41 protein-coding genes and 2 pseudogenes (1 of these 43 running past the window's edge) are annotated in these 57671 nt (G+C 70.8%); 23 read left to right on the top strand and 20 right to left on the bottom strand.

The genetic code is table 11. The features are described 5' to 3' along the window. A protein-coding gene (locus A6A29_RS22095; RefSeq protein WP_073722222.1) for an ATP-binding protein crosses the window boundary here: on the bottom strand, positions 1-2305 show its 5' portion. 350 nt of this gene lie to the left of the window's left edge; only the first 2305 of its 2655 coding nucleotides appear in the window; its start codon is at positions 2303-2305; the stop codon falls past the left edge of the window. A gap of 108 nt (positions 2306-2413) precedes the next feature. Here A6A29_RS22095 and A6A29_RS22090 point away from each other — a divergent pair, with 108 nt between their 5' ends. The 3 genes from A6A29_RS22090 to A6A29_RS22080 all read left to right on the top strand — a co-directional run bounded on the left by A6A29_RS22090 (position 2414) and on the right by A6A29_RS22080 (position 3901). Next, a complete protein-coding gene (locus A6A29_RS22090; RefSeq protein WP_073722221.1) occupies positions 2414-2914 on the top strand; it encodes a DUF309 domain-containing protein in 501 nt (166 codons plus the stop codon). 161 nt (positions 2915-3075) lie between these two features. Continuing rightward, a complete protein-coding gene (locus tag A6A29_RS22085) occupies positions 3076-3498 on the top strand; it encodes a DUF350 domain-containing protein (RefSeq protein ID WP_073722220.1) in 423 nt (140 codons plus the stop codon). Between the two features lie 73 nt (positions 3499-3571). Next, positions 3572-3901 carry a hypothetical protein gene (locus A6A29_RS22080; protein WP_073722219.1) on the top strand — a complete coding sequence of 110 codons (330 nt, stop codon included), beginning with the start codon at positions 3572-3574 and terminating at the stop codon, positions 3899-3901. A gap of 62 nt (positions 3902-3963) precedes the next feature. On the opposite strand, the gene A6A29_RS22075 is transcribed toward A6A29_RS22080, so the two are convergent. Genes A6A29_RS22075 through A6A29_RS22065 form a run of 3 tightly spaced genes read right to left on the bottom strand, consistent with a single transcriptional unit; the run spans position 3964 to position 8050 of the window. Then, positions 3964-5214: an NAD(P)/FAD-dependent oxidoreductase gene (locus A6A29_RS22075; RefSeq protein ID WP_073722218.1), complete on the bottom strand. Its 1251-nt coding sequence runs from the start codon at positions 5212-5214 to the stop codon at positions 3964-3966. Next, positions 5211-6620: an FAD-dependent oxidoreductase gene (locus A6A29_RS22070; RefSeq protein WP_073722217.1), complete on the bottom strand. Its 1410-nt coding sequence runs from the start codon at positions 6618-6620 to the stop codon at positions 5211-5213. Before A6A29_RS22070 ends, A6A29_RS22075 begins: the two co-directional genes overlap by 4 nt. After that, positions 6617-8050 (bottom strand): FGGY family carbohydrate kinase, encoded by a 1434-nt coding sequence (locus A6A29_RS22065; RefSeq protein WP_073722216.1) that lies wholly within the window; start codon positions 8048-8050, stop codon positions 6617-6619. The genes A6A29_RS22070 and A6A29_RS22065 overlap by 4 nt, the downstream gene beginning before the upstream one ends. A gap of 368 nt (positions 8051-8418) precedes the next feature. Here A6A29_RS22065 and A6A29_RS22060 point away from each other — a divergent pair, with 368 nt between their 5' ends. Beyond that, on the top strand, positions 8419-9426 hold the full coding sequence (locus tag A6A29_RS22060; RefSeq protein WP_073722215.1) for a hypothetical protein: 1008 nt from the start codon (positions 8419-8421) through the stop codon (positions 9424-9426). Positions 9427-9578: 152 nt separating this feature from the next. Next, entirely contained in the window at positions 9579-11108 is a 1530-nt protein-coding gene (locus A6A29_RS22055) for an amino acid permease (protein ID WP_073722214.1), read from the top strand. Positions 11109-11138: 30 nt separating this feature from the next. Here A6A29_RS22055 and A6A29_RS22050 read toward each other — a convergent pair whose 3' ends face one another. Next, on the bottom strand, positions 11139-11954 hold the full coding sequence (locus A6A29_RS22050) for a sulfite exporter TauE/SafE family protein (protein WP_073722213.1): 816 nt from the start codon (positions 11952-11954) through the stop codon (positions 11139-11141). A 156-nt stretch (positions 11955-12110) separates the two neighbouring features. On the opposite strand from A6A29_RS22050, the gene A6A29_RS22045 reads away from it, so the two are divergent. The 6 genes from A6A29_RS22045 (at position 12111) to A6A29_RS22020 (ending at position 19891) form a co-directional block, all read left to right on the top strand. Beyond that, entirely contained in the window at positions 12111-13304 is a 1194-nt protein-coding gene (locus A6A29_RS22045) for a substrate-binding domain-containing protein (RefSeq protein WP_073722212.1), read from the top strand. 101 nt (positions 13305-13405) lie between these two features. Beyond that, entirely contained in the window at positions 13406-14791 is a 1386-nt protein-coding gene (locus A6A29_RS22040) for an ABC transporter substrate-binding protein (protein WP_073722211.1), read from the top strand. A gap of 153 nt (positions 14792-14944) precedes the next feature. Next, positions 14945-15943 (top strand): carbohydrate ABC transporter permease, encoded by a 999-nt coding sequence (locus A6A29_RS22035; protein ID WP_073722210.1) that lies wholly within the window; start codon positions 14945-14947, stop codon positions 15941-15943. Beyond that, complete coding sequence (locus A6A29_RS22030; protein ID WP_241838602.1) at positions 15940-16845, top strand: carbohydrate ABC transporter permease; 906 nt, start codon at positions 15940-15942, stop codon at positions 16843-16845. Before A6A29_RS22035 ends, A6A29_RS22030 begins: the two co-directional genes overlap by 4 nt. A 65-nt stretch (positions 16846-16910) precedes the next feature. Continuing rightward, the gene (locus A6A29_RS22025; protein ID WP_073722209.1) at positions 16911-17963 is read left to right on the top strand and encodes a hydroxyacid dehydrogenase; all 1053 of its coding nucleotides are present in this window, start codon (positions 16911-16913) and stop codon (positions 17961-17963) included. Beyond that, positions 17960-19891 carry a DUF2264 domain-containing protein gene (locus A6A29_RS22020; protein WP_073722208.1) on the top strand — a complete coding sequence of 644 codons (1932 nt, stop codon included), beginning with the start codon at positions 17960-17962 and terminating at the stop codon, positions 19889-19891. The genes A6A29_RS22025 and A6A29_RS22020 overlap by 4 nt, the downstream gene beginning before the upstream one ends. Before the next feature lie 7 nt (positions 19892-19898). Here the strand turns inward: A6A29_RS22020 and A6A29_RS22015 are convergent, their stop codons facing one another. The 4 genes from A6A29_RS22015 to A6A29_RS22000 all read right to left on the bottom strand — a co-directional run bounded on the left by A6A29_RS22015 (position 19899) and on the right by A6A29_RS22000 (position 23705). After that, on the bottom strand, positions 19899-20531 hold the full coding sequence (locus A6A29_RS22015) for a LutC/YkgG family protein (RefSeq protein WP_073722207.1): 633 nt from the start codon (positions 20529-20531) through the stop codon (positions 19899-19901). Then, positions 20528-22066 (bottom strand): LutB/LldF family L-lactate oxidation iron-sulfur protein, encoded by a 1539-nt coding sequence (locus A6A29_RS22010; protein WP_073722206.1) that lies wholly within the window; start codon positions 22064-22066, stop codon positions 20528-20530. The genes A6A29_RS22015 and A6A29_RS22010 overlap by 4 nt, the downstream gene beginning before the upstream one ends. After that, entirely contained in the window at positions 22063-22830 is a 768-nt protein-coding gene (locus A6A29_RS22005) for a (Fe-S)-binding protein (protein WP_073722205.1), read from the bottom strand. The genes A6A29_RS22010 and A6A29_RS22005 overlap by 4 nt, the downstream gene beginning before the upstream one ends. Before the next feature lie 143 nt (positions 22831-22973). Next, entirely contained in the window at positions 22974-23705 is a 732-nt protein-coding gene (locus A6A29_RS22000; RefSeq protein ID WP_073722204.1) for a FadR/GntR family transcriptional regulator, read from the bottom strand. Positions 23706-24031: 326 nt separating this feature from the next. On the opposite strand from A6A29_RS22000, the gene A6A29_RS21995 reads away from it, so the two are divergent. Continuing rightward, on the top strand, positions 24032-25312 hold the full coding sequence (locus tag A6A29_RS21995; RefSeq protein ID WP_073722202.1) for a YeeE/YedE family protein: 1281 nt from the start codon (positions 24032-24034) through the stop codon (positions 25310-25312). Positions 25313-25330: 18 nt separating this feature from the next. Here the strand turns inward: A6A29_RS21995 and A6A29_RS21990 are convergent, their stop codons facing one another. Continuing rightward, entirely contained in the window at positions 25331-26683 is a 1353-nt protein-coding gene (locus tag A6A29_RS21990; protein WP_241838601.1) for an MFS transporter, read from the bottom strand. Between the two features lie 72 nt (positions 26684-26755). On the opposite strand from A6A29_RS21990, the gene A6A29_RS21985 reads away from it, so the two are divergent. Further along, positions 26756-27547 carry an AraC family transcriptional regulator gene (locus tag A6A29_RS21985; RefSeq protein ID WP_073722200.1) on the top strand — a complete coding sequence of 264 codons (792 nt, stop codon included), beginning with the start codon at positions 26756-26758 and terminating at the stop codon, positions 27545-27547. A 158-nt stretch (positions 27548-27705) separates the two neighbouring features. Here A6A29_RS21985 and A6A29_RS21980 read toward each other — a convergent pair whose 3' ends face one another. Next, the gene (locus A6A29_RS21980; protein ID WP_073722198.1) at positions 27706-27993 is read right to left on the bottom strand and encodes a DUF3040 domain-containing protein; all 288 of its coding nucleotides are present in this window, start codon (positions 27991-27993) and stop codon (positions 27706-27708) included. A gap of 260 nt (positions 27994-28253) precedes the next feature. Here A6A29_RS21980 and A6A29_RS21975 point away from each other — a divergent pair, with 260 nt between their 5' ends. The 4 genes from A6A29_RS21975 (at position 28254) to A6A29_RS21960 (ending at position 32145) form a co-directional block, all read left to right on the top strand. Next, a complete protein-coding gene (locus tag A6A29_RS21975) occupies positions 28254-29207 on the top strand; it encodes a HAMP domain-containing sensor histidine kinase (RefSeq protein WP_073722196.1) in 954 nt (317 codons plus the stop codon). 2 nt (positions 29208-29209) lie between these two features. Then, positions 29210-29884, top strand: coding sequence for a response regulator (locus A6A29_RS21970; protein ID WP_073722194.1), 675 nt, complete (start codon positions 29210-29212; stop codon positions 29882-29884). Positions 29885-29985: 101 nt separating this feature from the next. Beyond that, on the top strand, positions 29986-31137 hold the full coding sequence (locus tag A6A29_RS21965; protein ID WP_073722192.1) for an SUKH-4 family immunity protein: 1152 nt from the start codon (positions 29986-29988) through the stop codon (positions 31135-31137). 87 nt (positions 31138-31224) lie between these two features. After that, positions 31225-32145, top strand: coding sequence for a DUF2510 domain-containing protein (locus A6A29_RS21960; RefSeq protein ID WP_241838600.1), 921 nt, complete (start codon positions 31225-31227; stop codon positions 32143-32145). 118 nt (positions 32146-32263) lie between these two features. Here A6A29_RS21960 and A6A29_RS21955 read toward each other — a convergent pair whose 3' ends face one another. From A6A29_RS21955 to A6A29_RS21925, 7 genes and pseudogenes are all read right to left on the bottom strand, one after another. Next, positions 32264-34324, bottom strand: a complete 2061-nt coding sequence (locus tag A6A29_RS21955) for a phosphocholine-specific phospholipase C (protein ID WP_073722188.1) — start codon at positions 34322-34324, stop codon at positions 32264-32266. A gap of 229 nt (positions 34325-34553) precedes the next feature. Further along, the gene (locus A6A29_RS21950) at positions 34554-39119 is read right to left on the bottom strand and encodes a sacsin N-terminal ATP-binding-like domain-containing protein (protein WP_241838599.1); all 4566 of its coding nucleotides are present in this window, start codon (positions 39117-39119) and stop codon (positions 34554-34556) included. Between the two features lie 349 nt (positions 39120-39468). Next, positions 39469-40314, bottom strand: a complete 846-nt coding sequence (locus tag A6A29_RS21945) for an ABC transporter permease (protein ID WP_073722184.1) — start codon at positions 40312-40314, stop codon at positions 39469-39471. Next, positions 40274-41098, bottom strand: a complete 825-nt coding sequence (locus tag A6A29_RS21940; protein ID WP_198953133.1) for an ABC transporter ATP-binding protein — start codon at positions 41096-41098, stop codon at positions 40274-40276. The genes A6A29_RS21945 and A6A29_RS21940 overlap by 41 nt, the downstream gene beginning before the upstream one ends. Positions 41099-41105: 7 nt before the next feature. Beyond that, complete coding sequence (locus A6A29_RS21935) at positions 41106-41570, bottom strand: MarR family winged helix-turn-helix transcriptional regulator (RefSeq protein ID WP_073722180.1); 465 nt, start codon at positions 41568-41570, stop codon at positions 41106-41108. 89 nt (positions 41571-41659) lie between these two features. Further along, complete coding sequence (locus A6A29_RS21930) at positions 41660-43507, bottom strand: APC family permease (protein ID WP_241838608.1); 1848 nt, start codon at positions 43505-43507, stop codon at positions 41660-41662. 675 nt (positions 43508-44182) lie between these two features. Next, positions 44183-44806, bottom strand: a pseudogene (locus tag A6A29_RS21925) (IS110 family transposase); the annotation flags it as partial. Positions 44807-45463: 657 nt separating this feature from the next. Here A6A29_RS21925 and A6A29_RS21920 point away from each other — a divergent pair. From A6A29_RS21920 to A6A29_RS43240, 3 genes and pseudogenes are all read left to right on the top strand, one after another. Next, the gene (locus A6A29_RS21920) at positions 45464-45751 is read left to right on the top strand and encodes an ArsR/SmtB family transcription factor (protein WP_198953132.1); all 288 of its coding nucleotides are present in this window, start codon (positions 45464-45466) and stop codon (positions 45749-45751) included. Continuing rightward, positions 45748-46932 (top strand): MFS transporter, encoded by a 1185-nt coding sequence (locus tag A6A29_RS21915; RefSeq protein WP_073722176.1) that lies wholly within the window; start codon positions 45748-45750, stop codon positions 46930-46932. The genes A6A29_RS21920 and A6A29_RS21915 overlap by 4 nt, the downstream gene beginning before the upstream one ends. 125 nt (positions 46933-47057) lie before the next feature. Next, positions 47058-47866: pseudogene (locus A6A29_RS43240) on the top strand (site-specific integrase); the annotation flags it as partial. A gap of 516 nt (positions 47867-48382) precedes the next feature. Here the strand turns inward: A6A29_RS43240 and A6A29_RS21905 are convergent. Next, positions 48383-48706: a hypothetical protein gene (locus A6A29_RS21905; RefSeq protein WP_143197030.1), complete on the bottom strand. Its 324-nt coding sequence runs from the start codon at positions 48704-48706 to the stop codon at positions 48383-48385. 110 nt (positions 48707-48816) lie between these two features. Here A6A29_RS21905 and A6A29_RS48120 point away from each other — a divergent pair. From A6A29_RS48120 to A6A29_RS21885, 3 genes are all read left to right on the top strand, one after another. Then, a protein-coding gene (locus A6A29_RS48120) for an IS630 family transposase (protein WP_443333358.1) occupies positions 48817-49916 on the top strand; the annotation gives its coding sequence in 2 pieces (ribosomal slippage) (positions 48817-49278 and positions 49281-49916; 1098 coding nt in all). 1038 nt (positions 49917-50954) lie between these two features. After that, entirely contained in the window at positions 50955-53744 is a 2790-nt protein-coding gene (locus A6A29_RS21890) for an ATP-binding protein (RefSeq protein WP_158074436.1), read from the top strand. Continuing rightward, positions 53741-54943 (top strand): response regulator, encoded by a 1203-nt coding sequence (locus tag A6A29_RS21885; RefSeq protein WP_073722166.1) that lies wholly within the window; start codon positions 53741-53743, stop codon positions 54941-54943. Before A6A29_RS21890 ends, A6A29_RS21885 begins: the two co-directional genes overlap by 4 nt. A gap of 268 nt (positions 54944-55211) precedes the next feature. Here A6A29_RS21885 and A6A29_RS21880 read toward each other — a convergent pair whose 3' ends face one another. After that, the gene (locus tag A6A29_RS21880) at positions 55212-57554 is read right to left on the bottom strand and encodes a protein kinase domain-containing protein (protein ID WP_143197029.1); all 2343 of its coding nucleotides are present in this window, start codon (positions 57552-57554) and stop codon (positions 55212-55214) included. Positions 57555-57671: the final 117 nt, after the last annotated feature.

Below are 57671 nucleotides of genomic sequence, written 5' to 3'. Positions count from 1 at the left end.
GGTCGCCCGCCCAGGGCGCCCAGACTCCGTTGAAGCGTTCGCGCGGCTCCAGGGCCGCGCCCGCCGCCTCCAGTTCGGCGACGGCTTCCTTCGTACGGCCTTCGGCCAGGAGCAGGCGGCCCCGGACGCAGGGTGCGTCGGGCAGCACCATGGCGCTGGGGTAGGGCGCGCCGAAGCTGTAGCGGTCGGCGATCTCGCGGGCCTCGACCGTACGGCCGCGGGCGATCAGCGTGTCGATGAGCAGACAGGTGGCGTCCCAGTGGACGGGGAGCCCGCTGCCGACCCGATCGGCCAGGCGCAGCCCTTCGCGCAGGAAGCCTTCCGCCTCGGCGAGGCGGCCGCGCCGCCGGTGCACCAGGCCGAGCAGGGTGTGGGCGAAGGCGAGGTGCGCCCCGCTCCAGCCGGAGATCTCGAAGGCGCGCACCGCCTCGCCGAACAGGCTCTCGGCGCGGTCCAGCTGATCGGTGAAGGCGTAGGCGATGCCGACCATCGTGGGGAGTTCGAAGCCCCATTCGGAGTCGGTCCAGCCGAGCCCGCGCGCCGGACTGCCGTCGATCAGCGCGCGTTCGCAGAGGTCGACGACAAGTTGCGCGTTCTCGCCCCGCAGCATGGCGTCAAAGGCCCGCAGGGTGAGCAGTGCCCGCTCCGCGTTGTCGCGGCCCTTCAGGTGGTCGGCGTTGCGGGCGAGCCTTCGCGAGCGGGTCGGGCCGTCGGTCTCGGTGGCCTGCATGCCCTCCCAGAGGAAATGCGCCGCCTGCAGTCGCATCAGCCCGGGTCCCGGAGCCGTACGTGCCGCCTCGGCGGCCAGCGCGAGCGCCGCGTCCCGCAGTTGGTTGTTGTGGGCGAGGGCCGCGGCGAGCCGGAAGGTGGCGTCGACCCGCAGACCGTCGTCGAGTCCCGGCATGTCGAGGGCGGCGCCCAGGTGCCGCACCGTGGTGGGCGGTGAACTGAGCAGCGTCGCGCAGCCCAGTTCGTACAGCAGCGCGGCCCGTGCCTGCGGACGGGGCGGCTCCTCCAGGGCGCGTTCCAGACAGCGCCTGGCGGCCTCCGGCGCACCGACCGCGAGGTGCTGGCTCGCGGCTTCGCGGAGCTGGGCGACCAGTTCCTGGTCGTCGTCCGGGTGGACCTCCAGCAGATGGCGGGAGGCCGCGGCGGCGCCGAGCCCGGCGCGGGTGATGGCCCAGGCGGCCCGTCCGTGCATCGCCGTGCGGGTGGCCGGCGGGATCGAGCGGTAGACGGCGGTGGCGATCAGCGGGTGGACGAACTCCAGCGGGTCGAAACCGCTGACGATACGGGCGTCGCGGAGCCGTGCCGTGCAGTCGGCGGCCTCCGCCGGGCTCATTCCGGCGAGGGTGGCCGCGAGCTCCTGGGAGATGTCGGTGCCCAGGACGGCGGCGGCCCAGGCGAAGCGGTTGGCGTTGGTGCCCAGTCGTTCGAGGCGGGCGACGAGTCCGCTGCCGCGGGCGGACGCGCCCAGCTCACGCAGTGTGCCGGCCGATTCCTCGACCGGCGGGAGCTCGCGGTCCTGGACCTTGGCGACCAGTTCGACGGCCTCGTACGGGTTGCCGCCGGTGACGGCCCACACCTCGCGGCAGAACGGGTCGTCGGCGTGTTCGCCGAGGGCCGCGCGGGCCAGTTCTGCGGTGGCGTCCGGGGTGAGGGCGCGCAGCGCGACCCGGACCAGCGCGGTGTGGCCGTCCGGATGGCGCTCCGCGTCGCGGTCGGCGGCGTAGTTCGCGTTGCGCTCGGCCAGTTCCTGCGGGCGGTGCGCCTGGACGACCAGGACCGGGAGTTCGCCGAGGCGGGCGGTGAACGAGGCCAGCCAGGCGAGGGATTCGCCGTCGGCCCAGTGGGCGTCGTCGACGACGAGCAGCAGGGGCCGGTGGCTCAGGCGCGAGGCGAGCCTGGCGACGACGAAGTCGAGGCCGTCGCGGACACCCTGCGGGTCGGGCTGCGAGCCGCCCGGTTCGGCGAGACCGAGTGCGGGCGCCGTGATCTCGTACCAGTCGCCGAACAGCGCCCGCGTCTCGTCGGCCGGGAACTGGTCGAACGCGGGCTGCAGCAGTTGTCGCACGACGTGGAACGGCACCGAGGTCACGGTCTCACCCCCGCGTGCCGACCAGACGGTGCAACGGTCGGCGGCAAGCGCCTGGATCTCGGCGAGCAGCGCCGTCTTGCCGATGCCCGCCTCACCGCTGAAGACCAGCAGCCCGCCGACAGCCTGGGCGCCGCACAGGGCGTCCACGGCTTCTGCGGCAGCGGCGAGTTCCGGTTCACGCTCGTACAACGGCCGGGACGGCTTCATGCCCACCCTTCCCCAAAGTGGCACTGACGACTGTCGAGCCTAGTCGTGCGCGGGTGCCCACGGACAGGGTTCACGCCATTCCCCGCAGGTGCGGGGCACAATCGGAGAGTGGACGAGACTCGCAGGGACCGCGACACTGAGGGACGGGCGCACAACGCGCGCCCTCGTGACGGACTGGGCCGCCCCCTGCCCTACGGGACTCCGGGGGTGGAGCGGCAGCCGGAAGGCGTGGTGCGCGCCCCGGCCCAGACCGTGCGGGAGGCGCAGCGCCTGCTGGACGCGGGGATGCCCTTCCACGCGCACGAGGTGTTCGAGGACGCCTGGAAGTCGGGTCCCGAGGCGGAGCGGGAACTGTGGCGCGGGCTGGCACAGTTGGCGGTCGGGCTGACGCACGCGGCCCGTGGGAACACCACCGGCGGGGCGCGGCTGCTGCGCCGGGGCGCGGCGGCGATCGGCGACTTCCGGGGCATCGATCCGCACGGCATCGGGGTCGGCGCACTCATCGGCTGGGCCGAGGAGCTGGCCGGCCGGGTGGAGACGGGCGCGGGAGCGACGGCAAAGGCCGGAAATATCGATGCGGCGGTTGAGGCGCCTCGACTTCGGGCATAGGGCGGCCGGTCGGACGAGCCGACGAGCAGGCGGCAGGCAGGCGAACGGTCGGGCGTTCATGCGTGCGATAGGTTTTGCCTCTTCTTGACCGCGTGCCGATCACGTGCGTCGTGATCCCCCTTCCCGACTGCCTGCCTGCTTGCCCTGGAGACGGATTCTCGATGACCGACATCATCAACGGCCTCGGCCGCGCCACCGCCTACGGGGCCCTGGGCGTCGTACTGCTCGTGCTCGGCATATTCCTGATCGACGCCCTGACCCCGGGCAAGCTGGGCCGGCAGATCTGGGAGGAGCGCAACCGCAACGCGACCGTGCTGCTCAGTTCGGCGCTGCTGGGCATCGGCGGCATCGTGTTCACCTCCATCTGGACGACGTACGAGGACTTCGGCAAGGGCCTGGTCTCGACCGCCGCGTTCGGGGTGCTCGGCCTGGTGATGATGGCCGTGGCCTTCCTGGTGGTCGACCTGGTCACCCCGGGGAAGCTGGGGGCCACGCTCGTCGAGCGCGAGCCGCACCCGGCGGTCTGGGTGACGGCGTCCTGCAACCTCGCGGTGTCGGCCGTCGTATCGGCGTCCATCGCCTGATCGTTTCGCCGGGAACGGGTGATCCTCCGGGTCCGGGGACCCTCGTGCCGCGCAGCCATTACCATCCGGCTCCATGAGCAATTCTGACCATGACCAGGAACAGGACCAAGGCGTGGACGCCCCGATAGCCGCAGCAGCCGACGAGAAGAGACTGACGCCGCGTCAGGCACGACGGTTGCGGATCGTCCTCTCCTCGGTGGGGATGGCGGCGATGGCCGTCGTTCTGGCCCTGCGCATCGCCAGCCGGTCGTCCGTGCTGGTCGTCGGCGTGTACGGGCTCGCGCTCATCCTGTGCGGCCTCGTGATCGAGCTGAGCAGGAACGGGCGGACCCGGCTGGGCAGTTGGCTGCTGGGCCTGGGCCTGGTGGCAGCCGTCGGTGCCGACTGGCTGCTGATCCCTTGACGAACGGCTGAGGTCCGGCCGGCCTGCGGGGCGGGAGCCCGCGCGAAGGAGCCCGGTGGCTCTCAGACGGCGGTGATCCGCACGGTGGAACCCTGCGGATCGACCCGCCCCAGCCACCCGGCGCCCAGATGGAACGCCCGGCCCGGCACCTCGGGCAACAGCAGCCGCTGCCGGTCGAGTTCACGCCCGTCCTGGCTGACGACGAGGACGGGGCGCTCCAGCCGCCGCGCGGTGCGCAGCACGAAGCGGCCGCGCAGCGGGCGGGCCCCGGCCGGACCGGTCCGGTTCGGCGCGATCCACAGCAGCGGGGCGTCGACCGCAAGCGCTACCGGTCGCGGTCCGGGCGGCGGGCCGCCGGCGAGATGGCGCAGTACGGGGGCGGCCGCGGCTCGGCCCTCGGCCGACGCGACCCGGGCCTTTTCGACGGCGTGCAGCAGGTTCCCCACGGCGAAGACTCCCGGCAGCGAGGTGCGGTACTCGGCGTCGTACGCCGGGCCGCGGGTGCCGCGGTCGAGGGTGAGACCGGCGCGCCGGGCCAGTTCGTGGTCGGGGACGAAGTCGCCGGTGAAGACCACGGTGTCGCAGCGGAGGGTGGTGGTGCGGCCGTCCTCGTGGCGCAGGGTGACTCCGGTCAGCGCGGTGCGGCCCGTGAGCCCGGTGACGGTGGCGCGGGTGAGGAGCGGGAAGCGGCCTCGGGGCCGCAGGAGCCCGGCGGCCGGGGACGGTGGCTGGTCGGTGACCATGGCGACGACCTCGGCCCCGGCCGTGCGCAGGGTGTCGGCGGCGGCGTGGCCGACGGGTTCGCTGCCGATGACGACCGCACGGGTGCCGACCGGCTGGCGGTACAGATGGACGGCCTGCTGGAGTTCGCCGGTGGTGTAGACACCCGACGGCCTGCCGCCGGGGACGAGGCGGGCGCTGCGCGGACGTTCGCGGGCGCCGGTGGCGAGGACGACGGCGCGGGCGGTGATCCGTTCCAGTCCGGCGGGTCCGGTGATCTCCAGGGTGTGCGCCCCGTCGGCGGGAGCGTTCTCCGCCCAGTCGGTGACGGTGACTCCGGTACGGAGGGTGGCCCCCGCGCGCACGGCTGCCGCCACGCACCGCCGGGCGTACTCGTCCCCCGTCTCGCCACCTCGTGGCCGGCGCCCGAATCCTCCGTGGCGGCAGTGGCGCGGGACGCCGCCCGCGTCGAGTTCACGTTCCAGGATCTCCACCCGGCCGGCGCCCGATGCCGCGAGTTCGGCCCCGGCGCCGAGACCTGCCGGGCCCGCGCCGACGATCAGGACGTCCACGGTGCGTTCGTCGCGGGTCATGGCCGGGCCTCCTCGAACAGGGCGCGGACCGCGGGCCCGCAGGAGAAGCCCTGGCAGCGGCCGCCCCGGGCGCGGGTGCGGCGGCGCAGCCCGTCCAGGGAACGGGGCGGGACGGTGGCGTTCAGCGCGTCGCGGATCTCGCCCAGGGTGACGCGTTCGCAGTGGCAGACGATGGTTCCGTACGCCGGGTCCCGGTCGATCAGGTCGGCTCGCAGGTAGGGCCGGGGAGACGCTTCGCCGAGGTTGGGCATGGTGATCCCGGGGAGTTCGCGCGCCGTGCCGAGCTTCAGGCCGGTCCTGGTGAGGAGCCCGGTGACATGGGCGCCGATGGCCAGGGAGGCGGTGAGCCCGGTGGACCGGATGCCGCCGACGGTGACGTACCGCTGGGCCGGGTGGTCCTGGATCCGGTAGTCCTCCTGCCCGGTGGCGGCCCGCAGTCCGGCGTAGACGGCCGTGACCTCCTCGTCGAGCAGCTCGGGCAGGATGCGCCGGCCCTTCTCCCGGAGGAAGTGGAGGCCGTCCGCGGTGGAGGCGGTGTCGGACTTGTCGCCGAGGTCCTCGGAGGTGGGGCCGAGCAGCACATTGCCGAACACCGTGGGTGCCACCAGAACTCCCTTGCCCGCGGCGGTGGGCACGGGCAGCAGGATGTGGCGCACGAGGTCGCGGGCGAGCTTGTCGAAGACCATGAGCTGGCCCCGGCGGGGCGTCACGGTGAAGGTGTCGTGGCCCAGGTGCCGGTCGATCTCGTCGGCGTACAGCCCTGCGGCGTTGACGAGGTAGCGGGTGCGCAGCGGGCCGCGCGAGGTGGTGAGGGTGTGCGTGTCGGGGCCGGTGTCGATGTGCAGCACCCGGCAGTCGAGGTGCAGATGGACTCCGGCCAGGACGGCTTGGGTGGCGTACGCGAGAGGGGTCGTCCAGGGGCAGATGACGCTCTCGTCGGGGACTTCGAGGGCACCGAGCGCGCCCGGCCCCAGATGCGGTTCCCGGTCGTACAGTTCGTCGGCGTCCAGGAGGCGTGCCGCGTGATAGCCGTTGCGTTCGGCCTTGGCCAACAGGGCGGGCAGAACGGCGCGTTGTTCGTCGTCCCAGGCGACGAGCAGGGCGCCCACGCGTTCGACGGGGATTCCGGTGCCGGCGGCGTACTCGGCCAGGAGCCGCTGTCCCTCGCGTACGAGCCCGGCTTCGAGCGATCCGGGGACGGCGTCGAAACCGGTGTGCAGGATCGCCGTGTTGGCCTTGGAGGTGCCGTTGCCGATGTCGTCGGACGCCTCGACGAGCGCGGTGCGCAGCGGGTACTTGGCGAGTTCGCGGGCGATCGCCGTGCCGACGACTCCCCCGCCGATGACGGTGACGTCGTACGGGTCGCGGTCGGGCAGCTCCCCGGCGCCGGTGACGGTGGGTGTCATGCGCGCTCCAGGAGGGTGTCCACCGCCGCGCGGAATCCGGCCAGCCGCTCGGCTGCCTCGTCCGCGCCGATCCGGGGTTCGTACACGGCGGTGGGTTCCCACGCGGGCAGCGCCTGCCGGACCGGCAGGCCCGGGTCGAGGCCGAGGCGGGCGACGGCGCCGACCCCGAGGGCGGTCACATCGGGCAGCGCGGAGACTTCGACGGGGCGTTGCAGCAGGTCCGCCTGGGTCTGCATGAGGAGCGCGGAGCGGGTCAGTCCGCCGTCGACGCGCAGCGCCGTCAGGGGTGTGCCGAGGTCGGACGCGGCGGCGTCGGCGAGCGCGACGACCTGTGCGGCGATGCCTTCGCACAGGGCGCGTACCAGATGGCCCGCCGTGGTGCCCAGACCGAGGCCGGTCACCGAGCCGCGCACGTCGCCGCGCCACCAGGGGGCGGCGAGCCCGGCGAGGGCGGGGACGAAGGTGACGCCCCCGGCGTCGGGGACGGCGGAGCCGACCGGGTCGAGGTCGGCCGCGCCGGAGATCACGCCGAGATCGGTGAGCCAGCGGACGGCGGAGGCCGCGGTGAAGACCTGGCCGTCGAGGCAGTAGCTCGTACGGCCGCCGAGCCGCCAGGCGACGCAGCTGACCAGGCCGCTGGAGCCGCGTCGCGGGCGGTCGCCGGTCTGGGCTAGGAGGAACGCCCCGGTGCCGTAGGTGCATTTGGCCATGCCGGGGTCCAACGCGTTCTGGGCGAGCAGGGCGGCCTGCTGGTCGACGAGCAGGCCGGTGAGCGGCAGGTCGCCGCCGAACGCGGCGGTGGTGCCCACGGCGGTGTCGGCGTCGACGACGGCGGGGAGCCGCTCGCCTCCGAGCCCGTAGATCTCCAGGGCCCTGGGCGACCAGTCGACCCGGTCGAGGTCGAGCAGTTGGGTGCGCCCGGCGGTGGCCGCGTCGGTGACGAAAGCGCCGGTCAGTTGGTGGACGAGCCAGGCGTCGCTGGTGGTGACGACGCCTTCGCGGGTCAGTTCGCGCCGTATCCAGGCCATCTTGGGGGCGGCGAAGTAGGGGTCGAGCGGCAGCCCGGTGAGCTGCTTCAACTCCTCTTCGGCCGAGGAGAGTCGGGCGCAGACGGTTGCGGACCGCCGGTCCTGCCAGACGATCGCCTCGGTGAGCGGGCGGCCGGTTCGGGGGTCCCAGGCGAGAACCGTCTCGCCCTGGTTGGCCAGGCCGACGGCGGCGACCGGTTCGGCCGCTTCGCGCAGTGCCTGGCGCCCGGCGTCGAGGACCGAACCGAGCAGCTGGGCGGGGTCCGCCTCGACGACGCCCCCGGCTGCGTACCGGGGCCGGACGGGAGCCGAACCGGAACCGATCACCCCGCGCTCGGGGCAGATCACCAGCGCTTTCGTCCCGGACGTCCCCTGGTCGACGGCGAGCACCGGGCCTGACATCGACACTCCAGCTGTACGGCGGTCCCGAGGTGGAACGGAATGGTGATCATTGGTCTTTCACGCACAGAATCGTGCAGACCACGGCATTCGTCAACCCCGGTACGGACACCTTGCCGGAACCGGAATGTCCCGGCCAACGTCGGTGGAACTACTGCGACTTCAGTATGATCCGCAAAGTCGTCGGGAGATCGGCGCCCGGCGCTCTACACTCACCGCCGAGCAACAACCGGACTCACCGGAGCAGTTCGCCCTGCGCTGCTCCCTGCCCCCACGCTCTTGAGGATTCATGACGACCAGACGCACAGCCGCGCCTCGGTGCCCGGCATCCCGCCTCGCCGCCTTGGACTCTCCGGGGGCGGGGCGATCCGATGGCCCCCAGTGACTTCCGGCCGGTCTATCACCCCGCGGGCCACGACAACGAGTTGCGCGGCGCCCTGCAGGATCTGCGGACCGGCCGCTGGGTCTCCATGCGGAATCTGCTGGAGAGCACGCCCGACTGGACCCTGTGGACCCAGCGCACCCAGGTCCTCGGCGCGGTGGCCGCGGGTTCCGACGCCGTGCAGGCATGGCTCGGAGAGGAACCGCAGAGCGTCGCCGCGACGGTGATGCACGCCCGGGTCGTCGTGGAGCGCGCGGTGCGGGCGCACCGGGAACGGCACGCGCGCGCCCAGCAGTTATGGCAGGAGGCGTGGGAGGGCTGCCGGTCCGCCGCGCACGCCTCTCCCGCCGACCCGGTGCCCTGGATCTGCCTGCTCGCCCTGTCCCAGCTGGATGACCAGCAGCGGCTGGAGGAGCACCGGATGCCGCCTCCTGGGCCGATGCTGTTCCCGGGGCCCTGGGGTCTGCTGGCGGAGGCGGACAGGCGTGATCCGTGCAACCGCGAAGCGTATCACCGGATGCTCCAGTTCGTGTACGCCAGACAGGGCGGCGGATCACTGTCCGAGGCGGTCAACTTCGTTCAGTGGGCGGCCTCCGGGGCACCGGACGGTTCGCCTCTTCATGTGCTTCCGCTGTACGTCCGGGTGGAGCGCTACCGCCGTGACCACGGCGGCGAGAAGGCGCTGGACCTGCACTGGGTCACCGAGGACGGCGAGCGGGACGCCCAACGGGCGCTGCACCTGTGGTTCTTCCGCACCGATCCGGCCCGCCAGTCCCTGCTCGACCTGAACCATCTGGCCCACTCCCTGTGGGGTGCTCTGCAATTCGCCGACGCGGCACCGGTGTTCAGGGCGCTGGGACCGTACTACACCTCGGTCCCGTGGGCGTACCGTACCCGCACACCCGGTGATCCGGCGGCGGCGGAGGATGTGTTCCTGCGGGCCCGCAGCCGGAGTCTGACCGCCGCGCCGGATCCCGGAACCGGCCGACGCGGCTGAGCGGGCGGTGCCCGTTCCGCTCAGGTCCGCCCTCCCGCTCTCCCGGATTTCCCCTCCCGAGTCCCCTTCCACCTCTCTTCGTCCCTTACTCCCCCGGATCCCCTTCCCTTCCTTCCGTGATCCGTCCCCACCCCCGCCCGGAGGTTCTCCCCATGTCCATATCCACTCCCCACCAGTCGAACGCGGAGGCCGCTCCGCAGAGGGATGAAGAGCAACGCCTGCGCGAGCTCGGCTATCAGCCGGTGCTCGCCCGCCGCATGGGCGGTTTCGGCAACTTCGCCATCAGCTTCTCCGTCATCTCGATCCTGTCCGGCTGCATGACGCTGTACGGCTTCGGCATGTCGACCGGCGGCCCGTCGGTGATGCTCTGGGGCTGGGTCGGTGTCGGCCTGTTCGTGCTGTGTGTCGGTATGGCGCTGGCCGAGGTCACCAGCGCGTACCCCACGTCGGGTGCGCTGTACTACATGGCCGACCGGCTCGGCGGCCGCAAGTGGGGCTGGTACACCGGCTGGCTGAACCTGCTCGGCCTGCTGGGCGCGATCGCCGGTATCGACTACGGGGCCGCGCTGTTCACCGGCGCACTGCTGAATCTGCAGTGGGGCTTCGACCCGACGCCCGGATCCACGATGGTGATCTTCCTCTGCATCCTGCTGCTGCACGCCGTGCTGAACCTGTTCGGTGTCCGTCTGGTCAGTGTGCTGAACTCGATCAGCGTGTGGTGGCACCTCGGCGGTGTCGCCGTGATCGTCTCCGTACTGGCGATCGTGCCCTCGAACCACCAGTCGCCGTCCTTCGTCTTCACCGAGTTCGTCAATGACACCGGCTGGGAGAACCCGCTGTACGTGGCAGCGATCGGGCTCCTGCTGGCCCAGTACACCTTCTGCGGCTATGACGCCTCGGCCCACCTGTCCGAGGAGACCTCCAACGCCTCGGTGACCGCGGCCAAGGGCATCGTGCGCGCGATCTGGGTGTCGTGGGTGGCCGGATTCTTCCTGCTGGCCGGTCTCACCTTCGCGATCCAGGACTACGCGGGCACCCAGAACAGTGCCACCGGGGTGCCGCCCGCCCAGATCCTGATCGATGCGCTGGGCACCTCGGGTGCCACGGCCATGCTGCTGATCGTGATCGCGGCGCAGCTGTTCTGCGGCAACGCCGAGGTCGCCGCCGCCAGCCGGATGGTGTTCGCCTTCAGCCGGGACAACGCGCTGCCGGGCTCCGCGCTGTGGCGCAAGGTGAGCGCCCGCACCCAGACGCCGGTGCCCGCCGTCTGGCTGTCGGTCTGTGTCGCCGCGCTGCTGGCGGTGCCGTCGCTGTACTCCGCGACCGCGTACGGTGCGGTGACCGCGATCAACGTCATCGGCATCACGCCCGCCTACGCGATCCCGATCTATCTGAAGCTGCGCGCCGGGGACCGGTTCGAGCGCGGCCCGTGGCACCTGGGGCGCTGGTCCAAGCCGATCGGCTGGATCGCCGTGGTCTGGGTCGCCATCGTGACGGTGCTGTTCCTGCTGCCGCAGTCCTCTCCGGTGACGATCGACTCCATGAACTACGCGTCGATCGCCCTGGTCGCGGTGCTGGTACTCGCCACGATCTGGTGGTTCGTCGCCCGCCGTTCGTACAGCACCCCGTCCAGTTACGGGAACGCCCGTGAGCAGGCGGAGATCGCCGAGGGCATCATCTGATCCGGTGCTGGGCGTGCTCCGGCCGCATCCTCAGGCGAGGAGCAACTGGAGTCCGCCCAGCACGGTCGCCCCGATGACGATCCGTTCGAAGACCTTCTGGTTGATCCGGTCCACGCACCTGCGCCCGATGTACGCGCCGGGGACGACGAACAGCACCAGGCACGCGTCCAGCAGCAGCGACCGGGCGTCGATGAGGCCCAGGCCCACGCTGAAGGGCACCTTGGACGTGTTGACGATCAGGAAGAACCACGCCGATGTGCCAAGGAAGCCCAGCTTCCGGAACCCGGCGGAAAGCAGATAGAGCGACATGACGGGGCCGCCCGCGTTGGCGACCATGGTGGTGAATCCGCCGAGCACACCGTAGATACGCGCGGTGATCCGGCCGCCGCGCGAGGTGCCCCGCCCGGCCCCCGCCTCGGTCTCGGGCTCCGCCTTCTCATCGGACTCTGCCTTCGCCTCCGTCCCGGTCTCCGCCGCAACGGCTGCGCGTCGCCGCCAGACGGTGACGCCCGACATGAACAGCAGAATCGCGCCGATCGAGGTCCGTACGGCGGCGTCGTCGGCCCACATCATGTAGAACGTGCCCGCCACCACGCCCACGGCGACGGCGGGGAACAGCCGCAGCAGTGTCGGCCAGTGCGCGTGACGGCGGTAGACCAGCACGGCGAGGATGTCGCCGGCGATCAGGATCGGGAGCAGCACCCCGGTGGATTCGCGGGCCGGGAGTACGGCCGCGAAGACCGCGAGGCTGATCGTATTGGCACCGCTGACGGCCGTCTTGGAGAAGCCGACGAGTGTGGATGCCGCCGCGAGCGCGGCCAGTTGCCAGAGTGTGATGGTGTCCATACCGGATCAGATGGTAGACACACACGGTTCTCGGCGGGCGGTCGTGTCATTTCCTGGCGGGCGGCGGGGTGTTTCTGCCTATGCTGCGCCCCCAAGCGCTCATACGAAGCGTTCAAACGAACAGCAAGCGGCAGGAACGGCGAGGGGGCCAGCAGCATGCGGGAGCCGGTGGAACTGAGGCGGCAGCGAATACTGGCGGTGGTGCGGTCGCGGGGCGCCGTCAAGGTGAGCGTGCTCGCCGCCGAACTGGAGGTCTCGGTGGTCACGGTGCGCCGGGACGTCGAGGAGCTGGCCAGGGCCGGGCGGCTGCGGCGCGGCCACGGGGTGGCCCGCGCCGCCGGATCCGTCGACGGGGCGGACGCCGTACCGGCCGCCCGGCGGGAGGACCCGGCCGGGGACGGGGACGCGGTCGCCCTGGTCGTACCCGAGCGGCATTCGTATCTGTACGAGACGCTGCACGGCGCGCGCTCGGTGCTGGAGGAGTCCGGGATGCGGATCGCCCTGCACATCGCCCCGCAGGCCGTGGGCGCCGAACGGCCGCTGGTGGAACGGGCACTGGCGGGCGGGGCGCGCGGGCTGCTGATCGCTCCGCGGTGGCGCAGCGCGCTCTCGGAGGAGGCGGACTACGGCTGGCTCGCGGAGGTGGGGGTGCCGACCGTGCTGATGGAGCGGCGGCCCCGGCCGGGCAGCGCGCTGCACGCGCTGGACTCGGTCTGTTCCGACCACTGGTACGGAACGTATCTCGCCGTGGACCATCTGGTGTCGCTGGGCCATCGCCGTATCGTCCTGGCCGCCCGGAACGACAGCCCGACGGCGCGCACGATCAGGGCGGCGTTCGCCGAGATCGCGGCCGCCCGGCCGGAGGTGGAGGACTGGTCGGTGGTGCTCAGCACCCCGGACGCGGTGCCGGGTCCGGGGCCGGAGGGGGAGGCCGCGGCCGGCGGGAGCGGGGCCCTCGGCGGTGGGGCGGCAGCGCCCGCCGGTCCGGGTGCAGGGGACGGCGCGGTCCCGGACCTGCTGTCGGTGCTGCGGGAGCGGCGGGCGACGGGCGCGGTGCTGCACGGCGACGTGGACGCGCTGATGCTGGTCCAGCGGCTGTCCGAGAACGGGTTGCAGGTGCCGCGCGACTGTTCCGTCGTGGCGTACGACGATGTGGTCGCGGCGTTGGGCAGCACCCCGCTGACCGCGGTGGCGCCGCCCAAGGCGGAGATCGGGCGGGCCGCCGCGGAGCTGCTCCTGTACCGGTTGAGCGGCGCGGACGGGGCGAGCGGTCCGGTGCGCAGGACACAGCTGCTGCCCGCGCTGAAGGTGCGCGGTTCGGCGTTGAGGATCAGCCCTCCCCAGGAGTGATCGTTTGACCGCTTTCATTTTCTTCTGAGCGATCTATTGACCCGTACCGATCAGCCGATCAGGATTCCCGTTGTCTCGGACAGGAGCCTCGGGAGGCACCCATGCCTGGTCGACAGAGCCGTCGATCCGTACTGGCCACGATCGCCGCGCTGCCACTGACAGGTGCGCTCAGCGCCTGTGGCAGCGGCGGATCACCACGATCGGCCGGTACGAGCAGTACCAGCACCACGAGCGCAGCCGGCAGCGCGAGCACCGTCAGGACCGGGGGCGGGCGGACCCGCGTCACCTTCTGGTCCTCCCTGCGCGGCAGCCAGGAGGTGGTGGACGCGTTCAACCGCGGCCACCGCACCATTCAGGTCGATTTCCAGCAGATTCCCTCGGGGCCCCAGGGCGGGTACGCGAAGCTCAGCAACGCGGCACGGGCGGGCAACGCCCCCGACATCGCCACCCTCGAATACCCCCAGGTCCCCGGCTTCGCCATCGACGGCGTCGCCCGTGACCTCACCGGGCTGATGAGTGAGAAGCTGCGCGCCGCGCTGCTGCCCCAGGCGCTGGGGCTCACCACCTTCGACAAACGGGTCTTCAGCATCCCCCTCGACATAGAGCCGATGGTGCTGCACTACCGCACCGATCTCTTCGCGGAGTACGGCATCGAGGTGCCGCGCACCTGGCCGGAGTTCGAGGAGGCGGCACGGACCGTGCGCCGCAAGGGCGGTGACCGGCGGATCGCGCTGTTCCCGACGGACGGCGCCAACCACATGGCCGCGTACGCCTGGCAGGCGGGCGCCCAGTGGTTCGACACCGCGGGCGGCGCCTGGAACGTCTCGCTCGCCGACGCGCCGACCCGTCGTGTCGCCGCGTACTGGCAGCGCCTCATCGACCGGGACCTGGTCTTCATGAACCCGGTGGAGAGCCGGCAGAGCGATGCCCAGATCGGCAACGGGCTCGTTCTCGCCCGGTTCAGCGGTGCCTGGGACGCGGGTGCGCAGATGAAGGCCCGACCGGGCCAGAAGGGCCGGTGGGCCATCGCACCGCTGCCCCAGTGGGATCCGGCGAAACCCGCCCTCGGCACCCACGGAGGTTCGACCTTCGCCGTCACCGGGGACAGTGCGCACCCGGAGGCGGCGATGGAGTTCATCGAGTGGCAGGTGTCGCATCCGGACTCCTTGCGGGCCCGGCTCTCCAGCGGCGCCAGCAGCCAGTACCCGGCCGTTCCCGGCCTGGTGGCCGTGGGCAACAAGGCCTTCGACCGCGGGTACTACGGCGGCCAGGACATCTACACCCTCTTCGACGAGGAGGCCCGCAAGATCCGGGACGGCTGGATCTGGGGGCCTCGGATGACCGCCACCGGCAAGGTCATGCAGGACGGATTCGCGCGGGCGAGCGGTGGCCAGGGCTCACTGATCGAGTCGTTGAAGGCGGCCCAGCAGGGCACCATGCCCGATCTCCGGGCGCTCGGCCTCGCCACCACCGACCACTCCACCTGAGCGTTCCCGAGTGCCCCGCCCGCCGTACTTCGCTCAGCGCTCCCACGACGGCGCGCCCGTCCCGCGCCGTGTCCGCGGCGTACCGCCCGGCCCGAGCGCGCCGACAGCCGCGCCCATGACCTCGTCCCCGCAGCAGAGAGGCAGGTGACACCCATGACCAGCACCACCCCTGTTTCCGCCCCGGCGAGCACCGCTCCACGAACGCCCCGCCCGCCGTCCGCCGCCGCACCCGCGCCCACCGCCCGCAGATCGGCGCGGCGCCGTGAACTCGGTGCGGCAGGTGCCCTGATGACGCCGTTCTTCATCCTCCTGATCACGGTCTTCCTCATCCCCGTCGGCACGGCGGTGTGGCTGAGCTTCTTCAGCGACGACCAGCCGGGACTGGGCTTCGGCCCCGAGCGCACCGTCTTCGTCGGGCTGCGCGGCTACACCGCCGTCCTGACCGATCCGACGTTCCTCGGCGGTCTCGGCATCGTCGCGCTGTACTGCCTGATCTACATTCCGCTGATGGTGATCGGGGCGCTCGCCCTGGCCCTGCTGCTGGATTCCGGAGTGGTGCGGCTGCGGGCCACGGCCCAGCTCGCGCTGTTCCTGCCGCACGCGGTGCCCGGCATCATCGCCGCCATCATCTGGCTGTATCTGTACACCCCCGGACTGAGTCCGGTGATCGAACTGCTCGGCAAGGCGGACATCACCGTCGACTTCCTGGGTGTGCACACCGTGCTCCCGTCGATCGTGAACATCGCCCTGTGGAGCAATCTCGGCTACAACATGGTCGTCTTCTACGCCGCGTTGCAGGCCGTCCCGCGCGAGGTGATCGAAGCCGCGGTCGTCGACGGGGCCGGCCCCGTCCGTACCGCGCTCCAGGTCAAGGCACCTCTCGTACGGTCCTCGACCGTGATGGTGGCGATGTTCACCCTGATCTTCGCGCTGCAGCTGTTCACCGAGCCGATGCTGCTCGGCCAGTCCACCCCAATGATCAACTCCCGCTTCTCGCCCAGCATGTACATCTACGACGCCGCGTTCACCCGTAACAACTACGGCCTCGCGGCAGCCGCCTCGGTGGTCCTGCTGGTCTTCACGATCGCCCTCTCCTACGGCATCACCCGCTGGACCAACCGTGCCGACGCCGCCGAGGAGGACGCCCGATGAGCGCGTCGACCGCCACCCGTCCCACCGCGCCCCGTCCCACGGCGCCCCGAAGGACCGGCGCGCCGCGACCCAGGCTGCTGGGCCGGTCCGTCGTCAATCTCGTCATCGGCATCTCGGTGCTGTACACCCTGCTGCCCGTGCTGTGGCTGGTGCTCGCCTCCACCAAGGACCGGGACGCGCTGTTCAAGAGCTCGGTGCTGTCGTCGGGCGACTTCTCCTTCGTACGGAACCTGACGGACCTGTTCGCCATGGACGGCGGGCTGTACGGGCGCTGGTACGGAAACAGCCTGCTGTACGCGGTCCTCGGCGCGGCGCTCGGCGCCCTGGTCAGCATCGGCTGCGGCTACGCCTTCGACAAGTACCGCTTCCGGCACAAGGAGAAGCTCTTCGGTCTGGTGCTGGCGGCCGTGATGGTGCCGCAGACCGTACTGGCGCTGCCGCTCTATCTGATGGCTTCGGCCACCGGCCTGGTGAACACCTTCTGGTCGGTGTTCATCCCGGTCCTCTTCAACCCCTTCGGCGTCTATCTGGGCCGGATCTTCAGCCAGGGCTACGTACCGGACGAGGTGCTCGAAGCAGCACGGGTGGACGGCGCGGGCGAACTGACCACCTACGTCCGGGTGGCGCTGCGGATGCTGGGTCCGGGCCTGGTCACCGTCTTCCTCTTCCAGCTGACCGCGATCTGGAACAACTTCTTCCTGCCCATGGTCATGCTCTCCGACCAGGATCTGTATCCGGTCAGTCTCGGGCTCTACACCTGGAACAGTGCCGCCAGCGTCTCCCCCGAGTACTACCCCGCGGTGATCATGGGTTCGCTGCTCGCGGTGCTTCCGCTGATCCTCGCGTTCGCCCTGCTCCAGCGCTTCTGGCGGTCGGGGCTCACGGCGGGCGCGGTCAAGTAGCCGGACCGCCACGGCCGCGCCGCCGGGTGACAGCACCGCAACGGACCCCACGTACCAGGAGAGAGATGCCCCGCACCACCGACACCACATCCCCTCCGGCCCGCCGGCCGGTGCGCCGGCCGCGCGCCGCCCTCGCCATGCGGCCGGACGCCGCGGCCGCCCTGCTCACACCCGAGGCCCTGGCCGCGCTGGGCGAGGTGTGCGCGCTCACCCCGCCGCCCGTCCTCGACGACTTCACCACCGACCGGGCCCGCTCCGCCCTCGCGGACGTCGAACTGCTGGTCACCGGCTGGGGCTGCCCGCCGCTGGACGCGGACGTCCTGGCCGCCGCCCCCGCGCTGCGGGCCGTCGTCCACACGGCGGGCTCCGTCCGCGGCCATGTCACCGCGGCCTGCTGGGAGCGCGGCATCGAGGTCTCGTCGGCCGCCGCCGCCAACGCGCTCCCGGTCGCGGAGTACACCGTCGCGATGATCCTGCTGTCCGGCAAACGGGCCCTGGAAAGGGCCCGCGAATACCGCGCCGTACGCCGCCGGGGCAACTGGCTCGGCACGCCGCCGGACGTCGGCAACTACGGCCGGACGGTGGGCATCCTGTCCGCGTCGATGATCGGCCGAAGGGTGATCGAGCTGCTGCGCCCGTACGATCTGCGGGTCCTGCTGCACGATCCGTACGTCTCCGCGACGGAGGCGGCGGCGCTCGGCGTCCAGCAGGTGGGGATCGGTGAACTCTTCGCGCTGAGCGATGTGGTGAGCGTCCACACCCCGCTGCTGACGGCCACCCGTGGGCTCGTCGGACGTGAACTCCTCGCCTCCATGCGGCCGGACGCGGTGCTGATCAACACCTCGCGCGGCGCGGTCGTGGACCAGGACGCCCTGACCGACGTACTCCGGCAGGACCGGATCCGGGCGATCCTCGATGTCACCGAGCCCGACGAGCTGCCGGACACGCATCCCCTGTGGGAGTGCGAGAACGCGCTGATCACCCCTCATCTCGCCGGATCCCAGGGCAACGAATGGCGCCGGCTGACCGATCTGGCGGTCGGCGAGGCCGCCCGTTGGGCCGCGGGCGACGGTTTCGCCCATCCCGTATCACAGGAAAGGCTGGCGTTTCTCGCATGACCACCTCCCCCTCCTTCGAACTCCCCCCGGAAGACCGCGGGTCGAGCCCGTACACCGGATACACCCGGGCGCACTGGGAGGCCGCGGCGGACGGGCTGCTGCACGCCGCCTGGCGGTGGGCCACCCCCGGCCGGGCCCTGCTCGACCTGCCCGGACGGCCGTCCGCCTCCGGGGTCCGGTCCGACGGTCTGGAGGGGTACGCCCGTACGTTCCTGGCCGCCGCGTTCCGGGTCGCGGGCGCCGACGGCAAGGACCCGCACGGCTGGCTGGAGCGGTACGCGGACGGGCTGGGTGCCGGTACGCGGACGCCCGGACGGGACGACACAGAGTCCTGGCCGCTGATCCTGGACCACCAGGTGCAGGGGCAGCCCATGGTGGAGTCCGCGTCCGTCGCCATCGGGCTGCGGCTGACCCGGCCCTGGCTCTGGGACCGGCTCGACGAGGGGGTGCGGGACCGCGCCGAGGTATGGCTCCGGGGCGCGCTGCGGCACACCCCGGCGCCCAACAACTGGTATCTCTTCCCGTACTCCGTCGCCGGGTTCCTGGAGTCGGTGGGCCGCGGCGACGCCGAGACCGCGCGGGCCAAGGAGCGGGCGCTGGAACTCCTGGAGGGCTGGTACCGGGGCGAGGGCTGGTACGCGGACGGGGACGGGCGGTCCTTCGACCACTACAACGGCTGGGCCCTGCACCTGTATCCGGTGCTCGACGCGTATCTGTCGGGTGACGCGGAGCTGTCGGCACGCTACGGGGCACGGCTTCGGGAGCATCTGGAGAGCTTCTCGCTGATGTTCGGCGCCGACGGCGCGCCCCTGCACTTCGGGCGCTCCCTCTCCTACCGCTTCGCGGCGGGCGCGGCGGTCGGCATCGGCGCCGTCTCCGGGCACACCCCCCTGTCTCCCGGGGTCTCCCGGCGGCTGGTCAACGGGTCGCTGCGCTACTTCATGGAACGGGGTGCGACCGGGGACGACGGGCTGCTGTCGCTCGGCTGGCACGGCCCGCACGAAGCCACGCTCCAGACCTACTCCGGCCCCTCGTCGCCGTACTGGGCGTCCAAGGCGTTCGTCGCTCTGCTCGCCCCCGCTGAGCATCCGCTGTGGACGGCGGCCGAGGAACCGGCGCCCAGCGAGGGGCCCGACCGGGTGCTGTCGCTGTCGGCTCCGGGCTTCCTCGTGCAGTCGACGCGGGCGGACGGCATCGTCCGGCTGCACAACCACGGCAGCGACCACGTCCGGCCGCACGAGGGCGAGTCGGCGGCCGGTGAGGACCCGCTCTACGCCCGGCTGGCGTACTCCACGGTGACCGGTCCGACCGCCGCCGCGAACACCGCGGACAACCATCTGTCCGTGCGGGTGGGCGGGGCGCGCAGCTCCCGGCTGCGCATCCACCCGCTGGGCGCCGGGCACGGCGAGGGCTGGGGCTGGGCGGCGTCCTGGCACCGCCCGGTCTTCCCGACGGGGCCGGCCACGGTGCCGGGGCTGCGGGTGGAGAGCGTGACCGTCGTGCGGGGGCGCTACGAGCTGCGGGTGCACCGGGTGCTCGGGGCTCCGGACGGGGCGCGGGTCGAGCAGACCGGCTGGGCGACGGGCCCCGGGGACGGGGTGCGGTCCCAGCTGCACGGGCTGCACGGCTGGGAGACGGCACAGGACGTACGGGCTCCGCAGGGCACGGCGTTCACCCGCTGGGCGGCCCTGCCCCGGCTCGCCGCCGACGCGCGGGGCACGGTCCTGCTGGTGGCCCTCGCCTCGCTCACCGCCGAGCCCGACGCCACCGGACTCGACACGGTGGTGACCGGGGTGGAGGTGAACGGTGACGGCGAGAGCGTCGAGGTCACCTGGGCGGACGGTGCCGGGGGCGACCCCGCGGTCGACGGGTCGCGGACGCGGATCGCCTTCGGGGCCGCGACGGTGGCGGTGGACCACCGCCCGTAGTCCGGCCCTACACGTCCGTGCGGATCACCACGGCGAGGGTGCGGGGGCCGTGGACGCCTTCCACGCGCTCCAGTTCGATGTCGGAGGTGGCCGAGGGCCCGCTGATCAGGGTCGTCGGCCGCTCCGGCACCAGCCCGGCGACGGCCTCCGGCACACCGACCCTGACCGAGGAGAGGTCCACGACGCAGACGTGCAGATCGGGGACGAGCGACAGGGCCCGCCGTCCCTGACCGGACGAACCGTCCAGGAAGATCGTGCCCGTCTCGGCGCAGCTGACGGCGGAGGCGGTCACCACGCCGTCCAGGGCGTCGAGGCTCGGCGCCGGAATGTCGGCCGAGTCCCTCTGGATCTCGCCGTCGAACGCGCCGAGCCACTCCTCGTCGAGCCCGGCCGGCACCCCGATCCGGCGGGCACCGCACTCCCGCAGGACCTCGGCGATCACCTCTGCGGTGCGGTCGGCGGTGCAGGGGTGGACGCGCGCCTTGTAGTCGACGAGACGGTCGGTGAACAGGGCGAGGCGGGCGTCGTCGGGCAGGGTGCGCCCGGTGCGGTATTCGCGCGGAATGACGGTCGCGGCGGTGGGCGCGAGGGCCAGGGCGTCCCGGACGCGGCCGAGCACGGTGTCACGGGCGGTGGTCACTTCTCGTCCTCCTGAGGTGCGTTGGCGTGGGCTTCGGCCGCGGCGTCCCGCAGGGTGGCGGCGCCCTCCGCCGAGGCCAGCCAGGAGCGGAAGGTCTGCCGGGGCGGAGCTGCGGTGTCGCGGCTGTCGCTCCAGCCGCTCAACGGTGCGGGCAGATGCGACAGGGTGCCGTCCCGTCCGGCCAGGACCCGCCCGATACCGGCTGCCTTCTGCGCCGCGGTGAACAGCTTCGGCTTCCTCATCACGGTGGCGGCGGCCTTCATGGCCAGTTTCTCCGCCGTCGTACCGGACTCCTCCGTGTGCTGATGGCGCAGCTCGACCAGCATCGAGGGGATGTCGATCTTGACCGGGCAGGCGTCGAAGCAGGCACCGCAGAGGCTGGAGGCGTACGGCAGCGAGCTGTTGGGGTCGTCCTTGGCCGCGTGCATCCCGGCGAGCTGCGGGGTGAGCACCGCGCCGATCGGGCCGGGGTAGGTCGACCCGTACGCGTGGCCGCCGGCCCGCTCGTACACCGGGCACACATTGAGACAGGCCGAGCAGCGGATGCAGTTGAGCGCGGCGCGTCCGACGCTGTCGGCGAGTGCCGCGGTGCGCCCGTTGTCGACCAGGATCAGATGGAATTCCTGCGGCCCGTCGCCGGGCGTCACCCCGGTCCACATCGAGGTGTACGGGTTCATCCGCTCGCCCGTGGAGGAGCGCGGCAGCAGTTGGAGGAAGACTTCCAGGTCCGAGAAGCGCGGCAGCACCTTCTCGATGCCCATGACGGTGATGAGGGTGTCGGGCAGGGTCAGGCACATCCGGCCGTTGCCCTCGGACTCGACGACCGACAGGGTGCCGGTCTCGGCGATACCGAAGTTGGCGCCCGAGACGGCGACCTGGGCCGTCATGAACTTCTCGCGCAGATAGGCGCGGGCGGCGGCGGCGAGGTGGGCGGGCACATTGTCGAGCTCCGGGTCGACTCCGGGGATCTCCTTGAGGAAGATCTGCCGGATCTCGTCCCGGTTGCGGTGGATCGCGGGCACCAGGATGTGCGAGGGCCTGTCGTGGGCGAGCTGCACGATGAGTTCGGCCAGGTCGGTCTCGTACGGGGTGATCCCGGCCGCTTCGAGGTGCTCGTTGAGACCGATCTCCTGCGTGGCCATCGACTTGACCTTGATGACGTCGCGGCTGCCGGTCGCCTTCACCAGCCGGGTGACGATCTCGTTGGCCTCGGCTCCGTCGCGGGCCCAGTGGACGGTGCCGCCGCGCTCGGTGACCTTGCTCTCCAGCTGTTCCAGGAGTTCGGGGAGCCGGTTCATCGTGTCGGTCTTGATGGCCGATCCGGCCTCTCGCAGCTGTTCCCAGTCGGGGAGTTCGCCGGTGACGTGGAGGCGTTTGGCACGGATGGTGTGGGTGGCGCGGCCGAGGTTGCGGCGCAGCTGCTCATTGCGCAGTTCGTCGTGGGCTGCCCGGGGGAAGGTCTGCTCGCCGCGCAGATTGCCCGTTCCGTAGGGGGAGCGGGGCGGGGCGGCGGGCATGCCGAGGAACGTACTCATACGGCGGCCTCCAGCGGGGCGTACGGCGAGGTGCGGGTGGCGGCGAGGATCTGGGCGAGGTGCAGGGTGCGCGTACCGGACTTGATCCGGGAGAGTCCGCCGCCGATGTGCATCAGGCAGGAGGAGTCACCGGCGGTGCACACGGCGGCCCCGGTCCGGGCGATATTGGTCATCTTGTCCTGGAGCATCGCGGTGGACGTCTCGGCGTTCTTCACGGCGAAGGTGCCGCCGAAACCGCAGCAGACATCGGCTTCGGGGAGCTCGACGAGGTCGATGGAGTCGACGGCACGCAGCAGCTTCAGCGGCTTGTCACCGACCCGGAGCATTCGCAGGGAGTGGCAGGTGGGGTGGTACGTGACGCGGTGCGGGAAGTACCCGCCGACCGCGGTGACGTCGAGGACGTCGACGAGGAACTCCGACAGTTCGTACGTCTTCGCCTTGACGGTGGCGACCGAGGCGCGCAGCGCGGCGTCCCCGTACCGGGCGGCGATGATCTCGTGCTGATGGCGCACCGAGCCCGCGCACGAGCCCGACGGCATGACGACCGCTTCGATCGACGTGTCGCCGAACTGGTCGGCGAAGTTGCGCACCAGCGGGACGGGCTCGCGCTGGTAGCCGGTGTTGATGTGCATCTGGCCGCAGCAGGTCTGCTCCGGCGGGAACACCACGTCGTGGCCCAGGCGGGCGAGCAGTACCGCGGTGGATTTCACCGCCTCGGGGAAGAGCGTGTCTCCCAGACAGGTGGCGAAGAGTCCGATGCGCATGGGGCCTCCCCGGTCGTTTGTATGGTCGGACCATACTAGTCTCGGTCCGTACGGGGAACCGGCGGGCACGAGAAAGGGACGGTGCGTCGCGCACCGTCCCCTCGATGGACTCCTGATCGCCTGCCCGGTCGGCCGACCGGCGGCTACATCCCGGCGTTCTCGTCGACGAGCGTGCCGTGCAGTCCCCGGATGTGCTTTTCCACCAGGTCCGCCGCCGCGCCACCCCGCCCTTCGCGCACCAGGCGCAGCAGTTGCGTGTGCTGGGAGTTGAGCGCGCGCGCCGTGGCGGGCCAGTCCGCCGCCTCCTCCAGCGCGCGGAGGATCAACGGGCGTACCGACTCGCGTACGGCGGAGGTGAGGGTGGAGGTGAGCGCGTTGCCGGAGCTGCGGGCGATCAGCACATGGAAGCGGGTGTCCAGATCGTTGAACCCGGCCACCGTGACGTCCGGCTCCCCCATGCCCAGGAGCAGCCGCTCCGCTTCGTCGAGGTCCTCGTCGCAGGCGTGCGCAGCCGCGGCTTCCAAGCTGGACCGCTCCAGGACGACCCGCGCCTCCAGCACATCGTGGAGGCTGTAGCTGCCGAGCGCGAAGTGCAGGCGCAGCAGCCGGCCGAGGGCGTCGTCCGGATTACGGACGATGCGGGCTCCGGAGTCCGGACCGCGTCCGGGCTGGGCCACCAGCACACCGATGGTCTCCAGCACCCTGAGTGCCTCGCGCAGCGCGGAGCGGCTGACACCGAGCACCGGGGCCAGTTCCCTTTCGGGCGGCAGCCGGTCGCCCGCTCTGAGCTCGCCGGCGAACACCCGGTCCTCGATGCTCTGGAGAACGAGCTCATGCGTACGGGACTGCCGTACGGGCTGCCACTCGACGGGCATCCACCACTCCCTGCACATCACGAACGGTCGAATTCTCAGACTATGTCACGCATGCCGTGTGGTCGGACCTCTCACTCGGTACGGCCCTGCGACGTCTCACCCACCGCGATCCCGTTCTCGCGATACGAGACGACTCATTCCGCTTCTCCGGGCGCGCCTACAGTGGCGCACATGTTCGGACCTGCCCGTCAGCTGGCTCTCGCGCTCTTCGCGGCCACGCCGTGGAGCGTCGACGACGCGCTCTGTCGTCCCTGACGCACGCATTCCGGGGCCCGTTCCCACGCGCGCCCCCAGCCGGTCCGCCCCTCCCTCTTCCGGAGAACCCCTTGACTACCGCTCCCCCTGCCGGGGCGCCGCCCCGTGCCGCCCTGCTCTCCCCCGTCACCACATCCCTGCCCGCTCCCGAGGCCGAGCCCGCCCCTCCGGTACGCCGGGTGCCGCTCGCCGTCGCCGCCGTGATCGGTGCCGCGCTCAGCTCCTACGTCTTCGCCCGGCACGGCGCCAAGCCGGGCACACTGCTGCTGCTCGGTATCGCGCTCGGGTTCGCCCTCTTCCACTCGCGCTTCGGGTTCACCTCCGCCTGGCGCCAGTTGGTGGCCGTCGGCAACGGCACCGGGCTGCGCGCCCACACCCTGCTGCTCGGCACGACCGCCACGCTCTTCGCGCTGATCATCGGCAGCGGCACCGGACTGTTCGGCTCCGTCCCGGGGCCCAGCGCCGGGCCGCTCGGCATCGGCCTGCTCGTCGGCGCCTTCCTGTTCGCCATCGGGATGCAACTCGGTGGCGCCTGCGCCTCCGGCACCCTGTTCGCCGTGGGTTCGGGCCAGTCGACGATCGTCCTCACCCTTTTCGGCTTCATCGTGGGATCGACCCTTGCCGCTTGGCAGTTCGGCCTGTGGAACGATCTGCCCGCGCTCGACCCGGTCCTGCTCTCTGACCATGTGGGCTGGTTCGGTTCCTGGGCGGTGACGATCGCGGTGCTCGCGGTCATCTGGTTCGTCGCCCGCGCCGTGCAGAACCGACGTACTCCGCCGCCGGTGGGCACGCCGCCGTCCGCACGCGGGGCCCTGGCCCGCGCCGTCCGGGGTTCCTGGCCCCTCGCCGTCGGTGCGCTGGTGCTCGCCGTGCTCGGTGCCGGTGTGCTGCTGGTGTCGGGCGGGGCCTGGGGCGTGACCAGCGCGTTCGCCCTGTGGGGCGCCAAGGCGGTGGGCGCGCTCGGCGGTTCGCCGGAGGCGTGGGAGTTCTACCGGCAGCCGGGCAGTGCCGCCCAGTTGTCGGGCCCGGTGCTCGCCGACAAGAACAGCCTCACCGACATCGGCATCATGGTCGGTGCGGCGGTGGCCGCGGCGGCGGGCGGGGTCTGGACGCTGCACCGCGCCATCCCCGGCCGCACGGCCGTCGCCGCCGTCCTGGGCGGCATCCTGATGGGCATCGGCGCCCGGATGGCCGGTGGCTGCAACATCGGCGCGTACCTCGCGGGGATCGCCTCCGGCTCGCTGCACGGATGGGTCTGGGGCGCCGTCGCGATCCTGGGGACCTGGGCGGGTCTGCGGCTGCGCCCGCTCTTCGGCCTCGGCAACCCGAAGCCGACGGACAGCGTCTGCTGACACACGCACACCGCTCTCTCACCTCCCGCTCACCGAGGCCCCGTCCGCCCGACGGGGCCTCGGCGCGTTGCGCGCGGGCAGCACCGCGACCACCAGACCGCACACCGCGGCGCCTGTGCCGAGCGCCACCACCGCGGACCAGCCGCCGCCCGCCCAGGCCAGGGTGCCGGCCAGCGATCCGACCGCGATCCCGAGGAAACGCAGGGTGAAGTAGAGCGTGTTGAGCCGGTTGTGCACGGCCGGATCACGCGTGAACAGAATCGTCTGGCAGACCGCCTGGTTGCCCCAGACACCCACGTCGAGCACGACGACGCCCACGATCAGCCACGGCAGTCCGTCGCCGCCGGGAGCGAGGGCCGACCACCCCAGGACGACGAGCCCGATGAGCGCCCCGAGGGAGCCGCGGCGCCCCAGCCGGTCGGCAAGCCTTCCGGCGTACGGCGAGGCGAGGGCGCTGGCCGCCGCGACCAGGCCGAACAGACCGATTCCGGTGGGGCCGAAGCCGTACCGGCGCTCCAGGAGGAACGTCAGCGCCGTCCAGAACGCACCGAACGAGATCCCGACCAGCGCCCCGGACAGGGTGACCCGCCGGACGAGACCATCGGAGGCGAAGAGCCTCGGCAACGAGGTGAGCGTGGCCCGGTAGGTACGGGTCCCGGTAGCCCCCGGAACCCGGGGCAGGGCACGCCGGAGCACGGCCATCAGCACCAGGGTCAGCACGGCGGAACACCCGTACACGGCACGCCATCCGGCGAACTCGGCCAGCGCCCCGGAGTACGCCCGTGCGGCGAGGACCCCGACCAGCAGCCCGGCCTGCACCGTACCCACCAGCCCGCCCCGGCCCGCTCCCGGCGCCGCCCCCTGCCGGTCCGCGAGCGCCACGGCGAAGGGCGTGACGAGCTGGGGCACCGGGGACAGCAGCCCCACGGCGAAGCTCGACACCACCAGAGCCCACACCGTGGGCGACGCGGCACAGGCGGCGAGCGCGAGGACGGACGCCGTCCCCAGGCCCAGGATCAGCCGCCGCCGGTCATGGCTGTCCCCGGCCGGGACGAGCAGCAGAATGCCCGCCGCGTAGCCGAGCTGAGTGGCGGTCGGTACGGCTCCGAGGACATCGGGCTCCACACCCAAGGAGGCTGCCGCGTCGGCCAGCAGAGGCTGGTTCAGATAGACGTTCGCCGCGGTGACGGCGCTGGTGCAGGCGAGCAGGGCCGTCAGCCCTCGGATACGTACCGGAGCGGGGCCGGTGTCCGTATCGGCTCCGGTCTCGGTACCGGTACCGGTACCGGTACCGCGCTCAGTACCGGTATCGCACTCGGTAGCGGTTTCGGTGGATGAGTCAGCAGATGCGTCGGTAGATGAATCGGTCACATGGGCCGACGTTAGGCCGACGCCCGGCGGCATACTTTCGTTGCTGCGTCATCATCTATCGAGAGTGCGCCAATGTACGGAAAGAGCGAGCTGCGCGACGACTACCAGGACGTCCCCCGGCCGGTCGCGGCCATGGCCCGCGACCTCCCGGACGGCCACCACATCCCGCCGCACGAACACCGGCGGGCCCAGCTGATCCACGGCACGACCGGAGCGATCACGGTCGCCACCGGGCACGGCGTCTGGGTGGTTCCGGCCACCCGGGGTGTCTGGGTACCGGCGGGCCTCACCCACGCCATGACCTGCGTGGGGGCGGTGGCCATGCGCACGCTCTACATCGAGCCGCAGCCGTCCTGGCATCTGCCCACCGCACCGACCGTGGTGTCGGTCTCCCCACTCCTGCGCGAGCTGATCGACGACGCCACCCGGATTCCGGTGGAGTACGACCCGGACGGCCGGGACGGCAAGGTGATGGAGCTGCTGCTCCTGGAACTGGCCCCGCGCCCCGTCCCCGCGCTGTACCTCCCGGCTCCCGAGGAGAGCGGACCCGCCGGGCTGCACCGGCTCTGCGAAGCCGTCCGGCAGCACCCCGGCCGCCGGTGGACGACGCGGGAGGCCGCGGCCTTCGCGCACATGAGCACCCGCAGCCTCCAGCGCGGTTTCGCCGCCGCGACCGGCATGGGCCTGGCCCGTTGGGTGCAGCAGGCCAGGCTCGTCCACGCCGTCACACTGCTCGCCTCCGGCGCATCGGTCACGGCGGTCGCCACCGAGCTCGGCTATGCCACGCCCAGCGCCTTCACCGCGATGTTCCGGCGCACGCTGGGCATCACGCCCTCCGCCTACTTCGCCGATCGCGGGCCGTGACCGAAGCCCGCCCGACGGGCTGAGGCCCGAGGCCCGAGGGCGGCGGCGGGCGGTCGGCTGCGGACAGGGGCGGCGGGCGGTCGGCGACGGACAGCGCGGTGGGTGGTCGGCGGCGGACAGCGCGGTGGGTGGTCGCGGCGGACTCCGAGCGCCCGCGCTCAGCGGGCCGGGGGCACGTTCCGGCCGTGGAGGCGGACGCGTTGCGGGTCGAAGAGCTGACCGGCCACACCCGCCACCACCAGCCCGGCGGCGATGAGGAGACCGTGCCCCACGGCGATACCGACGCCCAGGGCGGCGAGCCCGACGACGAGCCAGAGCCAGGCGTGGCCCCTGCGGTAGTCACGCGGGGGTCGCGGGCTCCCGCCGGACAGGGAGGCGGCGAACCCCGGGTCGTCGTGGCGCAGTCGCTCCTCGATGTCACGCAGCCGCTCGTCGTACGTGGGCATGGGTGTCTCCTTCGCGGTGCGGAAACCGCCGGGTGCGAAGCCGTGCTCCCGGGCGTGCGCGGGAGCGGGACGCGGTACTCGTTCCTCATGCTCCTCGACCCGTTCCCGCGCGGGCTATCGGGGACACCACCCATTTCCGGGGGCGGCCACCATGTACGAGGACGCCGGGCCGGGGCACACGGGGCCGGGGCAGCGGCAGGAACGGCAATAGTGGAGGCACCCGACCGTCCGCACAACCACCCGAAGGAGGCCATGCTCTCTTGTCCCTGTTCTGGCGCATTTTCCTGCTCAACGCCGCGGTCCTGGTCGCGGCCGGGGCTCTGCTGCTGCTCGGCCCGATCACCATCTCCACCCCGGTACTGCTGACCGAGGCCCTGATCCTGGCCGGTGGCATCACCTCGATGCTCGGTGCCAACGCCGCTCTGCTCAGGCTCGGACTGGCCCCTCTCCAGCGGGTCACCCGGGCGATGACCACCATCGACCTGCTCCGTCCCGGCCCGCGCCCCGAGGTCGCCGGGCAGGGGGAGATCGCCGACCTGATCGAAACGTTCAACACGATGCTCGACCGTCTGGAGGCGGAGCGGGCCACCAGCAGCGCTCGCGCGCTGTCCGCGCAGGAGGACGAACGCCGCCGGGTGGCCCAGGAACTCCACGACGAGGTCGGGCAGACCCTCACGGCGGTGCTGCTCGAACTGAAGCGCGTCGCCGACCGGGCTCCCGAGCCGCTGCGCGACGAGTTGCGCCAGGTCCAGGAGATCACCCGCGGCGGCCTGGACGAGGTACGCCGGATCGCCCGCCGCCTGCGGCCCGGAGTGCTGGAGGAACTGGGCCTGGTCAGTGCCCTGACGGCGCTGATCACCGAGACCCCGAAGCCCGACGGGCTGACGGTCGGACGGCGGATGGAGAAGGACCTGCCCCAACTGGGCGCCGAGGCCGAACTCGTCGTCTACCGCATCGCCCAGGAGTGCCTCACCAACACGGTCCGTCATGCCCGCGCCACACGTCTGGAACTCTCCCTGCGCCGCAGCCCCGGCGGAGTGGAACTGTGCATCCGCGACGACGGCCGCGGTCTCGGGGACGGCCCCGAGGGCGGGGGCCTGCGCGGGATGCGCGAACGTGCCCTGCTCATCGGAGCCGGACTCACCCTCGGCGGCGGTCCGGGGGGCGGCACCGAAGTACGCCTCGATGTGCCCGTACGGAACGGAAGCCGGTGAACATGACCATGTCCCCGTACGACCCGGCGCGCAGGACGCGCATCCTGCTCGCGGACGACCACGCCCTGGTCCGCCGGGGCGTCCGGCTCATTCTCGACAACGAGCCGGACCTCCTCGTCGTCGCCGAGGCGGGCGACGGCGCCGAGGCCATCGAGATGGCCCGCGCCGAACAGCCCGACCTGGCCATCCTCGACATCGCGATGCCGCGCCTGACCGGTCTTCAGGCGGCACGGGAGCTGTCCCGGGTCCAGCCGGGGCTGCGCATCCTCATGCTGACCATGTACGACAACGAGCAGTACTTCTTCGAAGCGCTCAAGGCGGGAGCGGCGGGCTATGTACTGAAGTCCGTCGCCGACCGGGACCTGGTGGAAGCCTGCCGTGCCGCGATGCGCGACGAACCGTTCCTCTACCCCGGTGCGGTCACCGCCCTGATCCGCAACTTCCTCGAACGGGCCAGGGAGGGCGGGGATCTGCCGGCCCGCGCCATCACCGAACGCGAGGAGGAGATCCTCAAGCTGGTGGCCGAGGGCCACTCGTCGAAGGAGATCGCCGGCCTGCTCGTCATCAGCGTCAAGACCGTCGAGCGGCACCGTGCGAATCTGCTCCAGAAGCTGGGTCTGCGCGACCGTCTGGAACTCACCCGTTATGCGATCCGCGCCGGGCTGATCGAGCCGTAGTCCGGACCGCACCGGCGTTGTCAGTGCCGCCGCCTAGGGTCTTCGCAGTGGACGACAACCGGGTCCCGGGGCCCGGGTTCGGCAAGTGCGCGGGGAGACGAATGACGACCGAGATCATCACGGGGCAGCCGGACGACCTGATCCGGCTGCGGCCCGACGGCGGGGCCCCGCACCCGACCGTCGCGCAACTGCTCGCCTCGACGGCCGGATCGGGTGACCCGGCCGGGCTCGACCCGTACATCCGGGGGCTGCTGGTCATCGGGCATCTGCTCATCGAGGGTGACGAGGCCGAGCACATCGTGCTGGACGGCGCGACGGGGCGCGTCTTCAGCATGTACCTCTTCGAGGAGAGCCCCGACCTCACCGACGTTCTGCCGCTGGCCCCCTCGCGCGACGCCCTCACCCGCTTCCTGGCCGCGACGGACGAACTGGCCGGGACATACGGGCAGTTCGCCCGGTTCGCCGACCGGTCGGGTCCCCGTGCGGTGGCCGAGGCCTCCGCCGGGCTGCTCGCGGTCTTCGAGGACGAGGAGTGGGGCGGTGACTGGGGCGGCGCGGGAGACCGCGACGAGCGGGAGCACTCCGTCCCGGCGTTCTGGCGCATCGCCGCTCTCGTACGGCCGCTCGCGCTGATAGCGCGGCCGGGCAACGGCCTGTTCATGGATCTGCCCGAGGGCGTGCTGGAGGAGGAGTTCGGGGAGCGGGAGGTCGTGCGTTTCGACCGCTCCGATCTGCCCGACGCCCTGGTGCACCTGCCGACCCGGCGCTTCCTCACGGAGACCGGGCTCCCGTCCGACGGCGGCATGTTCAGCCTCGGGACGGAGGCCCCCCGGCTGGTCTCCCTCGCCGCGTGCCGGGACGAACACCACGACGGGGCGGATCTCTACGGCTATCCCCCGTCCATGGCGGACATCGCCGACCGGCTGTTCTACCTGGGATGGCTCGTCGAGGACACGGCGGTGTTCGTCGACGGGGCGACGGGCACCGTGCACGCGTGGTCGGTCCCCCAGGCGACGCTGTTACCGCTCAACGCCGATGTCTCCACGCTCGCCTTCACCGTGTGGATCCTGCACCGCGAACACGCGCTGGACGAGGAGCACGGGCTGACGGCGGACATGTACCAGCCGCTCGCCGACACCATGGCCCGGGTGCTGGCGGCGGTGGACCGGGTGGCCTGCCGCTCGACGGGCGAGGAGGGCGACTGGCGCTACTGGCCCGAGGTCTTCCACGACGAGCCGGGCGGGGTGCTGTGAGGTGAGCCGACCGGCCGCGCGGCGACCAGCACGTCTGTGCGCCGATAGTTCATGCGTTTCTCACCCAGTGCGCATACGGTGCACACCGTGACCCAGACGAGCCCGCCCGGCTGGCATCCAGACCCCGGGTATTCAGGAATCGGCCCCGCCCAGGAACGCTGGTGGGACGGAACCCAGTGGACCGACCACCTCCGCGTGCCGCCCGCGGCGGTCCGGCGGCGCCGGACGCGTATCGCCGTCGGCGTGACCGTCGGAGTGGTGGTGCTCGCCGCCATCGGGGGCGGCGTGTATCTGATCCAGGAGGACAACGGCAGACAGCCGGAGACCGCGGCGAGCTCCCCGTCGTCCGCGCCGTCCGGCACCCCGGGCCGGCCCGGTGCCCCGGACGGGAACGGCGCTCCGGACGGAAACGGGGAGAACGGCGGCGGAGGCGAGAGCCGGGCGCCCGACGCACAGCTACCGCCGGCCGAGGACGGCTACGCCACGGATCTGGCCAGCGGCATCAGTCTCCCGGTGCCCAAGGGCTGGACCGGCCGGTCCGGGACCGTCGGTGCCGGGCTGACCACCGGCGACTACGCCTGTCCCGGCGCCTCGGGCGAGAAGTGCGTACGCGGCGGTGTGTTCTCGGCTCCTGCCGTCGCACTGAAGATCGACGCGAAAACGGCGGAGGCCGCGGCCAAGAAGGACATCGCGGTCAACGCCGAGGAGTCGTACGGCGAGAAGATCTACGAAGGCATCACGTCGCACGAGCAGCTCAAGTCCGAGCCGGTCACGGTGGCCGGTCAGAAGGGCTACCTGGTGCGCTGGAAGGTCGTGACGAAGAAGGGTGACGACGGGTACGTCGAGTCGCTCGCCTTCCCCTCCCCCACCACGAAGGACATGCTGGTCGTCGTCCGGTCCGGCTTCGACGTCAGCGCCGAGGCGCCGAAGCTCTCCGTCCTGGACGACATCACCCGGGGCATCAAGGCCGCCTCGGGCACCGGGGGCGGCACCGGCCAGAGCACGTAGCGGGCACCCGGACACACGCGAACGGCCGAGGAGCCGTGCCGGAGGGTTCCGGCACGGCCCCTCGGTCGTCGCACCGACGCTCGGCCGCCGGGTACCGGCGGCCGTCGGACGGGACCGGTCAGGTGGTGGCGGTGGCCGGGTCGCTGACGCCCGCGGCTCCGGTCTCCACATGCCCGGCGAAGCGGCGCAGGAAGGCGGTGCTCGTGCCGATGACGACGGACACGTCGTACCAGCGCCGGGAGGCGCTGAGGTCCACCGTGTGACGCACCGTGGCCCCCGGCCCCACCGTGAGCGTCCGCGGCTGTCCGCCGTAGGCGTTGGCGACCGTCAGCCGGGCCTCCGTGGTGCCGGGGTTGGTGAGCGTCAGGTCCAGGTTGCCGGTGGCGGCGTTGTGGCGGGCCGTCGCCTCGGGGCCCGCGGTCGTCGCGGGACACCTGAAGGTGCGCAGGAATCCGTTCGGGCCGTGCACCGTGAGGTCGTGCGTGCCCTTGGAGTAGGCCGAGTTCCAGGTGTCGGAGATCGTCCTGCCCGCCTCGGCCGTGTACGTCCACGGCGCGTCGGTGCGGTTCGCCGAGGTGACGTAGAACTGCGCCCCCGCCTTCGCCCCCGGACTGAAGGTGAGGGCGATGCGGCCGTCGCCCACCCTGACCACGCCGTCGACGTACGGCGCGTACGGCAGCGGCCGGGCGGGGCGCGCGCCCGCTTCCTGCTTGGGCAGGGAACCGACACCGGGCGGCGTGGGCCGGTAGTCGGGATGCCGGTCGTGGTCCGGCGGCTCGTAGCCGGACGTGTCGGGCAGGGTGACGGGCGCGGTGTCCGTGGTGCCGAAGTCGAAGGCCGAGGTGAGGTCGCCGCAGATCGCGCGCCGCCACGGTGAGATGTTCGGCTCGCGCACTCCGAAGCGCCGCTCCATGAACCGGAGGATCGAGGTGTGGTCGAAGACCTCGGAGCAGACGTAACCGCCGGTGCTCCAGGGCGAGACGACGAGCATGGGGACGCGCGGGCCGAGACCGTAGGCGCCCGCGGCGTAGGAGATGCCGCCCTTGTAGAGGTCCGGGGCGACATCGACGGTGGACAGGCCCTGCGCCGCGGAGGCCGGCGGGTAGGGCGGCACGACGTGGTCGAAGAAGCCGTCGTTCTCGTCGTAGGTGATGAACAGCGCGGTCCGGCTCCACACCTCGGGGTTCGACGTCAGCGCGTCCAGCATCTGCGCGATGTACCAGGCGCCGTAGTTCGAGGGGAAGTTGGCGTGCTCGGTAAAGGCTTCCGGAGCGGCGACCCAGGAGATCTTCGGGAGCGTCCCGGCCTTCACGTCCGCGGTGAGTTCGTCGAAGTAGCCGTCGCCGCCCTTGACGTTCGTCCCGGTCCGCGCCTTGTCGTACAGCGGGTCTCCGGGCCGGGCGTTGCGGTACTTGTCGAAGTACAGCAGGGAGTTGTCGCCGTAGTTGCCCCGGTAGGCGTCGTTGATCCAGCCCCAGTGCCCGGCGGCGTCCAGGCCGTCCCCGGTGTCCTGGTAGATCTTCCAGGAGATCCCGGCCTCCTCCAGGCGTTCGGGGTAGGTGGTCCAGCCGTAGCCCTTCTCCTCGTTGCCGAGGACGGGACCGCCGCCGGTGCCGTCGTTGCCCGTGTACCCCGTCCACATGTAGTAGCGGTTCGGGTCGGTGGCCCCGATGAACGAGCAGTGGTACGCGTCGCACACGGTGAACTTGTCGGCGAGCGCGTAGTGGAAGGGAATGTCCTCGCGGGTGAGGTAGGCCATCGTCGTCGGCGTCTTGGCGGGTATCCACCGGTCGTAGCGGCCGTTGTTGTACGCCTGGTGGCCGCCCGCCCAGTCGTGGTTGAGGCCCTGGAGGAACTGCATCCCCAGGTCGTCGGCCGTCGGGTGGAACGGCAGGGTCTCCTTCTGCGCGCCGTCCGCCTGGTGCCAGACCGGCTTCCCGCCGGGCAGTGTCACGGGGCGCGGGTCCCCGAATCCGCGTACTCCCTTCAGCGCGCCGAAGTAGTGATCGAAGGAACGGTTCTCCTGCATCAGCACGACGATGTGCTCGATGTCCTGGATGGTGCCGGAGGCGCGGTGTGCGGGGATGGCGGCGGCACGGTCGATGCTGCTCGACAGGGCGGCGAAACCCGCTGTCGCTCCCGCCAGTTGGAGGAAGCGGCGCCGATTGATGTCAGACATGAGTGTGGGGCCTCTTGGGGTGAGGGAACAGAAGCGAACGGAATGTTCCAAGAGGACCGAGCGGAAGGGAAGAGGCAGCGACGTCACTGTGAACGGCGGCCGTACACACGACGGCCGTACACACCGTCGGAAAGCCGCCGCCGGGACAGGTCCGGGGGCAGCCGGTGAGCGCCCCGGGACAGGTCCGGGGGCGGCCGGTGACCGCTGCCCCCCGGACCTGTCATTCCCTTCAGTCCGCCCGCTCGAAGGGGATGGAGAAGCTCCGGCACCCGCGAACGCCGGTGAGCGTCACATTCGCGCTGGGGTGGGCGGAGAGCTCGCGCAGCGGATCGAGGATGATCCGTACGGTGGCATGCTCGCCCGCCCCGTCCTCCAGGCCCGACACCACCACGAGGAAGAAGTCCTTCTCGGTGGCGGCCCGTTCGTACTCGTGGGGCGTCACGGAGAGGGAGTCCGGCTCCCTGCGCAGGAAGGACTTCACCTCGTAGAAGCGGCTCAGCTCGTCGGCCGCGTCGGCGCCCAGACCGCGCTGCGCCCGCAGGTCCCGCAGTTCCTCGTCGTCCCGCGCCAGAGCCAGGCGCACCAGGTCCAGGGCGACGGCCTCCTGGTCCAGGGCGCTGAACGCCTTCAGCGCGCTCCGTTGCTGCGGAACAGCCGGTTCCGCCCGCGGCCCCGACAGGGTGGGCCGGACCGGTCCGCTCCCGGTGGCCCCGGCGGCGGGCCGGCCGCTCCGGCCGGTGATCGCCGCCCGGTCCAGTACGGGGCGCAGCAGCCCGGGGTCGACGAGGCGACGCGGCGGGACGGCCGCGGAGGAGACCCCCGACGGTGCTCCGGGCTGCTTCACGGCCGGCGGCTTCGGCTTCGCGGGACGGGCTTTGCCGGCCGAGGCGTGCCGTGCGTTCGTCTCCTGGTGGAACTCGGCCAGCCGCTGTGCGTGTTCGGCGTCCGCGGCCGCCCGGCGCTCCTCGATACGGTCCTCCGCCCTGACGATCTCTGTGGCGATCGGTCCGGAGTCGGCGCGCTCCCATGCCGCGCTCCACGCGTGGGCGACCTCTCGCCGTCTGGCGCGGAACCGGGCCGCGAGCGCCCGGCCCACGCCGCCGGACCGGGCCAGGACCCGGTCGTCACGGGCGTAGAGAGTGCCCTCGTCCCAGTCGATCGCCGTCTGAACCGGGACGCGGAGCGGGCCGGGCGGGTCGGGCTGCCCCGGCAGTGTCACCGTGCACGCGAGTGCGGGCTCGATGTGGACGACCAGGCCGGTCAGTTCGTCCCAGGAGCCCTGGAGTTCCCGGGCCGTGGCGGGATCGCTGCGCTGGAGGTCCTCGCGGAGGTGCGCGACGGCCGACGAGAGCCGGGCTGTCGCGTGAGCGTCGGGGTCGGGCGGTCCGGAGGCGTACGGCACGATGGCGTCGCCGCCGACGACGGTGATGCCCAGATGGGGCAGGAGGTCCCGGAACTGTTCGAGTTCCGCGCCGGGGCACCATACGGGCGGTGCCTGCGCGGCCGTCAGCGCGGCGGCGAGCCCGGCCTCCTCCACGGCGTACACGGGACGGCGGCCGGTCCACCCGTGGCTCGTCCAGAGCGGCAGGCGGCCGAGCCGCTTCCCTCTCAGCTTCTCGGGGTCCCCGGCCGCCAGTTCCTGGAGGAACTGCAGGCTCTGCAGCAGCACGGCCTGAGCCGCCGCGTCCGGCTCCGTCCGCCGCCCGCCCGGTGCCGCGGGTACGAGTCGCCGGATGACGGCGATCGCGTCATCGGCACCGGGCAGCGGCACTCCCACCGCCTCCCACAGGGCGTCGCCGCCGTCGAAGGCGGGCGCGAAGTCGCGCAGTTCACCGAACAGCGGTTTGCCTCGCAGGCAGGCGCCTGGGGTGCGCCAGCCCGACTCGGTCAGGACCAGCCCGTCGCCCTCGGCGAAGGCCCGTGCGATGTCGGCACGCGATACGTCGCCGGCCGGGCCCGCCGCTCCGGTGGCGGACAGGCCACGTGGCAGGCCCGTCCGCACCGCCAGGGCCCGGTACAGGAGCAGCGCCGCGGCATGGTCGTGGTCCCCGCCCGCCCGTTGCGACCCGCGCTGTCGGCGCAGCCGCTCAAGGATGTCGGCCGCGGTCGGTTCGCCCCCGACGGCAAGGGCCCGCAGGACCTCCCCGCGGCGTCCGGCGGCCGCCTGGATGTCCCGGTGCAGGAGCCCGTCCGCGTCGGTGCCGTAGACCGCCGCTGTCGCCTCGGTACGTCTGCGCAGGGCCGAGGGCGCCGTGGCGGTCCCGCTCTCGCTGTCCAGCCAGGGGGTCTCCCGCAGTGTCCACAGCCAGAAGCCCGGGATCCTGGCCTTCACGTCCCAGACGTAGTAGTCGTGCGCGGCCTCGACCGACTCATGGTCGGAGAAGCGGCTGCTCCAGGCCCTGCCGAGGACATGGAGGAGGGCGACCGCCCGCTTTCTGCGCGCCGGTCCGTCCGGCTCCGCGGCGATGGAGCGCACCACGGCGTCGAGGTCGGGGCTCTCGTGGTCGTCGAGTGTGTACGTGGCACCGAGCCGGGTCATCCGACGCGTACGGCTCTTGGGCGAACCCGGCGCGAGGGCGTGCACCCCCTGGCGCTGGAGCCGTTCCCTCCGGTGCCGGTGCACCCGGACACCGGGCGCCGTCCGGGCTCCGAGCAGCCTGAGGAAGTTCAGCGGCCTCATGCCGGAACCACCGGACCGCAGTACGTCGTTGTAGCGCGGCCGGAGCCAGGCCAGGCCCGGTGTGGTGCCTGCCGCGTGGGCGAAGCTCTCGTCGCGGTCGGCGCTGTCGATGCCCGGCGGGAGGTATGCCTCGGCCGGAGTCGCCTGTACGTCGTGCCGCTTGCCCTCGGCATCGTAGCGCCGGGCCCGGAGCGTGATGATCCGGCCGATGTCGCCGCCGAGCGGGGGCCGATCGCGCTCCGGTACCTGGGCGAAGGCGTCCTTGAGGAGGCGCAGTTGCTCGTCGGTGAGGGGGAGAGCCGCGCCGCCGCCCCGTCTTCCGTAGGTCGCCAGGCGTCGGATCACGGTGACCTGGTCGCCGTCGGTCAGCAGCGCGTTCTGGGCACGCAGCCACTCGCGCACCCGGGTCGCGGCCGGCGTGCCGGCGAGGAAGGCGGGGTGCAGGGCATGGGCGAATCCGAGGCTCTCGGCCAGACCGCCGCGCCGGTCGGCGAACATGCGCAGGTCCGACAGTCCCGGTGGCGGACGTCGGATCCCATCGTCGTCCTCCACCCACGCGAAGTCGCACAGCCGGTAGGCCATTCCCCCGGTGGCGGCACCGACGGCGGCCAGTTCGATGACCGCGTCCAACGGCCGCTCCGGGTCGCCGAGCAGCGCCATCGCCTCCCGTACCCCGACGTCCACGGGCCCGGCGCCGCCGTGGTCCTCCCAGTCGCCCAGGATGTCCCGGTATCGCGCCTCCGGGTCCCGGGCCGCGTGCGGCAGGGCCGGGCACTGTGCCACCTGCTGGATGTCGGCCTCGGTCAGCACGCGGCCGAGTTCGGGGGCCTCCAGGGCCAGGTCGGCCAGTTTCAGCGGCCCGTGGCCGGGAACGTCGATGCGCAGCCGTACGGAGACCTGCTCGCGCGAGCGCCGGAGAACGGTGCTCTCCAGCCGGCCGACGACACCGTCGTGGACCTTCACCTCCTGCGGCAGGGGCAGCATCCGCCAGGACGCGGCCGGGCCGTGGCGGAACCGTTCCACGAGGGCGGCCGCCCAGAGGTCGGCCACGCCCCGCACGAGCGCGTCGTTCCACTCGGTCTCGCGCAGGTCCTGCCGGCTGGGGGCGGGATCGAACGGGGCGTGCACACGAAGGGGCAGCCCCAACGGGGTGACGGGGAGCCGGACATGGACGTGGCCGGTGCCGGTACGGGCCTTGCCCAGCGGCAGGGCGACCGCGAGGGGCGTCCGCTCCCCGGCGGCCTTCGACTCGGGCTCGACGTCCGGCGGGGTCGTCACGGCCGTGGCGCAGACCTGCCAGCGGAGCCCGTCCGGATCGCGGACCTCCGAGACCTCCACGCGTACCGCCTCGCCGGCGATGTCGGCGGTGAAGGCGCCGCCGCCCTGCCGGTGAAGGGCGAGACGCTGCCGTACCCGGCCCCTGACGTCGAGATGGACCACGTCGGCGACCTGGCGGAGGAAGAGCAGCGCCTCGTTTCCCCAGGCGCTCAGCCAGGCGTCCACGTCGGCGGCCGTGAGCCGCGCGTCGGTGAGCGGAACACGGAACACGGTCCAGCCGTCGCCCCCGACGTGGGGCGGGAAGGTGCGCGCCGGCGCCAGTCCCACACCCGACTCCGCGATCCGCAGCCGGTAGTGGCCGCTGTGCACCTCGATCGACGGCGAGAAGGTGAACAGCGTCATCAGGCCGATCCCGAACCGCCCGGTCGCCTCGGCGTCCTGCGCCTTGCTGGTCACCCAGGGCATCGAGAGCGGGATGACGTCGGTGAGCCGGACCGGCCTGCCGTTGTGGGCGATCAGGAGCGTCCGTTCCCGTACCAGGACCCGGACTTCGGTGGCGCCGAGGTCCTCCGCGTTCTGTACGACCTCCGACAGCCCCTGGAGGCGATCGGTCGACATCCTCTTGGCGCCCCGCCGGGCGCCGGTCACCGAGTCCTGCATGACTCCGGCGTCGGCGGCGAGTCGCGCGAACGTCTCGACGGCCGCGCACACGGCCCCGGGCCCCCGCGGCTCGGGCACCGCCCGCCCCGCCGGTACCTTCTTCCGGAACAACCGCTCGGCCCACCGCGCGGCCCGCACTTCCTCCGCCGTCCCCCGCACCACCATGCTCGTCCCCACCCGTGTTCTTCCGACGCTCCGGTCGCTCTCCCGCGACCGGGCCCTCACCCTTCACGCGCCCGGACAGCCCCGACCGGAGCCGCCCGACCCGCACGGGCCCGACCCGAACTGCCTGAAAGGTACTCAGCAGCCGCATCCTGTACAGAGTTACGCGCCCGGGGCAAAGGCCGCCCCCACGGGGCCGGCGATCACGTAGCATGCGCGGCACGCCCACAGGCTCCCGGCGAAGGAGCGGAGTGCCGCCGATGATCACAACATCCGTACGGTGCGCGCTCTCCCTCGGCGCGCGGACCGCCTTCCTCTTCGCTCCGCCCACCGGCCGATCCTTCACCGATGCGCCGGTGGGCCCTCAGCGGGCCAGCCGGCCCATCAGCGCCGAGGCGGAGACGATGCCCACGAGCGCCGCGAGACAGAGCACCCCGAGATCCAGGGGAAGGTGGGCCGGGGTGCCGATCAGCAGGCCGCGCAGGGCGTCCACCTCGTAGCTCAGCGGATTGGCCCGGCTCACCACTTGGAGCCAGCTCGGCATCAGGGCCACCGGATAGAGCGCGTTGGAGGCGAAGAACAGCGGCATGGTGATCGCCTGACCGATACCCATCAGCCGGTCCCGGGTGAGCACGATGCCGGCGATCGTCATCGACAGACAGGCGAAGAAGGCCGATCCCAGGACCACCACCAGCGCCACCCCCGCCAGACGCAGCGGATTCCAGGTGAGCCCGACCCCCAGTACCGCGGCGATGAGGATCACCACCACGGCCTGGATCAGCGCCTTCACACCGGCGGCGAACGCCTTGCCGGTGACGAGCGCGGACCGCGGGGTCGGGGTGACCAACAGCTTGTTCAGCACGCCCGCGTCGCGCTCCCAGATGATCTGGATGCCGTAGAAGATGGCGATGAACATCGCGGACTGGGCGATGATCCCCGGGGCGAGGAAGTCGAGGTAGGGCACGTGCCCCGTGGGTATCGCGCCGATCCGGGTGAAGGTCTCGCCGAAGATCAGCAGCCAGAGGGCCGGCTGGATCGCCCTGGTGTACAGCTCGGTCCGGTCGTGGCGGAGCTTCTGGAGCTCCACCGCGCACATCGCGGCCACCCGCGAGGGCAGCACGGACCAGCCGGTGCGCACCCGGGAGGGCTCGATGGGCAGCGGGCCGGGTTCAGCCGAGACGGGACGCCGTACGGCGTGTGCTGCGCACATCACTGAAATCGCCTCCCTCGTCGTCGTCGAGACCGTTGCCCGCGTAGTGGCGGAAGACGTCCTCCAGCGTGGGGGCGCGGCCGGCCGGAGCACGGCGCTCCAGCCCGGACTTCAGACTGTCCGGGGTGCCGAGGGCTCTGATCCGGCCCTGGTGCATCAGCGCGAGGCGGTCGCAGTACCGGTCCGCCTCGTCCATGGAGTGGGTGGTGACCAGGATGGTCATCCCGGTGGCGGCACGGGCCTGGTCGAGCCGCTCCCACACACTGGTACGGGCGATCGGATCGAGCCCGATGGTCGGTTCGTCCAGGATCAGCAGGCGGGGCGAACTCACCAGCGCCTGGGCGAGTTCGAGACGACGGACCATACCGCCGGAGTACGTACCCGCCATCCGGTCGGCCGCGTCCCCGAGACCGACGGCGTCGAGGGCCCGGGCCACCCGAGGGGGGCGTTCGCGGCGCGGTACGTCGTACACGCGGGCGAAGAGGGTGACGTTCTCCCGCCCGGTGAGGGCGGCGTCGGCGGAGAGCTGCTGCGGGACGTAGCCGAGCAGGCGGCGCACGCCCATCCGTTCCTTGGCCACATCGTGGCCGAAGACCCGGATCATCCCGGCCGGGACGGGGAGGAGCGTGGTGATCGCCCTGATCGTGGTGGTCTTGCCCGCGCCGTTGGGGCCGAGCAGTCCGAAGACCTCACCCGCGGTGACCGCGAAGTCCACATCGTCGACGGCGCGGGTGGCGCCGAAGCGGTAGACCAGCCCGGTGCATTCGATGGCGCTTGCGGTCATGGCCGGATCACCTCTGTGTTGGCGTACGCGATTCCTCATGGAGCAGGGCGGCGAGTCTGCGCAGCGCGGGCATGGCGGCGGTCAGTGCCGCCCGGTCCCGTGCGGACAGCTGCGGCCATCGCTCCCGGTAGACGGCGGCGCGTCGGTCGTCCCAGTCCCGCAGCCGTTCAGCGGCCTCGGGTGTGACGCACAGTGATGCGGCACGGGCGTCCTGCGGGTCCTGCTCCCTGACCATCAGTCCCAGCCCGGTGAGTTGGCGGATCAGGGTCGACACCGAGTTGTCGGCGAGGCGCAGTTCCCCGGCCGCCGCCGAGACGCGGATGCCGGGGTTCGCCTGGACCAGCCGGAGCAGTTCGGCCTGGGCCGCCGGCATCGGCGGGCCGGTCGGACCGCCGCGCAGGCTGCGCCGTACGAGCCGGTTGACGCCGGCCAGCAGGTCACCCAGTTCCCCCGGGATTCCCCTATCCGGCATATGCCCATATTACCTCTCATGCAGAGGTAGTCACGTGGGGCAATGGAGCCGCCCGGCCCGCTCGGCTGCCGCCGTCGGCCGACCGCGGACTACAGGTGGAAGGGCACGGTGGTGATGACGATCTTGGGGAGGGGGCGCAGGGCGCGGCGCAGGCGGGTGGCGGTGCGGCTGTGCAGGAGTTGGTGCCGTCGGTGCCGGGTGACGATCTCCGGAAGGATGACGGTGAGGGTGAGATCGGGGTGCTGCCGGTGGAGTGCTTCGATGTAGTGGACGAGCGGGGCGACCACGGCCCGGTAGGGGGAGATGACGATCTCCAGGGGCAGGTGGTCGCCCCACAGGGTCCAGTAGCCGCGGAAGCGCCGGGCCTCCTCCTCGGTGAGGCCGATGTGGAGGGCGAGGACGGGCTGCTGGAGCGAGGCCGCGTAGGCGAGGGCCCGCATACCGGCGAGGTCGAGCGCGGCGACGGCGACGACGGAGAGATGGTGGATCTCCTCCGGGAATTCCTCGTCCTCCCCGTTTCCGTCCGCAGGCGCGGCGCGCGTTTCGGGAGCGACGGGCGGCGGCTGTCCCGGCAGCGGCCCTTCCGCACTGTGCGCGGGCAGTTCGATGCTGTGCGGATGCAGTCGCAGGGCCGCGTGGGCGGCATCGTAGTGACGGCGGATCCGTGTGGTCACCAGCAGGAAGAGGACGACGGCGACGATGGCCACCCACGCCCCGGAGGTGAACTTGCTGATGCCCGCAGTGATGAAGACCACGGCCGACAGCAGACCGCCCGTGGCGTTGAAGAACAGGCTCTTGCGCCAGTGGCGGTCACGCAGCCGCCACCAGTGGACGACCATCCCCGTCTGCGAGAGCGTGAAGGCGAGGAAGACCCCGACGGCGTACAGCGGAATCAGCGCCCCGGTCAAACCGTCGAACGCCACGAACACCAGGGCGGCGGCCAGCGAGAGCAGGACGATCCCGTTGCTGTAGGCGAGGCGGTCGCCCATGCGCATGAACACCCGCGGCGCGTAGCCGTCGCGCGCCAGCAGGGAGAGCACCCGGGGAAAATCGTTGTACGCGGTGTTCGCGGCCAGCAGCAGTACCGCGGCGGTGGCCGCCTGGATGAAGACATACATCCACCCCGAACCGAAGCTCAGACGGGCGAGCTGGGAGAGCACGGTCTCCTGCTCCCTGGGCACCACCCCGGCGAGATGGACGAGGACCACGATCCCGGCGAACATCGTGATGAGGAGCGACACCATCCACGTCAGGGTCGTACGGGCGTTGCGCCATTCGACGGTCTTGAACGCCGGTACCGCGTTGGAGATCGCCTCGATGCCGGTCATCGCCGTGGCACCGGAGGAGAAGGCCCGCATGATCAGCAGCAGGCCGACGGTCTCGGTGACAGCCAGTGCCGGGGCCGGGCGCGGCTCGAATCCCCGGCCTGCGGAGTCCGCCAGACCGAAGGCGATCAGCGCGAACATCGCGACGATGAAGGCGTAGGTCGGGGCCGCGAACAGGGCTCCGGCCTGCCGGACCCCACGCAAGTTCCCCGCCAGGAGAAGGACGACCACTCCGACACCCATGGGTACCGTGGCGGAGGCCAGTGAGGGGAGCGCCGAAGTGATCGCCGCGATCCCCGAGGCGATCGACACGGCCACGGTGAGGATGTAGTCGGTCATCAGCCCGGCGGCGGCCATCAGTCCGGGCACCGGGCCCAGATTGTCGCTCGCGACGATGTACGACCCGCCGCCGTGCGGATAGGCCCGGATAGTCTGACGGTACGACAGCCCCACCGCGAACATCAGGAACACGATCGCCGCGGCGACCGGAAACGAGTACGTGAGCCCCGCCGTACCGGCCAGCACGAGGACCGCGAGCATCGCCTCCGGGCCGTAGGCGACCGACGACAACGCGTCGGCCGACAGCACCGGCAGCGCCAGCGCCTTGCGCATCCGCTCGGTCACCAGCGCGGAACTCTTCAGCGCCGCACCCAGCAGCACCCGCCGGGCCCGCACCCCCGCACGACCCGGGCGTCCCGCGGGCAGCTCCTCCGTATCGACCTGTTCTCCCGCCGTGCGTGGCCCCAGCGCGGAGATGCTCACCAGACGCCCGAACCCGGCCGGCTGGATCTCCGCCACGGGCGGGAACCTCCCCAGGTCGGGATCGACCGGCAGGGCACGGCGCCACACCTCCGGAGCCGCCGACACCCGCCCCCATTCCCGCCCCACCCGCCGCAGCACCCGCAGTTGCTCCTCGCCCAGTCCGGGCGCCCCCGCGGCCGGGCCCGGCGGACCGGCCGAGCCCGCACCTCCACCACTCCGTGCATCCGTCACAGTGCGCAGTGTGACGGAACGCGAGTGCGGACAGGGTGCGACATGACGGTCGGCGGCCCTTCACCGGGCCAAGGACTGTCCCGCAATCCCCGGCGGGCGCGCGGGGCGGGAAGCGAGCGTCTTTCCCTTGACCCGGATGGTTCGGCGCGAGGCTCGCTCCCCCGGACCGGTCGGCGGCGTCGGTCACATGCCGAGCGAGGTAGGCGTGCCGGTTAGCGGCCGCACGTGCCTGCCGGCACGCGGACATGCCCTATACGCCCCGCGCGCGTGACGTCGCACGGCGTCCAGGTGAAGTGGTGCCCGCCGGGCCCGGAGGGCAACCGGCCGGTCAGCCGCGGCCGTGCGGCGAGCGTGGCAAGCCAGGCACCGGGGGCGAACGGCACCGGGGGCTCGACGCGGGCCGAGCACGCGCTCCAGCGAGGGGTGGAACTGGGTGAGCAGGCCGCGTATCCGGTTGCTGGTGCGGGTCGCCTCGGCCGCGAGGTCCTGGTCGAAGCCGGTCAGCACCGTGAGCTCGGCGGTGATCTCGTCGGTCAGCTCCAGCGACCGCAGCGTGTGGGGCATCGTCCGGGCGGCGTCCGCGATCACCGCGGCGTCCTTCGCGTCGGTCTTCGCCTCGCCCGGGTAGAGGTCGGCGATCCGGCGCATCGCGAGTCCGGGCAGGTAGGCGACCTGGCAGCCGGCGTCGCGGGCGACGGTCAGGGGCAGGGCGCCGATCGAGGCGGGCTGGTCCACGATCACCAGGACGGTGCCGAACTTGGCCCTGAGTTTGTCGAAGACGGCCCGCAGTTTCGGTTCACTGTTGGGCATCGCCTTGTCGAAGACCTTCTTCCCGCCCGGGGTGAGCCCGTGACCGTGATGGGCCGTCTTGCCGACGTCCATCCCGAGGAAGACGCCCACGCCTTCGATGTCGAACATCGCACCCTCTCCAGGTCGTTGACCATGCCGGCCTCGGCAACGGCACCGTGCTCGCGCATCCACGTTATGCAGACCTGCCGCCCACGTCTCTGCCCGGCATTGCGCCGGACCGGGCGGTGGCCGGGTCTCTCATCAGCGTCTCCGACAGCACCCCACGGACCCGGCGACACCACCCCCCAGGTCATGCCTTCGACAGAGGGGACACAGTCATACCGGGCCCGGAGGCCAGCGGTCCCATTGCAGGACCGCGAAAAAGATAACGGGGGACGCGGGTGTGCAGTTCCTTGAGCGCCAGTGCCACGTCGGCGATGGAGCCGTGAGCTTGGAGCGGAACCTCGTCCCAGAGCGTGGCTACTCGCCCAGCGCGCTCGACAGGCTGGCCGACGTCGAAGGGCACGATGGCGCGGACGTCATTGTCCGCGAGCCAACCCGCGACGCGAACCTCCCGCACCGCGGTCGCCCGCCGACCGGCGGGCGACCGTCTCACGATGACGCCCGCCGTCGGTAGTCGCCGGCCCATCTCGGCTTGCTCACCCAACTCAATCGTGCCAGAATTCCCGCACGATTATTGTGCGACTATTTTCGAACGATTGAGGATGACCGTTGCCCCCGCGGACCTATCACCACCCAGATACTGACGAGATCGCGATCCCGCGCGTGCTCTTCGCCCTCAGCGAGCCGCTGCGGCTGAACATGGTGCGCATGCTCGCCGAGCAGGGCGAGACCGACAGCATCGACCTCGGCCCCGAACTGCCGCGCTCGACGCTGACCCACCACACGAGCCTGTTGCGCGAGTCCGGCGTGGTCTTCGTGCGCGCCGAGGGCCGCAAGTGCATGATCCGGCTGCGCGAGGATGACCTCGAAGCGCGCTTCCCGGGCCTGCTCGGCACGGTGCTCACCGGCTACGAGAGCGCCGCCGACGACCGCGGGGAGGCCGACGCATGATCCGCAAGGTGTGGCCCCTGGTCGTCGCCGCCGTCTCGCTGGGGGTTGACGCGTACGTGGTCGCGGGCGTCCTTCCCCGGATCGCCGACTCGCTGACGAGCACGGTGTCGATGATCGGCCTGGGCGTCACGGCGTTCACCGCCGCCTACGCGGTCGCCGGGCCACTGCTGTCGGGAAGGCTTACCCGCGGCAGCACGGCACGGGCGCTGCTCATCGCCCTCGGGCTGTTCAACCTCGGCAACCTCGTCACCACGGTCGCGCCGGGCATCGAGGTCTTCCTCGCCTCGCGCGTGGTGGCCGGCGTGGGCGCGGGCATCCTCACGGCCGTGGCGACCGCCACTGCCGCCGCGATGGTCGCCGACCACGAACGGGGCCGCGCCATGTCCCTGGTGACCTTCGGGCTTTCCACGGGCACCGTCGCGGGCGTGCCGGTCGGGATGATCATCGGCCAGAACGCCGGGTGGCGCTGGACCATGGCCCTGGTCGTGCTCATCGGCGTGGTCAGCATGGCGGCGCTGGCCTTCCGCGCGAAGACGCTCCCCCGTCTCGACTCGGCGGCGGGCGGGTCCGCGTTCACGGTGCTGCGATCGAGCCGGACCAGTGTCGGCGTCGCGGCCGCCTTCCTTCTGGGCGTCGCGAGCCTGGGCCTCTACACCTACCTGTTGCCCATGGCCGAGGGCCGCGGGCTCGGGGACCTGGGCTTTGCCCTGGTCTGGGCCTGGGGCATCGGCGGCGTCACCGGCTCCGCACTGATCGGCAAGCCGCTCGACCGCTACGGCCCCAAGACGCTGCTGGTCGCGCTGCCCGCCCTGCTGGCGCTGAGCTTTGCCGCAGCGTGGCTTTCCTCTTCGCCGACCGTGTGGCTGATCGCGGCTGCGGTCTGGGGCGCGGCCGGCTGGGCGAGCGTCCCGACGCTGCAGCAGACGCTCACCGCGGACCGGCCCGCGCGGGCGATGCCCATCATCGCGTTCCAGATGGCCGCGATGTACCTGGGCTCCGCGGTCGGAGCTGCCCTCGGCGGCGCGTTGCTCACCGCGGGCACCAGCCCGGCCGACCTCGCAGCCTGGGCGCTCGCTCCTGCCGTTCTTGCCGTGGCGCTCACCAGCTGGATCGCGACCCGCGCTGCGGCACGTCAGGCGTCAGAACCGGCACAGACAGCTGCCTGCGAGAGCGCAGCATGACCAAGGTCTCGAACAGCTCCGCTGAACGGCTGCGCCTCCGTTTCGGAACGCGTCATCGTGTACAGCGCGCTCGACGTTGACGAATGGCTGCACAGCCACCGGACCGTCCCGCGCCGAGAAGGCTGATGGCCGAGAAACCCATTGTTCCGGTCGGCGTTCCACTCTCCACCGACATCGACTACCGCCCCGATCGGCTCAACCCCTACCGCGCACGAGCGCGGGTTCGATCCGGCCACGAAGCGGCGCCTGTCCCTGTCAGCAGGAAAGGCGGACGAGGATGAAGCGCAGGAGTGGCTCCAGTCCATCATCGAAGCCGCTGGGGCAGGGCTGTCCCCCTCGCTCGCCACCATGAAGCTCGCCGAATACGGCAACGCGAACATGGACCTCGCCCTGCGCAGCCTGGAGCTGAAAACACTCGACCCCTACCTGTCAGGCCGGCGGATGCGTGTCGTGCCGAGACGTGGTCGTCTTCGCCGCGTGCACCGCCGCACGGATCGGAGGGACCTCAGGCTGCCGCGTCGGAGCCATCGACACCACCCAGTGGATCTGGACCGTGCGACGCCAGACCACCCCCGCGCCCGGCGGGCTGACCGACAAGGGCACCAAGGGCAAGCGTGCCCGCAAGGTTCCCATCGGCGAGGAGATCCGCCCCCTCGCCGCCCAGCCCATCCTGTCCACCGACCCCAATCCCTACGCCCGCCCGTTCACGGGCCCGCGAGGCGGACACATTTCCACCGCCGTCCTGCGCGACGCCACACACTGGGACGACGTGGTCACCAAGCTCGGCTACAAGCATCTATGCCGCCATGACCTCCGGCACACCGGATTGCACGCCCTCCGCAGGATCGCCGGTCGCGGTTCGCAGACCACCATCCAGCGCTACCCGCACCCGGACATACACAAAGTCACGGCCGCAGGGGCGGCGCTCCCTGCAGGGCCCGATCTCCATGACCCACTGACGCCGGTCAAGGGCGCCGGTCCCCAACTGGTCCCCAAAAACGGTCAAGGGCCGGTTTCGGATTTCTCCGAAACCGGCCCTGATCTGCGACTGTCTCCAGTCGGGACGACAGGATTTGAACCTGCGCCCCCTTGACCCCCAGGAGTAGGGACCAAGGGTATTTTCTGGACATAACAGACTTAATCGGGGCGGATAATGTGCACAGCAGGCTCCGTCGTGCACCATCGCGCACACCGTGTGGTCCCCAACTGGTCCCCAAGTCGCCCCCGTGGAACCCGGCAACGCGACCCAGACCTCGCCGCACTCTCACAAGGCTGACACCACCGCTCCTCCGACCACTCACTCATTGCACAACAGCCGCGACTTCGAACTGCCTCATCTAGCGGACCCCGTCCCCCCGGTGCGGTCACGCATCACGTCTGGCCGTCCCAATGGTGGGTGGGCGGCTGCTCCACCGCGACTGAGATGCCCGCCTGTCGGCGGAGCCCTGGCTCACTGGTCCCAGCTCTCGTCACCGACGGCATGAGCGGCGAAGTCGCGGATGGCGTCTTCGACTTCGATCTGGTGTTCTCGGTCGAGCTTGCGGAAATTGGCCTCGAACTCGTCCTCCGGCATCGCCTCAAGGCTGGCGGACAGGGTGACGACTAGCTGTTCCTGCTCGTCGAAGCTCAGCTCCTCCGTAGCCAGATGCCCAACTCGTGGATGACCGGGCTGCTCATGGACAGACCCCCGGAGTGTCACGCCGCCCTCTTCGTCGTCCAACGCCGCGTGCAGCACGCTCATCAGTGCGCGCTCGGTTGCTCGTTCCTCGTCCACCTCCACACTCTCCCAACCCTCCGCATAGCCAGGTACGTTGGTTACTGACGCTGAACTCGTGGTGTCGTAAGGGGTGACGGCTGGCCGGTGGCTGCGGTATCACCGGAGTCATGCGGTATCCACAAGGGGGCGGGCTGACCGCCGAACGACAGCAGTTCCGCGAGGAGTTACGGCTCAAGGCGGCCGAGCGGTTCGCCCTGGGCGAGGGCAGTACCGCGATCGCCAGAGATCTGCGGGTCAGTGTCCGATCGGTCCAGCGATGGCGTCACGCGTGGGCCGAGGGCGGTCCGCGATCCTTGCGGTCGCAGGGGCCGGCGTCGCTGCCGAGGCTGAGCGATCAGCAGTTCGCTCAGCTTGAGGCGGAGCTGGCCAAGGGGCCGGCCGCGCATGGCTGGGAGGACCAGCGCTGGACGCTGGCCCGGGTCAAGACGGTGATCGGCCGGCGCTTCCACCTGACGTACACGATCCAGGGCGTGCGGAAGCTGTTGGTGCGCAACGGCTGGTCCTGCCAGGTCCCGGCCCGCAGAGCGATGGAGCGGAACGACGATGCGGTCGCGGGGTGGGTCAAGGAGGTGTGGCCCCGCGCGGAAGGCTCGCGGCGGCCCGTGGAGCCTGGCTCGTCTTCGAAGACGAAGCTGGCTTCTCCATGACGCCGCCGCACGCGAAGACATGGTCGCCACGCGGCCGCACCCCGGTAGTCCGGGTCCGCGGACGTTCCCGCAGGCGCATATCCATAGCCGCGCTGACCTGCTACAAACCCGGACACCGGTCAAGGCTGATCTACCGGCCCCGTCGCGACGACGGCAACCGTGACGGGCGCAAGAGCTTCTCCTGGCGCGACTACCGGGACCTGCTGATCGCCGCCCACCAGCAGCTCGACGGCCCCACCGTGCTCATCTGGGACAACCTCAACGTCCACAAGGCAGCCGCCTTGAGAAAGTTCGCCGAAACCCGCGACTGGCTGACCATCTACTACCTGCCGCCCTACGCACCCGACCTCAACCCCGTCGAAGGCATCTGGTCACTCCTACGGCGCGGATGGCTCTCCAACGTCGCTTTCAGCACCCCAGAACACCTCGTCCAGACCGTCCGACGCGGCCTGCGGCACATCCAATACCGCAGCCACCTCATAGACGGCTGTCTCACCGAGACCGGCCTCCATCCGACCTGCCTGACCAGCAGCACGACATCCCGAGTTCAACCTCAGTAGGACCCAGGTCAGAGGGCACGCAGCACACAGCAAGCGCCGACGATCCGTCATCAGCGGGCCAGCCGGCGCCACAGGCCCCGACACACTCCGGAACGCCCACGATGCGGGCGAAATCCCTCGTTGCCACCCCGAAAGACAACGCGCAAGCTCACCCACGCGTGTACTTCAGCGCGGGCGCCCTGCTACACGCGCGCAGCATTCAGACCGTGGTCGTTTCGCGACTGGCGACACTTTCGTGAGGCGCGGCTGTCTCCCTCTGGCGCGCCACAGGGGCTGGGCGCTCGCCGACAGCAACTTGACCGGGTACAGCAATTCCAGCACCTGACGGACGCGGCAACGCCGTCGGTGGTTCGCGTGAACATTGAGACCCAGGGGCGTGCTCTCCAGCACCGGCACGTCTTCCTCCTGGGTCGACTCCGGAGCTGCGGATGAGCCAGGGGGACCAGGACGAGGCGAAAGGGCCAACGCACTTCGCGTGCTTCTAGATCCCGCTGGAGGCGGCACACATTCTCCAGTCGGCCAGGGCGCCCTGTTGGGCCGCCCGACCGGCAAGCTCACTCGCACAAGATGCACCGCCCGGAGCCTCTTGCGCGTATGTGTCCACGCCGATCTCGTACGCGCCGGGGTCGGGACGAGGTGGCCGCGATACTTCCGTTGCCACAGCATATCGCGAAGACCCTCCGGCGACGGAACCGGTCATGGAGCCGCGCCGGCTTGGCAACATTGCTTGTGCCAAGCGAAGTTCGAGACCATCCCACTGCTCCTCGGCCATACTGTTTCGTGGGGAGCTGACGGACCAACGGGGGTGGGTTGTATATGACGACCGTTGAGAATGATCGGAGCCGGGCACGCCTTGGCGTGCTTGAACTTTCCGTTGAAACGCGAGTCCGGGAGGCTGCGCCAGCGTTCGAGCACCTGGACGCTCTGGGACTTCCCGCCCTGAGAGACGGGGCACGAAACGCGATCGCCGTGGCATTGGTACACAGGTCGTACCTCTACGAGAGCCGGGCGGCGCTACCAGGTGTCGCACAGTCCTCCTTGGACGCTCTCAGCAGACTGGGCGGTGCGTTCCTGTGGAAGACGGCCGCGGTGGAGCGGTACCGCCGTGCCGCGAATCCCACCTCGGGGACGATGAGCAAGGATGTGGCCCGGATTGTCGCTACTTTTCCGGCCTGGACCGCATGTCAGGAGTGGCTCGGAAAGTCCGCGGCCCTGAGCATCGGACTCGACAGAAATACGCTTCCGCCGAAGGTCACTACTCTTCTGTGCCAACAACTCATCGGTGTGCTGTGCCTGGAAGGCGAGGAAGAAGTAGCCAGACGGCTGCTCGAGGAGCACCTGGCCACGCAGCAGCGCGAGATCGCATCCAGCATCAACGACCCGAAAACCGCCCTGTATGAGGTTGTGGGCCACGCAGCGTTGACCTGGGAGTACGTGCGCGGTGGCCCCGAGCATGCCCCTGCCTTCCGGGCCGTTGTCACTGACACGCGTCGGCGGACCGGCAAGGGAAGCGGCAGCAGCAAGAAGGCCGCCAGTCAGCTGGCAGCGCTCGACTTCCTGCAACGACACGTGCCTCAGGTCCTTGCGGCGCGGGACACCGCTGTCTCACCGCCTCCGCGCGCCCAGGAGATCCCCGCATCGCGCGCCCATGTAGGGACCGTGCGGCACCTTGAGGCGCTCTTTTCACTTCCTGAGACGTCACGCCCCTTGCTCTCCCAAGCACTCGTACACGCATCATGGGCGTACGAAAATGGCCACCAGATGGAGAGATACCGCCAGCAGGACTATCAGGCCCTTGCCTACCTAGGGTCGCAGATACTTGGCTACGAGCATCTGCTCGCCACTGCACGACGCATTGTCGTAACGCCCCCCGCCGAATTCGCCTTCGTCACTCTCCCCAACGATGTGTACAACACCGCCTTCCATGAGGTCGGGTTAGCATCAGGGCTGCTCCTCGGTGCAGGCCAGCGATCACTCGGCATACCCCTGGAAATTGGGGCCGACTCCTTCCAAGCCGTCATCGGCGCAGTCTCCGAGGCCGGGGGCTTCCAGGGATCGCTTGCCGACTGCTGGCCGAAAGAATGGGCCCCGACATGGCAGTTGGTGGCACCAAGCGCGCCACGACCGGTCGAACCCACGACGCGTCTGGGCCGCACGGCCAGCATCATGAAGCTCCCCGTGACCTACGAGCACAAGGTCACCGGGCCGGACCACCTGCAACGGTTCACGGCGGTCGCCGTTCTGCCCAGCGAGGCGCTGGGCGTCACGCTCAAAACGGAGGGCACTGCCGTTCCGGGCAAGGTACCCGCGAAGCACAGCGCGTCATTGGCTGTGCTGGGTGTCCTCGACCGACTCGCCGACGGATCCCCGGCCCGCTCCTTTGACGGCGCCAAGGAGAAGGATCGGTCCCTCGCCCGGTTTCTCCTCGCCCAGCAGGCCTATATACTCGACGCCGCTCCAGTTCCAACGCAACGATGGATCGACGCACGCCTATTCGGGCTTCATCTCGCCTCGGATGCTCCGGTGCTGCTCCAGTGGGCAGTTGGCGTGGATGAGCTGCTGGGCCTCGACCTTCCCCTGCAACTCGGCAGTCACCTGCGGAACGCATTCCGGAAGGCCGTGGAGAAGCCCGCTGTCCCAGACCACCTCAACACCGTCCTGGCGCGAGCGATAGACATCCTGGAGCGGATCGAGACCCCTGAAAACATCACCACGGCGCATGTACGTCACCTGGTGCAGTTGTGCGACGTGTACCGGTGCCTCGGCTCCGACGACCCTGACATCCTTCTGCCCGATCTCGCCGACGACTGGCGGATGCTTCACCGGGACCGGCTTGAGACCCTGCCGTCGCTTCCTCCTGTCCAGATCTCCGGTCGGGCACGAGCAGTCTTCGACGCCGCACTGTCCACCCTCGTCTCAGGTGGGGGTGAAACCTCCGTCGAGGTCCTCGCAGAGCGGCCGCTGCGACTGGGATTCCGGTCGACTCAACCACCGTCGCTTACCATCCTGGAGGACGTGTGCTCGCTCTGGTCCACAGCCAGCAGGGCGATCACCGTAGAGGCGACCGAACAGGGCATCGATGTGATCGTCGCCATGACCGAGGCCCCGCCCCAACCGGGTCCGATCACCCAAGCCGTCATGGCCGCACTCCAACCGAGCCCCGAACCATATCGGGCAGCCGTGGCGGACCTCCTGCACGATCTGAAGAACCAACTTGTCGCCGGCCGCCTCGCTAACTCCCAACCCGCTGAGAGCCGTACGGCCCGCCTGCAGCAACAACTCGCCGCGAGCCGGCACCTCGACGAGGCACACACCCTCGCGCTACGCCTGCGCGCAGCAACTTCGATGCTCACGTCAGCGGGCACCGAGAGCGTCGAGCTCGGAGCCTTCCTGCGCCACTATGCCGGAGCAATCCTCACCCGACTTCCTGCCAGCATCTCGCTGTCGATTCCCACGGCCAAGAGCACCGTCCACGTCGCACTGGGCGCACGAGCCCTGACCGCCATCTTCGACAACCTGATCGGCAACGCGATCGAAGCGCTGCGCAACGGCGGGGCCATCACCCTGGACTGGACCGCCGATGATTACGAAGCCGCCGTCGAAATCTCCGACGACGGCCCCGGACTTCCAACAGACATCGCCTCCGCCCTGAACTCGGGCAAGCGAATCCGCAGCACGAAAGCCGGAGGCAACGGCCTTGGCCTCCTCGGAGTCCGCTCGCTCCTCGCCAAGGTCGGCGGACAACTCAGCCTCATCGCCACGCCCTCCGGCACCGCGTGGCTCACCACCCTGCCACTCACTACCTCTACGCCAACGGAGTCCGCATGACCCAGAGGCTGGCCAACCTGCGCATCCTCGTTGCCGACGACCAGATGGACGTGGCCCGCACTCTGTGCCGACCGCTGCACAAGGAAGGCGCTCGCCTGCGCTTCGCCGCAGACGGCCACACCGCTCTGCAGGAGATTGGCACCCACCCGTTCGACCTCCTGCTGATCGATATGAAGATGCCGCCCGAGGAATGGGGTGGTCTGTGGCTTCTACGGCAGCTCAAAGAGCAGAAATGCCGCATTCCCAGCCTCGTACTGTCCGGAGAAGGCTCGAAGCAACAGGTCATCGAGGCGCTCCGCCTCGATGCAGTCGACTGGGTCGTCAAGGACGCCGCCGGAGAAGAACTGCTGGACCGATGCGCAGCGACCGTCACCGATCGTTTGGGCGAATCCCTAGAACTCGCCACCCACCGCCTGCCGACTCCCCTGGCTCATCGCTTTGCCAGGTATGCCCGAGCCGCCGATCCTGACAAGAAGATCCGCGAGGGCCTGCACACGCTGGAGTCGATACTGCGCTTCGTCGCCGTTCTGGGGCTCAGCAGCACCCCGCCCGCACCGCTGCGGGGGATCACGCCGGATCGGCTGGCAGCCCCGAGCATGGGCACCTGGTTCGACATCTGCACCGCTCTCGCGATCCTGCCCGATTCGGGCAGCGATTTCCGGCGAGTACATTCCTGGATCACCCCGGAGCGAGCTGATCACCAGCCGGTACAGAGCCTCATCTCTGTACGCAATGCCCTCGCGCACGGCCGGGACACACCCACAGCGGACCAGGCTGACCAACTCGACAAACTGCTACGCCGATTCGCGCACCGCGCAGCATCCTCCTGGCGCGCCGATCTCGTAGTGCCCACCTCCATGACCTACGACGGCAACCAATACACCCTTGAGGTACTCACACTTCAAGGGGTCGGAAAGCCGGCCCCCAACACGGTGTCGTCTCCCGCACCGGTGATCACGGGACAGCCAATCCTCGCTTCCCGCGAAGGCACCCTGCGGTCCTTGACTCCGTGGCTACTGGCCCACACGGAACCCGCCACAGGCACCGTACGCTGCCTGCAATTCGACGGTCTCCAACGCGCCAAAGAGGGTCTGGCGCCTGAAACTCCCTTCCGGTACGCGCCAACAGATGACGGCAGGGGCCTCCCGTCCGTCCACCACTCCCAAGCGCGCTGGCTGGCCCTGTCCCGGTGGACGTAACCCCAGCCGACACCCCATCAGTGTTCTCGGATGCCCCAGCCTTCGTCGGATCCGGTCTGCTTGGCCCAGCGCCAAGGGCCCTCCCACTCGGACGCGGGTGGAGTCTTGCGGCAGGCTTCCACCGACCCGGCCCACGAGCTGGCCTGGAACCACTCGTGGTACTTGGCCCTCGGCCCCGGCCCAACAGTCTGCCGTGAGGGACTCACCGCGTGCAGTGCGTCCGACGCAAGGCGCAGGGAGCCCAGGCAGTCTCCCCTCCGCCCCCGAGTCACCGCAGTCCGGGCGGGGACGGGCGGACCGCGTCGGCCTTTGAGGGGGCGGGACTTGCGTCGCCAAGCTGTGTCAGCGCGGCTCGGATTCTGTGGTCGACCTGGACGTCGTTGGCGAGGTGACTGAGGTGTTGTGCGCAGGTGGGGTGTTGGCGCAGTATCGAGGCGACCGAGCTGGCGCTGTCCCCCGTCAAGGTGCGAAGCCACGCCGCGATGTCCTTCTGGGGTCCCCACTGATCCCAGTTGGCATCCCACTCGAAGGCCCCGCTACAGCACTCCTCGAGAAGGTCGAGCGCACCGCTCACTGCCGCCCGCTGCGCAATTTGAATCAGCCACATGATGGTGGCGTCAACTTCCCCCCGTTCAGGAGACCTGTGTGTACCCAGGAGCGCAGCCATCGCGCGGACGATGTCGATGGCACGCTGAGCATCGGCCAGCAGCGCCGGCAGGAGAAACTGCAAGGGCAGTTCGACCAGCAGGTCGCAGTAGAGCGGGGCGTCATCGGTATGTCTCGCGGCCAACGCAATCAACTCGTGTGCAGCGGTGGCAGAGCCTGATTCCATGTCACGCTGAAGGGCCTGCGCCTTCAAGAAGGCTGACTGCGTTGGGGGCTGAGTCTCCTGGATGACCAGCTGGCGCAGCGCCTGGACAGTGGGAGGCCGGCGAGCGGGATCGGTCTGTGTGGCCTGCCGAACGACACTTCTCCACTGCCCTGCCGGGGGCACGAGCGGCACGTTGATCGCGGGCATCTTTCCGGTCACGGCCCAGCCAATTAGCTGACCGATGCTGTACACATCGGCGGCGTCTGTAGCGCCGTGTGCGTCGACGGAGAGTTCCGGAGCAGCAAAACCGTCCGAGCCGAACCGTACGCCGACGCGGGTGCGCTGCGGGTCCGTGGTCTGTCCGCGCGGGCGTCGGGCGATGCCCCAGTCCGCGAGGACCCAACGGCCTTCGTGCATGAGCACATTGGCAGGTTTGATGTCTCGGTGGACCCACCCTGCCTCGTGGGTGGCGGACAACACCGAGCACAGGGCGTCGACGAGTTTCCTCAGTTCCGATGGTTCGGCGAGCTGGTCCCTGCGCTGCTCGGCCGTGAAGGGAGCGTAGGGCATGACGAACCAGGTGTGGCCTGGGTCCGCATCCAAGATCGGCATGGCATGCGGGTGCCCATCGAGCCATCGGCCCAGGGTAATTTCGCGCTTCATCCGGGCGCGTTTGCGCTCGGGCGGGTTCCGGTCGCGGAGCTTCTTGAGCACCACTTTGGCACCCGTCGGTTTGTGTATCGCGCGAAATACGTCTGCTTGACCGCCGTCAGCGAACGGCAGTCGTTCACAGGCATAGTCCTTGCGCTCTCCGCGGGCCAGACGTCGCACCCGCGCTGCGTCATCGGCCGCCGCCGAGGAGGTCGAGTTCCACAGCGCAGGGCTGTGCCGGGAGCCGAACATTGGATCCGGGTCCTCTCGCGCGGCAACGTCTCCGGTCGACGCGCCGGATGCCGCCCGATCTGCCAAGCGACTGGCTCGATAGACCGGGTATCCGCTGATCACGGTCGCGGGCTCCAGAATGTAGCCGTCAGGAGCCAGCACCGTATTGAGCACGGTCACGAGATGCGCGACCTCCTGCTCGTCCGTGCGCACAGTAGGGTGAACGGTCTCACTGAGAAATCGAAGCAACGTCTCGTCCGGGCCGCGCCCCAGGCCAAACCGGTCGTCGCTGAAGATCCAGTCGTTGTCCCAGTCGTCGTTGGCGTAGCGGTGCTTGGCGATGTCTTCTCGTGCCGTCGCGAAACGGGAGTCGTGGCTCGGCAAGGCATCGAGGTCGTACAGGCGCTCGAGGAACGAGAGGTCGCCCAGCCCTCCCGTCCAATCGGTCGTGCTCAGGGCCTCGGCGATGCGACGCCGCGACACCTCCGTGAGCGCCACCCTAAGGTTGCCCGTGCGAGACGAGCCCTGGGTAGGGACTGCTGGTGTCAAGGTGCCCGGAATCTCGGTGATGCGGCCGCGTTCATCGATCTGCAGGCCGTCTTGCTGCATGCGCTCCGCCAGATCGTCCAGCCAGGGTCCGCTCCACCCTTCCCGCAGTCCGGTCCGAATCATGTCCTCGAACACACGCAACGCCCTGGTCACGTGGCCGCGGTCGGTCCAGTCAACGGCTGCAGCGTAGGACTCGAAGTTGGTGCGGCGGACGCTTGAGTCTGTGTACCGAAGTTCGTCGTCGGGGATGGGGGCGAAGTTGTGGCTCTGCCACGCCTCGGCAATCGTACGAAGAGTCAAGTTTGTAGCCAGCGAGCGGAACTTCATCCGGGTGCCGGGACTGACCAGTTCTCTGTGACGCGTCGGCATGGAAACAAGGATACGACTGCTCACGCCAACTGCGGAGCGTCCCCCAGGCGATCCTGTCGGCTAGTAGGGCTTTGTTAGGTGGTGTCGTAGGGCTGCCATGGGGTGGGTTGTCGGCAG

Origin of the sequence: Streptomyces sp. TSRI0281 (genome assembly GCF_001905125.1) — a bacterium.
Lineage (GTDB): Bacteria > Actinomycetota > Actinomycetes > Streptomycetales > Streptomycetaceae > Streptomyces.
Note: the sequence above shows the minus strand (reverse complement) of the source record. Positions and strands in the feature narration are given on the sequence as shown.

Coding starts and splice junctions, on each gene's coding strand:
- A6A29_RS21980 (WP_073722198.1), bottom strand. CDS start 27,993: ATGCCCACGTACGACGAGCGGCTGCGTGACATCGAGGAGCGACTGCGC.
- A6A29_RS22020 (WP_073722208.1), top strand. CDS start 17,960: ATGACCACCTCCCCCTCCTTCGAACTCCCCCCGGAAGACCGCGGGTCG.
- A6A29_RS21945 (WP_073722184.1), bottom strand. CDS start 40,314: ATGTGCGCAGCACACGCCGTACGGCGTCCCGTCTCGGCTGAACCCGGC.
- A6A29_RS21970 (WP_073722194.1), top strand. CDS start 29,210: ATGACCATGTCCCCGTACGACCCGGCGCGCAGGACGCGCATCCTGCTC.
- A6A29_RS21940 (WP_198953133.1), bottom strand. CDS start 41,098: ATGACCGCAAGCGCCATCGAATGCACCGGGCTGGTCTACCGCTTCGGC.
- A6A29_RS22075 (WP_073722218.1), bottom strand. CDS start 5,214: ATGACCCGCGACGAACGCACCGTGGACGTCCTGATCGTCGGCGCGGGC.
- A6A29_RS22040 (WP_073722211.1), top strand. CDS start 13,406: ATGCCTGGTCGACAGAGCCGTCGATCCGTACTGGCCACGATCGCCGCG.
- A6A29_RS22035 (WP_073722210.1), top strand. CDS start 14,945: ATGACCAGCACCACCCCTGTTTCCGCCCCGGCGAGCACCGCTCCACGA.
- A6A29_RS22065 (WP_073722216.1), bottom strand. CDS start 8,050: ATGTCAGGCCCGGTGCTCGCCGTCGACCAGGGGACGTCCGGGACGAAA.
- A6A29_RS21955 (WP_073722188.1), bottom strand. CDS start 34,324: ATGTCTGACATCAATCGGCGCCGCTTCCTCCAACTGGCGGGAGCGACA.
- A6A29_RS21985 (WP_073722200.1), top strand. CDS start 26,756: ATGTACGGAAAGAGCGAGCTGCGCGACGACTACCAGGACGTCCCCCGG.
- A6A29_RS22000 (WP_073722204.1), bottom strand. CDS start 23,705: ATGCCCGTCGAGTGGCAGCCCGTACGGCAGTCCCGTACGCATGAGCTC.
- A6A29_RS22070 (WP_073722217.1), bottom strand. CDS start 6,620: ATGACACCCACCGTCACCGGCGCCGGGGAGCTGCCCGACCGCGACCCG.
- A6A29_RS22045 (WP_073722212.1), top strand. CDS start 12,111: ATGCGGGAGCCGGTGGAACTGAGGCGGCAGCGAATACTGGCGGTGGTG.
- A6A29_RS21930 (WP_241838608.1), bottom strand. CDS start 43,507: ATGCGCAAGGCGCTGGCGCTGCCGGTGCTGTCGGCCGACGCGTTGTCG.
- A6A29_RS21885 (WP_073722166.1), top strand. CDS start 53,741: ATGACCCAGAGGCTGGCCAACCTGCGCATCCTCGTTGCCGACGACCAG.
- A6A29_RS21915 (WP_073722176.1), top strand. CDS start 45,748: ATGATCCGCAAGGTGTGGCCCCTGGTCGTCGCCGCCGTCTCGCTGGGG.
- A6A29_RS22055 (WP_073722214.1), top strand. CDS start 9,579: ATGTCCATATCCACTCCCCACCAGTCGAACGCGGAGGCCGCTCCGCAG.
- A6A29_RS22080 (WP_073722219.1), top strand. CDS start 3,572: ATGAGCAATTCTGACCATGACCAGGAACAGGACCAAGGCGTGGACGCC.
- A6A29_RS22005 (WP_073722205.1), bottom strand. CDS start 22,830: ATGCGCATCGGACTCTTCGCCACCTGTCTGGGAGACACGCTCTTCCCC.
- A6A29_RS22060 (WP_073722215.1), top strand. CDS start 8,419: ATGGCCCCCAGTGACTTCCGGCCGGTCTATCACCCCGCGGGCCACGAC.
- A6A29_RS22010 (WP_073722206.1), bottom strand. CDS start 22,066: ATGAGTACGTTCCTCGGCATGCCCGCCGCCCCGCCCCGCTCCCCCTAC.
- A6A29_RS22030 (WP_241838602.1), top strand. CDS start 15,940: ATGAGCGCGTCGACCGCCACCCGTCCCACCGCGCCCCGTCCCACGGCG.
- A6A29_RS22025 (WP_073722209.1), top strand. CDS start 16,911: ATGCCCCGCACCACCGACACCACATCCCCTCCGGCCCGCCGGCCGGTG.
- A6A29_RS21880 (WP_143197029.1), bottom strand. CDS start 57,554: ATGCCGACGCGTCACAGAGAACTGGTCAGTCCCGGCACCCGGATGAAG.
- A6A29_RS21935 (WP_073722180.1), bottom strand. CDS start 41,570: ATGCCGGATAGGGGAATCCCGGGGGAACTGGGTGACCTGCTGGCCGGC.
- A6A29_RS21965 (WP_073722192.1), top strand. CDS start 29,986: ATGACGACCGAGATCATCACGGGGCAGCCGGACGACCTGATCCGGCTG.
- A6A29_RS22050 (WP_073722213.1), bottom strand. CDS start 11,954: ATGGACACCATCACACTCTGGCAACTGGCCGCGCTCGCGGCGGCATCC.
- A6A29_RS22085 (WP_073722220.1), top strand. CDS start 3,076: ATGACCGACATCATCAACGGCCTCGGCCGCGCCACCGCCTACGGGGCC.